The organism is Catellatospora tritici (assembly GCF_019083965.1).
Taxonomy (GTDB): Bacteria; Actinomycetota; Actinomycetes; order Mycobacteriales; family Micromonosporaceae; genus Catellatospora; species Catellatospora tritici.
Window position 1 is genome coordinate 1 of the sequence record NZ_JAHRCY010000016.1, and the last position, 54,548, is coordinate 54,548.

The 54,548-nt window shown below is 68.0% G+C and carries 60 protein-coding genes and 4 pseudogenes (1 of these 64 running past the window's edge); 40 read left to right on the forward strand and 24 right to left on the reverse strand.

What is annotated here, in order from left to right; translation table 11 throughout:
- From KUA19_RS29495 to KUA19_RS29505, 4 genes and pseudogenes are all read left to right on the forward strand, one after another.
- A pseudogene (locus KUA19_RS29495) lies at window positions 1-108 on the forward strand (IS5/IS1182 family transposase); the annotation flags it as partial.
- Between the two features lie 34 nt (window positions 109-142).
- Entirely contained in the window at window positions 143-304 is a 162-nt protein-coding gene (locus tag KUA19_RS44690; protein ID WP_308167715.1) for an NAD(P)-binding domain-containing protein, read from the forward strand.
- A 7-nt stretch (window positions 305-311) separates the two neighbouring features.
- A complete protein-coding gene (locus KUA19_RS29500; RefSeq protein ID WP_308167716.1) occupies window positions 312-788 on the forward strand; it encodes an NADPH-dependent F420 reductase in 477 nt (158 codons plus the stop codon).
- Window positions 789-961: 173 nt separating this feature from the next.
- Window positions 962-1,978 (forward strand): aldo/keto reductase, encoded by a 1,017-nt coding sequence (locus tag KUA19_RS29505; protein ID WP_217401119.1) that lies wholly within the window; start codon window positions 962-964, stop codon window positions 1,976-1,978.
- Window positions 1,979-2,286: 308 nt separating this feature from the next.
- On the opposite strand, the gene KUA19_RS29510 is transcribed toward KUA19_RS29505, so the two are convergent.
- From KUA19_RS29510 to KUA19_RS29520, 3 genes are all read right to left on the reverse strand, one after another.
- A complete protein-coding gene (locus KUA19_RS29510) occupies window positions 2,287-2,892 on the reverse strand; it encodes an NADPH-dependent F420 reductase (RefSeq protein WP_217401121.1) in 606 nt (201 codons plus the stop codon).
- Between the two features lie 153 nt (window positions 2,893-3,045).
- Window positions 3,046-3,900, reverse strand: coding sequence for an LLM class flavin-dependent oxidoreductase (locus KUA19_RS29515; RefSeq protein WP_217401123.1), 855 nt, complete (start codon window positions 3,898-3,900; stop codon window positions 3,046-3,048).
- A 231-nt stretch (window positions 3,901-4,131) separates the two neighbouring features.
- Window positions 4,132-4,866 (reverse strand): SDR family oxidoreductase, encoded by a 735-nt coding sequence (locus tag KUA19_RS29520; protein WP_217401125.1) that lies wholly within the window; start codon window positions 4,864-4,866, stop codon window positions 4,132-4,134.
- A 261-nt stretch (window positions 4,867-5,127) separates the two neighbouring features.
- Here KUA19_RS29520 and KUA19_RS43230 point away from each other — a divergent pair, with 261 nt between their 5' ends.
- Window positions 5,128-5,583 carry a MarR family winged helix-turn-helix transcriptional regulator gene (locus tag KUA19_RS43230; protein WP_254550356.1) on the forward strand — a complete coding sequence of 152 codons (456 nt, stop codon included), beginning with the start codon at window positions 5,128-5,130 and terminating at the stop codon, window positions 5,581-5,583.
- 134 nt (window positions 5,584-5,717) lie between these two features.
- Here the strand turns inward: KUA19_RS43230 and KUA19_RS43235 are convergent.
- A pseudogene (locus tag KUA19_RS43235) lies at window positions 5,718-5,976 on the reverse strand (Tn3 family transposase); the annotation flags it as partial.
- Between KUA19_RS43235 and KUA19_RS29530 the strand changes: the two are divergent.
- Entirely contained in the window at window positions 5,962-6,636 is a 675-nt protein-coding gene (locus tag KUA19_RS29530; protein WP_217401129.1) for an alpha/beta fold hydrolase, read from the forward strand. The pseudogene KUA19_RS43235 and the gene KUA19_RS29530 sit on opposite strands and share 15 nt — an antisense overlap.
- 4 nt (window positions 6,637-6,640) lie before the next feature.
- Here the strand turns inward: KUA19_RS29530 and KUA19_RS29535 are convergent, their stop codons facing one another.
- A complete protein-coding gene (locus tag KUA19_RS29535; protein ID WP_217401131.1) occupies window positions 6,641-7,237 on the reverse strand; it encodes a TetR/AcrR family transcriptional regulator in 597 nt (198 codons plus the stop codon).
- 186 nt (window positions 7,238-7,423) lie between these two features.
- On the opposite strand from KUA19_RS29535, the gene KUA19_RS29540 reads away from it, so the two are divergent.
- A complete protein-coding gene (locus KUA19_RS29540; protein WP_217401133.1) occupies window positions 7,424-7,984 on the forward strand; it encodes a DUF308 domain-containing protein in 561 nt (186 codons plus the stop codon).
- A 91-nt stretch (window positions 7,985-8,075) separates the two neighbouring features.
- Here KUA19_RS29540 and KUA19_RS29545 read toward each other — a convergent pair whose 3' ends face one another.
- Window positions 8,076-8,513, reverse strand: coding sequence for an MBL fold metallo-hydrolase (locus tag KUA19_RS29545; protein ID WP_217401135.1), 438 nt, complete (start codon window positions 8,511-8,513; stop codon window positions 8,076-8,078).
- 27 nt (window positions 8,514-8,540) lie between these two features.
- On the opposite strand from KUA19_RS29545, the gene KUA19_RS43240 reads away from it, so the two are divergent.
- Both KUA19_RS43240 and KUA19_RS43245 read left to right on the forward strand, forming a co-directional pair.
- The gene (locus KUA19_RS43240) at window positions 8,541-9,011 is read left to right on the forward strand and encodes a helix-turn-helix domain-containing protein (protein ID WP_254550307.1); all 471 of its coding nucleotides are present in this window, start codon (window positions 8,541-8,543) and stop codon (window positions 9,009-9,011) included.
- The gene (locus tag KUA19_RS43245) at window positions 9,008-9,559 is read left to right on the forward strand and encodes an integrase core domain-containing protein (RefSeq protein WP_254550308.1); all 552 of its coding nucleotides are present in this window, start codon (window positions 9,008-9,010) and stop codon (window positions 9,557-9,559) included. The genes KUA19_RS43240 and KUA19_RS43245 overlap by 4 nt, the downstream gene beginning before the upstream one ends.
- Window positions 9,560-9,706: 147 nt before the next feature.
- On the opposite strand, the gene KUA19_RS29555 is transcribed toward KUA19_RS43245, so the two are convergent.
- Window positions 9,707-10,396 (reverse strand): hypothetical protein, encoded by a 690-nt coding sequence (locus KUA19_RS29555; protein WP_217401136.1) that lies wholly within the window; start codon window positions 10,394-10,396, stop codon window positions 9,707-9,709.
- Between the two features lie 108 nt (window positions 10,397-10,504).
- On the opposite strand from KUA19_RS29555, the gene KUA19_RS29560 reads away from it, so the two are divergent.
- Window positions 10,505-13,432, forward strand: a complete 2,928-nt coding sequence (locus KUA19_RS29560) for a CHAT domain-containing protein (RefSeq protein ID WP_217401138.1) — start codon at window positions 10,505-10,507, stop codon at window positions 13,430-13,432.
- Between the two features lie 39 nt (window positions 13,433-13,471).
- On the opposite strand, the gene KUA19_RS29565 is transcribed toward KUA19_RS29560, so the two are convergent.
- Entirely contained in the window at window positions 13,472-13,804 is a 333-nt protein-coding gene (locus tag KUA19_RS29565; protein WP_217401140.1) for a VOC family protein, read from the reverse strand.
- A gap of 87 nt (window positions 13,805-13,891) precedes the next feature.
- On the opposite strand from KUA19_RS29565, the pseudogene KUA19_RS29570 reads away from it, so the two are divergent.
- A pseudogene (locus KUA19_RS29570) lies at window positions 13,892-14,573 on the forward strand (IS6 family transposase).
- Window positions 14,574-14,755: 182 nt separating this feature from the next.
- On the opposite strand, the gene KUA19_RS29575 reads toward KUA19_RS29570, so the two are convergent.
- Window positions 14,756-16,402: a hypothetical protein gene (locus KUA19_RS29575; protein WP_217401142.1), complete on the reverse strand. Its 1,647-nt coding sequence runs from the start codon at window positions 16,400-16,402 to the stop codon at window positions 14,756-14,758.
- A gap of 262 nt (window positions 16,403-16,664) precedes the next feature.
- Here KUA19_RS29575 and KUA19_RS29580 point away from each other — a divergent pair, with 262 nt between their 5' ends.
- Entirely contained in the window at window positions 16,665-17,084 is a 420-nt protein-coding gene (locus KUA19_RS29580) for a carboxypeptidase-like regulatory domain-containing protein (protein ID WP_217401144.1), read from the forward strand.
- 705 nt (window positions 17,085-17,789) lie between these two features.
- Here the strand turns inward: KUA19_RS29580 and KUA19_RS29585 are convergent.
- Complete coding sequence (locus tag KUA19_RS29585) at window positions 17,790-18,344, reverse strand: DUF2269 domain-containing protein (protein ID WP_217401146.1); 555 nt, start codon at window positions 18,342-18,344, stop codon at window positions 17,790-17,792.
- Window positions 18,344-18,487 carry a hypothetical protein gene (locus KUA19_RS29590; protein ID WP_217401148.1) on the reverse strand — a complete coding sequence of 48 codons (144 nt, stop codon included), beginning with the start codon at window positions 18,485-18,487 and terminating at the stop codon, window positions 18,344-18,346. Before KUA19_RS29590 ends, KUA19_RS29585 begins: the two co-directional genes overlap by 1 nt.
- 122 nt (window positions 18,488-18,609) lie before the next feature.
- Between KUA19_RS29590 and KUA19_RS29595 the strand changes: the two genes are divergently transcribed.
- Window positions 18,610-19,188, forward strand: coding sequence for a TetR/AcrR family transcriptional regulator (locus KUA19_RS29595; RefSeq protein ID WP_217401150.1), 579 nt, complete (start codon window positions 18,610-18,612; stop codon window positions 19,186-19,188).
- 18 nt (window positions 19,189-19,206) lie between these two features.
- On the opposite strand, the gene KUA19_RS29600 is transcribed toward KUA19_RS29595, so the two are convergent.
- Window positions 19,207-21,735, reverse strand: a complete 2,529-nt coding sequence (locus KUA19_RS29600; protein ID WP_217401152.1) for a copper-translocating P-type ATPase — start codon at window positions 21,733-21,735, stop codon at window positions 19,207-19,209.
- Between the two features lie 152 nt (window positions 21,736-21,887).
- Between KUA19_RS29600 and KUA19_RS29605 the strand changes: the two genes are divergently transcribed.
- The gene (locus KUA19_RS29605) at window positions 21,888-22,211 is read left to right on the forward strand and encodes a metal-sensitive transcriptional regulator (RefSeq protein ID WP_217401154.1); all 324 of its coding nucleotides are present in this window, start codon (window positions 21,888-21,890) and stop codon (window positions 22,209-22,211) included.
- A gap of 61 nt (window positions 22,212-22,272) precedes the next feature.
- On the opposite strand, the gene KUA19_RS29610 is transcribed toward KUA19_RS29605, so the two are convergent.
- Both KUA19_RS29610 and KUA19_RS29615 read right to left on the reverse strand, forming a co-directional pair.
- Window positions 22,273-22,878: a DUF305 domain-containing protein gene (locus KUA19_RS29610; RefSeq protein ID WP_217401156.1), complete on the reverse strand. Its 606-nt coding sequence runs from the start codon at window positions 22,876-22,878 to the stop codon at window positions 22,273-22,275.
- Window positions 22,879-22,952: 74 nt separating this feature from the next.
- Complete coding sequence (locus KUA19_RS29615; RefSeq protein ID WP_217401158.1) at window positions 22,953-23,345, reverse strand: DUF6153 family protein; 393 nt, start codon at window positions 23,343-23,345, stop codon at window positions 22,953-22,955.
- Window positions 23,346-23,549: 204 nt separating this feature from the next.
- Here KUA19_RS29615 and KUA19_RS29620 point away from each other — a divergent pair, with 204 nt between their 5' ends.
- The 5 genes from KUA19_RS29620 (at window position 23,550) to KUA19_RS44695 (ending at window position 28,347) form a co-directional block, all read left to right on the forward strand.
- Window positions 23,550-23,762 carry a heavy-metal-associated domain-containing protein gene (locus KUA19_RS29620; RefSeq protein WP_217401160.1) on the forward strand — a complete coding sequence of 71 codons (213 nt, stop codon included), beginning with the start codon at window positions 23,550-23,552 and terminating at the stop codon, window positions 23,760-23,762.
- Window positions 23,759-24,712: a DUF8832 domain-containing protein gene (locus tag KUA19_RS29625; RefSeq protein WP_217401162.1), complete on the forward strand. Its 954-nt coding sequence runs from the start codon at window positions 23,759-23,761 to the stop codon at window positions 24,710-24,712. Before KUA19_RS29620 ends, KUA19_RS29625 begins: the two co-directional genes overlap by 4 nt.
- Complete coding sequence (locus KUA19_RS29630) at window positions 24,712-26,973, forward strand: heavy metal translocating P-type ATPase (RefSeq protein ID WP_217401164.1); 2,262 nt, start codon at window positions 24,712-24,714, stop codon at window positions 26,971-26,973. The genes KUA19_RS29625 and KUA19_RS29630 overlap by 1 nt, the downstream gene beginning before the upstream one ends.
- Window positions 26,974-27,039: 66 nt before the next feature.
- The gene (locus KUA19_RS29635; RefSeq protein WP_217401166.1) at window positions 27,040-27,414 is read left to right on the forward strand and encodes a hypothetical protein; all 375 of its coding nucleotides are present in this window, start codon (window positions 27,040-27,042) and stop codon (window positions 27,412-27,414) included.
- Between the two features lie 114 nt (window positions 27,415-27,528).
- Entirely contained in the window at window positions 27,529-28,347 is an 819-nt protein-coding gene (locus KUA19_RS44695) for a transposase (RefSeq protein WP_217401168.1), read from the forward strand.
- A gap of 2 nt (window positions 28,348-28,349) precedes the next feature.
- On the opposite strand, the gene KUA19_RS44115 is transcribed toward KUA19_RS44695, so the two are convergent.
- Window positions 28,350-28,673 carry a transposase gene (locus KUA19_RS44115; RefSeq protein ID WP_217401170.1) on the reverse strand — a complete coding sequence of 108 codons (324 nt, stop codon included), beginning with the start codon at window positions 28,671-28,673 and terminating at the stop codon, window positions 28,350-28,352.
- Complete coding sequence (locus KUA19_RS29650) at window positions 28,625-29,170, reverse strand: DM13 domain-containing protein (protein WP_217401172.1); 546 nt, start codon at window positions 29,168-29,170, stop codon at window positions 28,625-28,627. Before KUA19_RS29650 ends, KUA19_RS44115 begins: the two co-directional genes overlap by 49 nt.
- A 1,180-nt stretch (window positions 29,171-30,350) precedes the next feature.
- Between KUA19_RS29650 and KUA19_RS29655 the strand changes: the two genes are divergently transcribed.
- The 10 genes from KUA19_RS29655 (at window position 30,351) to KUA19_RS29700 (ending at window position 40,063) form a co-directional block, all read left to right on the forward strand.
- Complete coding sequence (locus tag KUA19_RS29655; protein WP_217401174.1) at window positions 30,351-31,175, forward strand: SCO6745 family protein; 825 nt, start codon at window positions 30,351-30,353, stop codon at window positions 31,173-31,175.
- Between the two features lie 662 nt (window positions 31,176-31,837).
- Window positions 31,838-32,977, forward strand: a complete 1,140-nt coding sequence (locus KUA19_RS29660; RefSeq protein WP_217401176.1) for a hypothetical protein — start codon at window positions 31,838-31,840, stop codon at window positions 32,975-32,977.
- Window positions 32,978-33,040: 63 nt separating this feature from the next.
- Window positions 33,041-33,715, forward strand: coding sequence for a hypothetical protein (locus tag KUA19_RS29665; RefSeq protein WP_217401178.1), 675 nt, complete (start codon window positions 33,041-33,043; stop codon window positions 33,713-33,715).
- Between the two features lie 196 nt (window positions 33,716-33,911).
- Window positions 33,912-34,757 (forward strand): glycosyl hydrolase, encoded by an 846-nt coding sequence (locus KUA19_RS29670; RefSeq protein ID WP_217401180.1) that lies wholly within the window; start codon window positions 33,912-33,914, stop codon window positions 34,755-34,757.
- A 179-nt stretch (window positions 34,758-34,936) separates the two neighbouring features.
- Window positions 34,937-35,683, forward strand: a complete 747-nt coding sequence (locus tag KUA19_RS29675) for a hypothetical protein (RefSeq protein ID WP_217401182.1) — start codon at window positions 34,937-34,939, stop codon at window positions 35,681-35,683.
- 657 nt (window positions 35,684-36,340) lie between these two features.
- Entirely contained in the window at window positions 36,341-36,565 is a 225-nt protein-coding gene (locus tag KUA19_RS29680) for a DUF397 domain-containing protein (protein ID WP_217401184.1), read from the forward strand.
- Window positions 36,566-37,349: 784 nt separating this feature from the next.
- On the forward strand, window positions 37,350-37,739 hold the full coding sequence (locus KUA19_RS29685; RefSeq protein ID WP_217401186.1) for a GntR family transcriptional regulator: 390 nt from the start codon (window positions 37,350-37,352) through the stop codon (window positions 37,737-37,739).
- Window positions 37,736-38,626: an ABC transporter ATP-binding protein gene (locus tag KUA19_RS29690; RefSeq protein ID WP_217401188.1), complete on the forward strand. Its 891-nt coding sequence runs from the start codon at window positions 37,736-37,738 to the stop codon at window positions 38,624-38,626. The genes KUA19_RS29685 and KUA19_RS29690 overlap by 4 nt, the downstream gene beginning before the upstream one ends.
- Window positions 38,623-39,621 carry an ABC-2 membrane transporter-related protein gene (locus tag KUA19_RS29695; RefSeq protein ID WP_504739743.1) on the forward strand — a complete coding sequence of 333 codons (999 nt, stop codon included), beginning with the start codon at window positions 38,623-38,625 and terminating at the stop codon, window positions 39,619-39,621. Before KUA19_RS29690 ends, KUA19_RS29695 begins: the two co-directional genes overlap by 4 nt.
- Before the next feature lie 265 nt (window positions 39,622-39,886).
- Window positions 39,887-40,063, forward strand: coding sequence for a hypothetical protein (locus KUA19_RS29700; RefSeq protein ID WP_217401192.1), 177 nt, complete (start codon window positions 39,887-39,889; stop codon window positions 40,061-40,063).
- 198 nt (window positions 40,064-40,261) lie between these two features.
- On the opposite strand, the gene KUA19_RS29705 is transcribed toward KUA19_RS29700, so the two are convergent.
- The 3 genes from KUA19_RS29705 to KUA19_RS29715 form a co-directional block, all read right to left on the reverse strand.
- Window positions 40,262-40,504: a hypothetical protein gene (locus tag KUA19_RS29705; protein ID WP_217401194.1), complete on the reverse strand. Its 243-nt coding sequence runs from the start codon at window positions 40,502-40,504 to the stop codon at window positions 40,262-40,264.
- A gap of 198 nt (window positions 40,505-40,702) precedes the next feature.
- Window positions 40,703-41,020, reverse strand: coding sequence for a hypothetical protein (locus KUA19_RS29710; protein WP_217401196.1), 318 nt, complete (start codon window positions 41,018-41,020; stop codon window positions 40,703-40,705).
- A gap of 34 nt (window positions 41,021-41,054) precedes the next feature.
- A complete protein-coding gene (locus KUA19_RS29715; RefSeq protein WP_217401198.1) occupies window positions 41,055-41,639 on the reverse strand; it encodes a TetR/AcrR family transcriptional regulator in 585 nt (194 codons plus the stop codon).
- Between the two features lie 130 nt (window positions 41,640-41,769).
- Here KUA19_RS29715 and KUA19_RS29720 point away from each other — a divergent pair, with 130 nt between their 5' ends.
- On the forward strand, window positions 41,770-42,771 hold the full coding sequence (locus KUA19_RS29720; RefSeq protein WP_217401200.1) for an NADP-dependent oxidoreductase: 1,002 nt from the start codon (window positions 41,770-41,772) through the stop codon (window positions 42,769-42,771).
- Between the two features lie 502 nt (window positions 42,772-43,273).
- Here the strand turns inward: KUA19_RS29720 and KUA19_RS29725 are convergent.
- From KUA19_RS29725 to KUA19_RS29735, 3 genes are all read right to left on the reverse strand, one after another.
- Window positions 43,274-43,474, reverse strand: coding sequence for an integrase core domain-containing protein (locus KUA19_RS29725; RefSeq protein ID WP_217401201.1), 201 nt, complete (start codon window positions 43,472-43,474; stop codon window positions 43,274-43,276).
- Between the two features lie 316 nt (window positions 43,475-43,790).
- Entirely contained in the window at window positions 43,791-44,081 is a 291-nt protein-coding gene (locus KUA19_RS29730) for a TraR/DksA family transcriptional regulator (RefSeq protein WP_217401203.1), read from the reverse strand.
- Window positions 44,082-44,318: 237 nt separating this feature from the next.
- On the reverse strand, window positions 44,319-45,881 hold the full coding sequence (locus KUA19_RS29735; protein WP_217401205.1) for a serine/threonine-protein kinase: 1,563 nt from the start codon (window positions 45,879-45,881) through the stop codon (window positions 44,319-44,321).
- 385 nt (window positions 45,882-46,266) lie between these two features.
- Between KUA19_RS29735 and KUA19_RS29740 the strand changes: the two genes are divergently transcribed.
- The 3 genes from KUA19_RS29740 (at window position 46,267) to KUA19_RS29750 (ending at window position 48,972) form a co-directional block, all read left to right on the forward strand.
- The gene (locus KUA19_RS29740; RefSeq protein WP_217401207.1) at window positions 46,267-47,016 is read left to right on the forward strand and encodes a GAF and ANTAR domain-containing protein; all 750 of its coding nucleotides are present in this window, start codon (window positions 46,267-46,269) and stop codon (window positions 47,014-47,016) included.
- Window positions 47,017-47,059: 43 nt separating this feature from the next.
- The gene (locus KUA19_RS29745; protein ID WP_217401209.1) at window positions 47,060-47,791 is read left to right on the forward strand and encodes a GAF and ANTAR domain-containing protein; all 732 of its coding nucleotides are present in this window, start codon (window positions 47,060-47,062) and stop codon (window positions 47,789-47,791) included.
- A 365-nt stretch (window positions 47,792-48,156) separates the two neighbouring features.
- A complete protein-coding gene (locus KUA19_RS29750; protein ID WP_254550330.1) occupies window positions 48,157-48,972 on the forward strand; it encodes a DUF1206 domain-containing protein in 816 nt (271 codons plus the stop codon).
- Between the two features lie 458 nt (window positions 48,973-49,430).
- Here the strand turns inward: KUA19_RS29750 and KUA19_RS29755 are convergent, their stop codons facing one another.
- The gene (locus tag KUA19_RS29755; protein ID WP_217401213.1) at window positions 49,431-50,810 is read right to left on the reverse strand and encodes a thrombospondin type 3 repeat-containing protein; all 1,380 of its coding nucleotides are present in this window, start codon (window positions 50,808-50,810) and stop codon (window positions 49,431-49,433) included.
- A gap of 94 nt (window positions 50,811-50,904) precedes the next feature.
- Between KUA19_RS29755 and KUA19_RS29760 the strand changes: the two are divergent.
- From KUA19_RS29760 to KUA19_RS44120, 7 genes and pseudogenes are all read left to right on the forward strand, one after another.
- Window positions 50,905-51,093, forward strand: a pseudogene (locus KUA19_RS29760) (IS110 family transposase); the annotation flags it as partial.
- A gap of 17 nt (window positions 51,094-51,110) precedes the next feature.
- A complete protein-coding gene (locus tag KUA19_RS29765; RefSeq protein WP_217401215.1) occupies window positions 51,111-51,371 on the forward strand; it encodes a hypothetical protein in 261 nt (86 codons plus the stop codon).
- Between the two features lie 426 nt (window positions 51,372-51,797).
- On the forward strand, window positions 51,798-52,400 hold the full coding sequence (locus tag KUA19_RS45045; protein ID WP_372451880.1) for a hypothetical protein: 603 nt from the start codon (window positions 51,798-51,800) through the stop codon (window positions 52,398-52,400).
- Entirely contained in the window at window positions 52,304-52,648 is a 345-nt protein-coding gene (locus tag KUA19_RS29770; RefSeq protein ID WP_372451891.1) for a transposase family protein, read from the forward strand. Before KUA19_RS45045 ends, KUA19_RS29770 begins: the two co-directional genes overlap by 97 nt.
- Before the next feature lie 207 nt (window positions 52,649-52,855).
- Window positions 52,856-53,344 (forward strand): DUF2975 domain-containing protein, encoded by a 489-nt coding sequence (locus tag KUA19_RS29775; RefSeq protein ID WP_254550331.1) that lies wholly within the window; start codon window positions 52,856-52,858, stop codon window positions 53,342-53,344.
- Window positions 53,344-53,556 (forward strand): helix-turn-helix domain-containing protein, encoded by a 213-nt coding sequence (locus KUA19_RS29780; RefSeq protein ID WP_217401221.1) that lies wholly within the window; start codon window positions 53,344-53,346, stop codon window positions 53,554-53,556. Before KUA19_RS29775 ends, KUA19_RS29780 begins: the two co-directional genes overlap by 1 nt.
- A 95-nt stretch (window positions 53,557-53,651) precedes the next feature.
- A complete protein-coding gene (locus tag KUA19_RS44120) occupies window positions 53,652-53,774 on the forward strand; it encodes a hypothetical protein (protein WP_302563249.1) in 123 nt (40 codons plus the stop codon).
- 127 nt (window positions 53,775-53,901) lie between these two features.
- Here KUA19_RS44120 and KUA19_RS29785 read toward each other — a convergent pair whose 3' ends face one another.
- A protein-coding gene (locus tag KUA19_RS29785) for a glycoside hydrolase family 6 protein (RefSeq protein WP_217401223.1) crosses the window boundary here: on the reverse strand, window positions 53,902-54,548 show its 3' portion. The gene runs 319 nt beyond the window's last position; 647 of the gene's 966 nt are visible here — the last part of the coding sequence; its start codon lies beyond the right edge, outside the window; the stop codon is at window positions 53,902-53,904.

The window sequence follows — 54,548 nt, forward strand, 5'->3', positions numbered from 1 at the left end:
TTCTACCTCTACCTGGCAGCAGCCCTCATCACCACACGCCAACTCATCCGACAAGCCCGCACCCACTACCGATGGGACAACCGCCCCACCACCCGACGCCTCAAATGAACCAATTGCCGGTCGCTCTTAGAACATGACTACTGTGGGATTCATCGGCAGCGGCGCCATCGGCAGCACCATCGCGCGGCTCGCCGTCGAGGCCGGCCATCAGGTCGTGCTCAGCAACTCACGCGGTCCCGAAACGCTCACGGAGATGGCCGCGGGCGTCCGCCGCGACCGGCGGGGAAGCCGCCGCGGCCGGTGACATCGTCGTGGTCACGGTGCCGGTCAAGGCCTTCCCCCACGTGCCCGCCGCGCCACTGGCCGGGAAGACGGTCATCGACACGTGCAACTACGGCCCCGAGCGGGACGGGCCCATCCCCGAGCTCGACAACAATTCGCTCACCTCGAGCGAGCTGCTGCTGCGGTACCTTCCGGGTGCCATGCTCGTGAAGGCGTTCAACAACATCTTCTTCAAGCACCTGCTGTCACTCGCCCGCCCGGCGGGGGCAGGCGACCGCTCGTACCTGCCGATCGTCGGTGACTCCGCGCCGGCGAAGGCGGCGGTTACCGCATTCATGGAATCCATCGGGTACAGCGTGCTGGACGCGGGACCACTGGCCGACAGCTGGCGGCAAGCGACGGGCACGCCGGTATGGGGGACCCCGTACGGGCCGTACTCGAACGAGAAGGGCCAGCCGGCCGGCGAGGACGCCATGCGCGCGGCACTGGCCGCCGCAACGCGGTAATCCGGGCCCTGATCCACAAGGATCACCTGCGGCCTGCCGGCTCGGTCGTCATGACCACCGGCAGGCCGCCCGGGGCAAAACGTCACGCTCGGCCGCTCAGGCCACTCGCGACCAGCACGAGCCATGGCTGAAGCCCCCACAGCTCCTGAACGGAATCACCAAGGAGAGATCACATGCGACAGCTCCCACTGGGCAGGACCGGCCCCATGGTCAGCGCCGTGGGTCTCGACTGCATGAGCATGAACACGAACTACGATCCCAGCGACGAGAACGAGGCACTCGCGACCCTGCACCGGGCCGTCGAACTCGGGGTGACGTTCTTCGACACAGCGGAGTCCTACGGCCCGGGCGCCGACGAACGAGTCGTCGGCCGCGGCCTGGCCCCCTCGCGCGACGACGTCACGATCGCCGCGAAGGTCGGCTTCGCCCACACCCACGACGGCCGGATGGCACTCGTCGACGGCCGCCCGGTGGTCGACGGGCGACCAGAGCACATCGTCAAGGCGATCGAAGGCTCACTGACCCGGCTCGCCACCGACCGCATCGACCTGGTGTTCCTGCACCGAACCGACCCGACGGTCCCGATCGAGCACACCGTCACGGCAGTGGCCGACCTGGTGCAAGCCGGAAAGGTCCGCCACCTCGGCCTGTGCGAGGCCTCTGCGGCCACCATCCGGCGCGCCCACGCCGTCCATCCGATAACCGCCGTGCAGGCAGAGTACTCCCTGTTCGACCGCAGCGCTGAGCGCAACGGCGTACTCACCGCCGTACGCGAACTCGGCATCGGGTTCGTACCGCACTCTCCTCTGGGCCAAGGCCTACTGACCGGCCGACTCCAGCGTGAGCACCTGCGCGTCACCGACTTCCGCACCTTCGACCCACGTCTGCAGGGCAACAATCTCACCGGCAACCAGCGCATCGTCGCCACGATCGGCCAGATGGCCGCAGCCAAAGGCGTGGCCCCTTCCCAGCTCGCGATCGCCTGGACGATGGTCGAGCCAGCGGTGCCGATCCCGGGCACCCGGCGCGTGCGCTACCTGGAAGAAAACCTTGCCGCCGCCGACGTCACCCTGACCGCCGAGGAACTGGCCGCCCTCGACGCCGCCGCCCCGATCGGCGCGGCCGCTGGCGAACCCTACTGGCCGGAGAACATGGCACTGCTGACCAGGCGACCGACCGTGGGGGCGTGAGGGCCGAGGCCGATAGTCGCAGCGATCATCCGTGATGAGCGGACGGGCCTGTTCGGGTTCCGGCTGGAGATGGGTCGCAGTCGTGACGGCAGACGGGTCCAGGCGAAACGGAAGGGTTCGAACTGTTGGCGATTGAGTGATCTTTCGGCGCGACGTGACGGTGGACGCGATACCCGGTTCCGAGCGCTGCACCGCCGAGGAGCACCCCGTGACGATGGTCGCGAGCATCCTCCGGTTCGACCACGGGTCCACCTGACGACACGAGCTGTCGCGTCCGGTGTTGCCAGGCCGCGCTCACCCCGTCCGGCTCAGAACATGGGCTGTTCGACGAAGAGTCGTAACACCAGCGCGTTCCGCGCCTGAATCAACCGTCCACCCTCGTTGATGCGGCCAAGTTCCACGGGTGCGAACCCAATGTCTGCGGCGACGCGTGCGATGGCAGCGCTCGCGGGCGCGTCGTTCGACGCCACGAAGACGACCTTCTTCCCGTGTTCCAAAGGAAGCTGCCGTTCCAAGACGTTCGCCGGCAACTGGTTGAACGCCTTGACCACGGACGCGTCGGGGAAAAAGCCGGCGACGACCTCGGTCGATAACCTCCCGCCGAGAATGGCCTCGGAATCGGGCACCAGGAAGGCGTTGGTCGCGTCGACGACGATGTGCCCACGCCACGACGGCTTTAGGGCACCGAGTGTCTCGGTGGCAAGGAACGGGATTGCCAGCACCAGCACATCGGCTTCGAGGGCGTCGTCGAGTGTGGTCGCCCGGACCCACGGTTCGACTTCTTGGGCCAGGTCGCGGAACGAGTCGGGGCCACGGGTGTTGGCGATGACCGCGGGCCGGCCATGGCGGGCGAAGGTGCGGGCGAGCGCGGCCCCGACGTTCCCGGTACCGATGATCGCGACGTCTGTGCTCATGATCGACCTTTCTTCTTAATCTTGGTGGTGGGCACCTGTTTGGTGTCGACGGCGGACAGTGCTGCGTGAACGAAGGACCGCAGCGCATTCGATTTGCGGGCGGGTAGACGGGCCAGGACGGGGTCGTTCGTCGGGGCATCAACGAGACGCGCGTTATTTACGCCCGCGGGCGACGTGATCGCGTACGGCAGGGATCGTTTCGGCGGCGAAGCGTTGGAGTATGTCCGGGTCGTCGCTGGCCAGGATGAAGATGCTGACGCCGTCCTCGAGGGTCATCTGGGCTAGTGCTTCCGCGGTCTGCTGGCCCGGGAAGATGTTGAGCAGACGGGTGATGTCGCGAGGGTCGCGGCCTGCGGCTCGCGCGGCGTCGTCGATGATGGCGTTTCCTTTGGGCAGGCCGCCAGGTTCCATGACGGGCAGCGACGGCAGCCAGCCGTCGGCCTTGCGTCCGACCAGGTCCTGCATCTTCGGCTTGTGGGCGCCGAGCCAGATCGGGATGTTGTGTGCGGGGGCGGGGCCGCGCTCGGCGCCGCGGACCTTGTAGAACTCGCCCTCGACAGTGAGGGTCCCGGGCCTGTCGGCGTCCCAGATCCCGCGGATCACGTCGATTGCCTCGCCCAGGGCCGTCACGCCCTGCATTGGGGTGAGCCGCCGTCCGCCGATTGCTTGCACGGCGTCCCAGAAGAAGCCAGCGCCGAGCCCGAGGCTCGTTCGTCCACCGGAGAGCAGGCCGAGGCTGGCTGTCGCGCGGGCGAGCACGGCGGGAGGCTGGCGCAGCGGCAGGTTCAGCACGTTGCCGGACAGGCCGATGCGCTCGGTCCGCGCGGCCACCCAGGTCAGCAAAGTCCAGGTGTCGAGGAAGTCGGCCTTGTAGGGATGATCCTGGAAGGTGACGAAGTCGAATCCGAGCCGCTCACTGAGCTGCGCCAATTCGACTGGACGGTGCGCTGGGGAGTTGGCGGGCGAGATGAACGTGGCGAAACGCAGAGGATGGCCATAGTCAGGCATCGGTGTCTCCTTCAGTCATTCATGTACGGCCAGCCACGACCAAACGTCGTCGCCGACCTGGGTTCGGCGAGCCCGGGGTGACGGTGCCGGGTGAGGCACGGCACTTGAACTCGAGGTAGTTCCCGGCTGGGTCGCGGATGAAGACCGCGTAATAGTCCGGCCCATACTCTGACCACAGCCGAGGCTCGCGGAGGACCTCGATGCCGAGCGCAGCGGCGAACTCGCTTGGCGTTAGATCTGGCTGAACCCGCCGTCGACGACCAGGTTCGCGCCGGTGACGAAGCTGGCGTCCGCCGAGGCGAAAAACAGCGCAGCGGACGCAATCTCCTCGCTGGCCCCGAGCCGCCCTAGCGGTATGGCGGAGGTGATCTGCTCCCGAAATTCGGGGCCGACGGTGCTGAAGAGCGCCGTGTCGATCGACCCGGGACTGACGACGTTGACCCGGATGCCGCGGTCCTTCAGCTCGGCGGCCCAGGTGCGTGCGAGTGAGCGAACGGCCGCCTTGCTCGCCGAGTACACCCCGGCACCGGGGATGCCCTTGGTCGCGCTGGTCGTGCCGTTCAGGATGATCGACGCGCCGTCGCTCATCAACGGCAGCAGGTACTGAACGGTGAACACAGTGCCTCGGAAGTTGACACCCACGAGCGCGTCGAACGTATCCGGGGTGATGCTGCCCAGCGGGTCGGACACCGAGGCGAGGCCGGCGCTGGCGAAAAGGACGTCGACTCGCCCTTGCTGCTCTCGCACGGTCTCGGCCAAGCGGGCCAGGTCGTGCAGACTTCCCGAGTCCGCCTGCACGCCCGTGACGTTGTGGCCGATGGCGGCGACCGCCTCGTCCAGTCTGGCCTTGTCTCGTCCGGTGATGAACACGTGGGCGCCTTCGGCGACGAACAACTTGGCCGTCGCTAACGCCATCCCGGACGTCGCTCCAGTGATCACTGCGACCTTGCCATCCAGCTTGGGCATGGTGACCGTTGCCTTTCTGCCGGCCGCACGGCCGATCGGTGTGCGAGGCCACCGTCTTCGAGGCATCCGCGTTGAGGGCGGATGACCTTCGTAAGACAAAACGAACCTCGGAGGTACGTAACGTCGGCGGGTTGACGCCGATCCTGGCGAACTCTGCGAACGAGGCTGATCTGCCCTTCCGCAACTACGTACCCACCGTAGCAGATGCGTGCGCGCGCATCTAGATGGGAGGGCATCCAGTCTTGAGGTATGCTGCTTGGCGTGAAGGCACCCGTGTCACAGCCGCAGATCATCTCCCCGGACCAGGTCAAGGGCTGGTTTGCCCTACTGTTTACTCACGCCACGGTCACCGGGCGGATCGACGCTGTGCTGACGGAACAGCACAAGATCTCCTTCAGCTCCGTCGAGATCCTGTGCTGGCTCCTGGAGACCGAGCCTCAGTCGGTCCGAGCCCTGGCCGGCAAACTTGTCAGCGTCAGCCCTACCAGAGCATCACGGCTGGTCCAGGACCTCATCGACGCCGGACATCTCCAGCGCAACGCCGACCAAGGTGACGGACGGGTATCGCTCATCAGCTTCACCAAGAGCGGACGGCACTTCGCCGAGACAATCAGGCGAACGTTCGAAGGATCAGTGAAGAAATATTTCATCGATCCTCTCGATGACGATGACATCGCCGCCATCACCCGGATATGGGCCAAGCTCGAAAAGCAGTAGGCGGCAGCTGGGGAACTGCGACTTGCCTGATCGCTGTACGTCTCCCGGTGAACGCAAGGTCGGCAGGGCGTGAGCCTCCACCAAAGGAGCAAGGGTCGCGCAGCGCCCGCAGCCGAGGGCCGTCCCTGGCGGGGGAAGCTGTAGCGGCCCAGCATGTTGATGTGGGCGAAGCCCAACGCCGACAGGCGGGCGGCGTCGGCGTCGAGCACCGGGTAGCCCTGGGCGCGCAGCAGGTTGACGGCCAGGTGGATGAAGCGGGTGTTCCACAGCACCACGGCGTTGAGGACCAGGCCGAGCGCGCCTAGTTGGTCTTCGTGCCCGTCGGTACGCCTGGGCGATCTCGCCCCGGTTGCCGTGGAAGATCTTGCGCGCCAGGGCGTGGCGACGTTCCTGCGCTCCAGCGCCGACGGACTCACCGACGCCGCCCACCCCGCAGGTTGCCTGTCCGTCCAGGGAGGGCTCGCCTGCTCACCGGAGAACGCCCGGATCTCGGAGATCCTGGCCGCCGGCCGGGCCGCCACCGAGTCCGCGCTCCAGGAACGGCTGTCCCGCGCGGCAGAGGAAGGCGACCTCCCGGACGGCATGGATGCCCGGGCACTGGCGCGGTTCGTGATGGCGCTCAGCGAGGGCCACGCGGTCCACGCCGCGGCCGGCGCCAGCCGCGAAGACCTTCAGGCCTCCGAAGGGCGGTACCCGAAGATCCTGCCGGGCACGGTCCTCGGATACCGGACCGAGGCGTGCGACATGGGTGCCGTCCACGACCGGATCGAAGCCGCCCCGCCGTTGCGCCCGATGCCGGTGGCCGTGCTGTCGTCGAGTGACCTCGATCTGCCCGATCCCATGCCGGCTCCGTGCACGGCCGGCGAGCGCGCGGACGTGGCCCGTGCCTGGCGAGACGGCCAGGACGCGCTCGCCGCGGGCATACCCGGAGCCGAGCACGTCACCGTTCCCGGCACCTCGCACTACGTGCAGAACCAGCGACCCGATGCGGTCATCGTGGCGGTGCGCGAGGTTGTCACCCGCGCTGCATCTGCCCGGCCCACGGCTTCCTGAGCGGTCAGGACGCCTTGCGCGAGCCGTGGATCTCGACGAGTCCGTCGACGCCGCGCAGGAAGGTCTCGCCGATCGCGGCCGGGTCGAACAGGCAGCCCGCCGCCATGGCGCCGTCGCGCAGCATGACGAAGTGCCGCGCGGCGGGCTCGGCCTTCGTCGGCTCGATGCTCGTCATGAGGGTGTTGATCGTGTCGAGGAACCACTGCCGGTGCGCCAGGACGGCTCGGTGCACGGGGTGGCCGGGATCGGGATACTCGGCCACCGCGTTAAGGAAGGCGCATCCCCGAAAGTCGGGGGACTGGATGGCCGCCGTGATCCCCGCCGCGATGGCCCGGACAGCGTCGGCGGCGGACGGGCTCGCGGCGACGGCCGCTTCCACCTGGCCGCGGATGGCCTCGTCGGCGCTCTGCAGATGGGCCAGGACCAGGTCTTCCTTGCCGGGGAAATGCCGGTAGAAGGTGGCCCGGGTCACCTTCGCCTCGGAGATGATCCGGTCGACGCCGACCGAGTGGATGCCCTCGGCGTAGAAAATCCTGCTCGCCGTGCTCAGCAGCCGCTGCCGTGCCTCCGACGGCCGGATTTCGATCTCGGTGCGGGCCATGCGGCCATCATAGCGAAAGAACGTTCAGTCTTGTCTGTTGGCAGCCCGAAAGCCGAGATAGAACGTTCGGTCTTGACAACCGCGCTCCCGCGAGACAGGGTGGTGGCGACAGAACGTTCGGTCTCTCTCGCTCGACGGCCGACCCGCCGGGCCGTGGAGCCACCGCCCCTATCGCAAAGGATCGTCATGACCACCGTTGCCGCTCCCGGCATCTCCACGACGGCGGCCGCGCTGCGGCGGCTGTACTTCGCCCGCTTCGTGTTCGCCATCGTCTGGGCCGCCGTGACGTTCACGATCGCCGACGGCCTCAACCCGCTCGCCGTCACCCTGTTCGTGCTCTACCCGCTGGTCGACGTGGCTGCCGCGATCATCGACGCCCGCTCGTCGCGCGCCACCGGATCGCCCACCCTGCTGTACGTGAACGTCGCGGTCAGCCTGCTCGCCGCGGCCGGCCTCGCCGCCGCCGGCACCTCCGGCATCCCGGCGGTCCTGCGCGTGTGGGGCGCCTGGGCGGTCGTCGCGGGCCTGGTGCAGCTGATCGTGGGCGTCACCCGCCGCCGCAGGATGGGCGGACAGTGGCCGATGATCATCAGTGGTGCCCTGTCCATGCTCGCCGGCGGCTCGTTCTTCGCGGCCGCCGCCGCGGCCGAGCCGGTGCTGGCCAACGCGATCGGCTACGCCGTCCCCGGAGCGATCTTCTTCCTCATCGCGGCCATCCGGCTCGGCCGCACCGCGAAGCAAACCTGACCGCAAGGCACGGCGCTGTCGACGTCGTGGGATCAGCCGGCCGCGGACCTGTTCCGCGGCCGGCTCGCCGTCGGCGGGGCAGGGGCGGCCGTCAGGGCAGGAACGCCTTGGCGGAGCCCCAGAGCACGGCGCGGTTCAGCCGATCGGGATACCGAACGACCATCGCCTCGTAGAGCTCGTGGTACGTGCGCGCCTGCCGCGCAGCCGCCAGGAAGTCCTTGATGTAGCGGCGGGTGTCGTCGACCTGTTCGGGGCTGCCCGGGTCGCCGTCGCGCTTGTGGCCCGCGACCACCGCCCGGGGTCGCAGGCCCTCGATGGTGTCCAGAGCGCTCAGCCACTGCTCGGCACCGTCTCCTGTGGCCTCGCTGAGGTACGGGTGCACGTCGCCGTACACCGCGTCGCCGGCGACGACCAGCCCGATCGAGGGCACGTGCAGGGCGCTGGTGCCGTCGGTGTCGGTGTGCCCGAGCTCGATCGCCCGCAGCGTGTGCCCCTCCAGCTCGAACGTGCCCGGGGTGAGCGGCTGCACCGGCACCTGCCGGCCGTCGGTTGGCTGATGCTGCTCAGGTCTACCAGTGCAGCCAAGGACGTGGAGATCCTGGTCCTGCGGCATGAGAACGCGGTGCTGCGCCGGGCGAACCCGAATCCGCGGCTGGACTGGGCCGACCGTGTGGTGCTCGCCGCCCTGATCCGGCTGCTGCCTCGGGCGTTGCGCGCGCACCGTCTGGTCACGCCGGCCACGGTGCTCGGCTGGCATCGGCGGCTGGTGGCCCGCCACTGGACCCACCGTTCCCGACCAGGTCGCCCGCCGGTCGACGTCGCGGTCGCCCGGCTGGTCGAGCAGATGGCGCGAGACAACCCGGGCTGGGGCTACCAGCGCATCCGCGGTGAGCTACGCGGCCTCGGCCATGATGTCGGGGCGTCCACGATCCGGCGGATCCTCAAACGCCTGGGCGTCGCGCCGGCGCCGCAGCGTCGCGACCACACCACCTGGCGGCGGTTCCTGCGCACCCTCAGGCATCGATGATGCTGGCGTGTGACTTCTTCCACGTCGACTGCGCCCTCACCCTGCAGCACCTGTACGTGTTGTTCGTGCTGGAGGTCGGCACCCGCTACGTCCACATCCTGGGTGTCACGCCGAACCCGGACGGGGCATGGACACTGCAGCAGGCACGCAACCTGCTCATGGACCGGGGCGAGCGGGCCGACCGGTTCAGGTTCCTGATCCGCGACCGGGGTGGACAGTTCACCGCCGCGTTCGACGCGGTCCTGGCCGATGCCGGCATCACCGCCTGCAAGATCCCACCACGCAGCCCACGGGCCAACGCCTATGCGGAGCGCTTCGTCGGCACGGTCCGCGCGGAGCTCACCGACCGGATGCTCTTCGCCGGCGAGCGGCACTTACGCCGCACGCTCGACAGTTACGCCCGCCATTACAACGAGCGGCGTCCTCATCGAGCGCTACAGCTGCAGCCGCCACGTTCCGACCGGCCCGTCGTCGACCTGACCCTCGAACGGATCAGACGCCGACCCGTCCTTGGCGACTTGATCAGCGAGTACGAACGCGCCGCGTGAAGGCCCAGCTCAGGCCACGTGGCGGGGTTTTGGAACCCCACAGGCTTGGACCGCCTGGGCTACCACCAAGCCCGAGCACGCCTCTACCACTACCGACGGCGCGTATCCATCGACCTAGCCAGATAGAGCGGATCTACTGCTGTCGTATTAGCGCAGCTCCCGCAATTCGATCCTTGTTCCGTTTCTCTCCGCGTTCAGTCGGCTCTCCCATGACCCGCGTGCGGGAAAAATTCCGGTGAACACGCCTACACAGTCATCACTGTTATTGCTCATGATGGTGGCGATTGCCCGAAGCGCCCCCGCTGCACCGTTGACCACCTGCTGTGCGGTTGCCGACACCGGATCGGCTAAGAAGGCGCCTAAAGTCTGAATGAGGGAACCTCCAGCAGATGCCTGCTCATGGACTTGCGCCAGGGTATTCCCGACGTGACGAGCACCTTTGTCTGCTTCGCAGATCACAAGGTAGACGATCAGGCCACCTCGTATGACCCGGGGCGGAAAGACGGGCGCCCCGTCACCGAGGCTAAAATTGATAGGTTCGCCTTTACGAACAAGGTAAAGGGCGTCCCTCGGAACCTCCTTGGGCGGAAAGACGACAGGGGGATGATCGCTGACATCGAAGGCGACAGTTAGAAAGTAGATTTGCTGATGCCGTCTCAACATGCCCCAAAGCCCATCCCAGTTACGTGAGACCGATAGCGATGCGAGGGCGAGTCCCCGTGGATCCGTTGACGTCGGGACGACAGACAAAGGTCTGGCACCGGAAGTACTCCGCTGGGTTTCGAAAAGATCGGTTGGTTCTCCTGCGGAAATGGCGTTTTCAAAGGAGAAACTCACGTCAGCTCCAGAGTCAGGTCCGTCGTCACATACTGGTACCACCGTATTGTATCATGTATATACACGCCGGTCGATCAACTCGTCAAGCATCGAGGCAGCTGGGAACCGATGATCGAATCGATTAGGGAAAGAGTTCAACGCGCACGGGACGCCTACGAAGTAACTGACAGCTCTGACGACCTGTCTGAATGGATCAAGAACCTTGAACTGCTCATTGCGCAACTGCAGCCAAATGATGACGAACACGCTACAACGGCGATCTTACTGGCCGGGTTGCTTGGCCTGTTGTGGTCCCGTAACGAAGACGAAACCGTGTGGGCCCGCGGCGTAAACCTCGTCGACGAATGGACAGAGTTGTTCCCGACGTCCCGCCGGGAAGGGCGCCGCTACCTGTTGGCCAAGGGGCATCTGTACCTCGCCAAAGCGATGAAAACCCGAAGGAAACCTGATCAGGACGTTGTTTTGAACATCATGGCAAGGATTCAGCGATACGAAGCTGCAGGGACTGAAACGCATGCGCATGCTTCGAGCACCAAGGCCGAAGTGCTGCTACATATGTATATAGACCACCGTGACCCCGCGTTCCTTGAAGCAATCATCCTGAATGCGGGCTGGGGGTCGCTCTTCCCCGACAGCCCGAAGCGGCAGATCTTCTTTTCGCACCTGGCTGTGGCATTCGCCTGCAATGAGCATTGCCGGTGGACTGCGGCTGAGGACAACGAATATCGCCGTGACCTGGCAGTAGAGTCAAGCCGAAGCGCTGTTGCCGCCTCGGAATCGAAGGCCGAAGAGCTCGAAGCCAGGCTACAGCTTGCGTATGCCTTGCGGCACCGGTTCATCCAACGTGGACAGTTGGAGGACCTCACTGCATCGCTAGAACAAGCCGACGTCATTTTTCGCCAGGTTCCGGCGCTCGAGCCAAGTGAGACGGCGCAGATATCTGCTCACAAAGGCGCTGGGCTGTTCCAAAAGTACTGCGTTTTGGGCGATCCAGATGACCTGGATGCGTCGATTAACCTGCTGTCACAAGCCATGGATATCTCGCGTGACCCTGAATGGGACCTTCCTGGGGCACATGAGCATCTCGGCAATGCTTTGACCGCTCAGGCAGTTCTAACAGAGAGCAAGCCGCTCCTGACGCAAGCCATCTCGACTTACCGGGCCGGCATTGAACACAGCAAGGCAGATGGTTTGTCGCTGTCTCGCCTGTACGACGCATTGGCTTCAGCGATACTGATTCAGTACTCCTGCTTTGGGACTGAGTCTGATGATTTCGCCTCGGCCCTCGACGCAGCCATCGAACATTTCTTCACCGCATGGAGCATGGCATGTGACCGGTTCCTGTTCTTGCCAATCGTCTACCGGAAGGCCCGCCTAGGCGCGGCAAGGCGAATAGGCTCAAGGCTCGTATCGGCCTTATTGCAGCGCGCCAGCATCACGACAGAACCCGCACATGCTGCGGCCCTCCGGCGCGGAGCGTTCGCTGTCGGTGAGGCCATCAAATCCCCTGAACTAGTTGCGAGGCTCATTCTCCGTAGTGTGCAACTACCAGATGGCGGTACCGTGACTATCGAGTTTGACGATCCTCAGCACGCCCCGAGTTCCGTAACAGGCGATCTGCGGCGGCTACTTATGAAACACAGGGGTGAACAACTACTGGAAACACTTGAGCTTATCGATGTTGATGAGGCGGAATCATACCGGAACGGCGATGCGGATTTCACCGTGAAATGCGCGCTTGCCCGAGTCAGGGAATCCGGTGACCTTGTCGCGTTGTGGAAGGCGCTGTCGCAGTTAGATGAGCCGTGCGCCCAGTATGTCGACTTCGTCAGCTCGTACGTGACCGCAGTCCTGGACATACTCGATTCGAATGAGAACTCAGGTCACGCCCTGTTCTCGATCACACCGGTATCCACTGTCGACAGTGCCGGAGTTTTTGAGGATAGGCGCGTCGCCCTGATGTGGATGCCAGATGCCGAAGCGCCGCTACAAGTGTTTGACGTGCCTCGTGCCCAGATAGACCGATGGGTGGGCGATCTTGAAGAGCAGGTACCACAGCCGAGAGGCGCTGGCGGCCAACCAGATACCTGGTGGCAGGCCCTGTGCAGGGAACTCGCCACCATCCGTGCCGATGCGCAGGACATCAGTTCAGGAGATCCAGTCATCGTCTCTCCATGTGATGTCAGTTGCAACCTGCCATGGGCACTGGTGTTCGAGCGAGCGGGCTGGGGACCAGAAGGCCAATGCACGCCCGTTGTTGTCCTTCCATCCGTAACGCTCGCGATGATTCCCATACCTGAAACCCGTTTCGCCAGGCGGAATGTTGGACGCGGTGACAACGACTTCGCCCCGCCGGACTCAATCGTGGGCATGATCCTCAATGATCAAGCTGGCCAGATGCAATCGGGGAGCATCAGCAGATTCACCGGTGCCGCACATCGCTATAGCGGGCCCCTCGTCATAGGCAATCCATCCACCGACTTGCCATCTGCTTCGGCTGAAGCGCAGGCGATCGCACGCATCCTCGGCGTCGCACCGCTCCTCGGGTCAGACGCAACCACCGAGGCAGTTCTGGGCAGCGCACATGGCAGAACACTTATTCATGTCTCGGCGCATGTCCGCGTGAACCGAGAAGATCCGTTCGAAACACATATTCAGCTGGCCAACGGATCTATTCCGATCCACCGTCTCCTCCGGCTATGGATCAACTCTGGCATGGTCGTCGTCTCGTCATGTGAAAGCGGTCGAGGTTCACTGACCATGGGCGGCGAAATCATCTCCCTTTCGACAGTTCTAATGTCAGGCGGAAGCGAAACGGTAATCGCCAGCCTCTGGCCTGTTGACGATGCAGCGACCTGCTACCTCATGACCGAATTATTTACCGGCATGGTCAGCTTGAACCTGATGCCATGGTCGGCACTAGCACGAGCCCAAGAACGTACCCGGGCCCAATCTGGATGGGCGAACCCGTACTACTGGGCCGGATTCTTTGTCTCAGCCCGTGGCTTCGCTTGGCTAGACCAGCCCCGCGCATGAGGGTTTTGCTACGTTGCGGGCAACCGTAGCTGTGCCGTTTCAGTGAGTCGCGGTTGGTACGTGGCAAACCTCGATGCGCAGGCCGGAAGGGCAGGTCACGAATACCGCGAAGTAGCCAGGGGCGTACTCGGGGTATTCGCGCGGCTTGTGGACGACGGTCCAGCCACCGGCGACGACGGCCTTGTGGACGTCGAGCACGGTCTGCTGGTCGGAGACAGCAAATGCGACGTGTTGCAGTCCCGGTCGTCCATGGGTGTGGGGGCTGGCATCAGTGCCCTCGCTGCGGTACAGCAGGATCTCGGGGCTAGGCCCGGTCCAGGTCCGCAGCCGCTCGGAAGTGTAGGCCGACGCGTAGCCCAGAGGTTCGAGCACGGCGTCGAAGGGTGCTGTTGCATTGAGCGTTGGCATGATCGCGGGCACACTCGAGCGGTGAAGTCCTCGCCTCGTTCACGTTCGTGGCTGCCTGCGAGGTCGGCGTTCGCCGGGTTCCGGTTTCCGCCGGAGGTGATCGTGGTCGCGGTGCGGTGGTACCTGCGCTACGGCTTGTCCTACCGTGACGTCGAGGAGTTGCTGGTCGAGCGGCGCGTCGAGGTCGATCACGTCACGGTGTTCCGCTGGGTGCAGCGGTTCACCCCGCTGCTGGCCGACGCTGCGCGGTTTTGCCGGCACTCGCCGGGTGACCGGTGGTTCGTCGACGAGACGTACGTGAAGGTCGGCGGGGTGTGGCGGTATGTGTACCGGCGGTCGACCAGCACGGGCGGGTCATCGACGTACTCGTGTCCACCCGCCGTGCCGCGGCGGCCCGCAGGTTCTTCGGCAGGGCGCTGTCGACGTCCAAGACCCCGACGGAGGTGGTCACCGACGCTGCCGCGGTCTACCCGGCGGTGCTGGATGACCTCGTGCCGCAGGCGTGGTATCACGTCGAGCGGTACGCGAACAACCGGATCGAGGCTGATCACAGCCAGCTCAAACACCGGTTGAGACCCATGCGCGGGCTAGGACCGACAAGACAGCACAGGTGATCATCATCGGACACGCGTTAATGCAGAACCTGCGACGCGGACACTACGAACTCGCCACCGACGTCCCGCCCGCCCGGCGAGTCGCAGCAGCGTTCGCCGAACTCATCAACGCGATCTGATTCGAGGCCGCAACCAAGATCCACCATGTCCGGCGATCCGATAATGCAACAGCGCCGGTGACAGGACTGTCATCTGCCACCAGCACAGGTGCGATGGAACTGGGTCACGGCTGATGCTTCTGGGGCCGCGGCGGGCGCTGCTGTGGGAGGAGCCGCGCGCCCGCCGCGGTGCCGGTCGTGGATCAGACGCAGCCGGGGTACTTGAACGAGCCGATGCGGGTCTGCCAGTCGGCTCCCGTGGCGGCGTAGTACTCGCCGGTGAACCAGAAGGTGCAGCCGTCGACCGGGTCGACGCTCATCTCCGAGTAGTCGCCCCAGCGGTTGAAGTTGCCGCTGGCCGGGGCGCCGGTGCCTTCGACCAGCGAGGTCTCGGACTGGCCGAGGGTGCCCAGCGGGTCGGTGGTCAGGCGTCCGGCGTAGCGGAGGGCCGGGTTGAGGGTGCTCGCGGCGACGTTGTAGCCGACGGCCATATTGCCCTGCTTGTCGACGGCCAGTGACGGCATGAACCGGTAGCGGCTGTCGGCGGGGGCGAAGGTGCCCTGCTGGCGGATCGAGGGGGTGCCCGACAGGCCGGTCACCTCGTACCAGCGGATCCCGGACGTGGAACCGGCCGCGACGGTCTGGGTGAGCCACAGCGACCCGTTGCGCAGCTGGGCCTTGTTCATCGCGCGGGGGCTGAGGCTGTCGACCTGCTCACCCGGGGTGTTGACCCGCCCGATCGAGCTGTACGACACGGTGATGTTGGCGTTGTTGGTGAACACCGTGCTGGTCGGGGTGGTCCAGTTCGGTGTCATGTTCCACAGGCTGAGCTTGCCGCTCCACACCGACGCGATGACCTCCGGCCCGGCCGGGGGCGCGGCGTCGACGGTGTTGGCGGGAAGCAGGCTGAAGAACGACGACGACGTGGTCACGTGCAGCACCGACAACGTGGGGGAGCCCAGCGTCGAGCGGCGCAGCGCGTACACGCCCGAGCCGACGTACCGGTTGCCCTTGAAGTTGTTGGTGGTGAAGTAGACCGAGTCCGGGCCGGAGCCGAACTTCGGGTAGTCGGGGAAGTTCCCGTCACCGGCCGGGACCGAGTAGAACGTCCAGGTCGAGGCGACGGGGTCGCTACCGGAGGAGACAGCGATGCACTCGTAGAACGGCCCCTTGGTCGAGTTGATCCACGCGAAGTCCGCGATGACCCACCTGCCCGAGGGCACGTCGTAGGCGACGGTCGGGTCGCCGCCGTTGTTGGCATCGCACTCGGCGGTGCCGCTGCTGGCGAAGAAGTCGTTGAACGTGAACGCCGACACCCGCGCGCCGGTGGCCTTGCTGAAGATGCCGACCGAGGTGTTCACGCTCTGCACGAAGTGGTTCGGGCCGACCACCCCGTTGGTGTCCGGCGGGTGCCCGTCACCCCAGTTGGCGAAGTCCAGCCCGGCCGTGTTGATCGCCGGGCTGGGCGCGGCCAGCGCCGCCTGGACGGTCTGCTCCGCGACCGCCGGGCCGGCGTGGCTGGCGGTGTCGACCAGCTCGGTCTCGACGCGGGGCTGCTTCTTGGCCGGCGGCTTGGACTTCAGCGTGCGGGTGTCGATGAACGCCCGGTGGCCGGCGACCGTGAACCCGACCGGGCCGCTGCCGGTGGCGGCCGGGTCGGCGGTGGCCGCGTCCTCGTCTTCTTCCTCGTGCTCGCCGTCGGGGGCGTTGCGGTCGGGGTCGTCGAGCTCGGCTCCGGCGGTGTCGGTGTCGCGGTGGGTGGTCTGGTTGGCGTAGACGGCGACGCCGCCTATGCCGATGACGAGGAGGACGGCGGCGAGGATCAGCCACCGTCTGCGGAGTATGCCCATGTAAGGCTCCGGTTTCTGGCTCGGCACGGTGGCGCCGGACCGGGGGTGGGGGGGTGGTGCGGTGGTGCGGGGTGGGGCGAGGGTGTGACACCGAGGTGCGTCGGGGCGCTGTAACGGTCAGACGGTCAGGTCTGCCACACACGCCTGCGCGCATATATTTACACTTATGAGTATTTGTTGGGCTGAGGTTATCGCAGAAGCAAGGCCCGGACCAGTGGCATTCTGGCGTCATTGCGGGAGCGGGAACCCGTATCGTGGCGCCGTGCGTCTGACGGGTATGCGGGCAGGTCATCTCGTCGCCGGACTGGCAGTCGTCGCGCTGGCCAGCTGTGCGACCGCAGTACCGTCGGCGGGACCGTCGGCCACTGCGGGTGTCACGGGGGTGCGGGGTCAGGTCGTCATTGACGGCGGGTGCCCGGTGCTGCGGGCGGACTCGCCGTGCCCGGACAGGCCCTACACGGCCAAGATCACCCTGACTCGGCGTGGCCAGTCCGACGCGGTCGCCGCCACGGTCAGCGACGCCGACGGCCGGTTCTCCATCGGCGTACCGCCTGGCGACTACACCCTGCGCCCGGCCAACCTCGCCGGCAGTGTGCTGCCGCAGGCGTCACCGCTGGACGTCACCGTGCCCTCGGGCGGCTCAACGCAGGTGACCGTCCGGTTCGACACCGGAATCCGCTGACCGGGCGGGCGTGCCAGGCCGGCCGGAACACGCATGGACAGGCCGGCCCAGCCCACCAAGGAAGAGGTGGTGTTGCCCGGTCGGCGGGTCCTGCGACCGGCTGACCGCAGGCAGTCCATCGACCGACGCCAGAATAGGGTCGCAGCTGCCGCCGTTACCAGGTCGATGACAGGACTGTCATCGCAAGACGGGCCGCCCGACCTGCTAGGGCTCCAAGGCGTCGGGGGTCGCTGCGGTCAGTCGTCGTCGGCTGGCGGACGCCGCCGATCTGCCGGAACGACAGGCGATGCCGGTCCGCGGCGCCGGTGCTCCGATCGGTTCGAAGCCCCGACACCTGCGAGCGGTTCGGGTTCAGTCCTGCCCCGGGCATCCCACAGTTCGCCCACATCCTCGGCACGGCTCGACCGCGCGCCGACACCCTCGATGACTGATGATCGTCAACCCGGCTCTGCGCGCCGCGACAGCCATGTGCCCAATGGACCTACCGGAAGTCGACGTGCTCGCCAGCGGCGCAGCAGCAGCCGTGGGTGCCGGAGGCAGCCCTCGGTGGCCGTCAGGGTGCCGGAGGTGCCGGGGTAGTTCGCCATCGTGGTCGATCATCTTCTGGCTGCTGCCGCTGTGGCGGTTCGCAGCCGCGCGGCGGCTTCGTTCAGCTGAACGGACGGCGGCCAGGCCGTGGCGTCATGCCACCGACAAGGCTCGTCGTCACCCGGCAGTGGTGGAGGCTGCCATCGGTGTTACTGCGGCAGTGGCCGCCGGTCGGCTGCGGCGGAAGCCGTAGGCGGTCATGCCCCGTGGTTTGAACACCGCGAGTGCCGTGGCGGCTAGCAGTACCAGTGCGGCGGCCACCGCGTCGGCGACCATTTGCACCTGCAGGCCGTGCAGGTGTCCGGTGGCGACCGCCGCGGTGCTGGCGGGGTCGGCGAGTTGGCCGATGGGTCCGGTGTGTAGGAGCAGCAGTCCTGTGGCGGGGATGGTGAGGGCGATCTTCGCGATGACCCACCAGTGGCGGATCAGTCCCCAGGCGGTGCCCAGCGACTGGATCACGCCGGTGGTGAAGCTGGCCAGGGCGAGAGGGACGATGACGGCCCAGGCGATGAGGTCGGCGCTGAGGTAGAGGGCGTGCCCGCGGTCGGGGTCGGTGGTGGTCAGGCCTGCGACCGCGACGGCCAGGAAGCTCGCGACGGCGCCGAGCCAGCCCAGCGATGTGCTGATGTGCAGGGTGAGCGCGGTCTTGCGCAGCCGCGGTGGCATGAGCATCAGTGGCCGCCGTGGGTGGGTACCGTGCCGGTCAGGTGGACGACGAGGAACGCCGCGACCAGCACGGCGGCGATCAGGGCGGAGACCTTCACCCAGCGCGGCGTCTTCGGGGCCTGCTCGCGAGGCGTGTCGGACGGGGACATGGCTGCTCCTCGGGGTTTTGTCACGGTGGCGGCGCTCGGGGGAGCCCGTCGCCACTTTAGCGATACACAGTGTCTCTTTCAAGACAGTGTGTATTCGATTGGACGCCCCATACACTTCAGGGGTGCCGAGACTGTGGGACGCCACGATCGACGCGCACCGCGGGGCGGTGCGCGAGGCGGTGCTTGACGCAACGGCGGCCCTGGTCGCCGCGCACGGAGTGGCGTCGGTGACGATGTCGCAGATCGCCGAGGCGTCGGGGATCGGCCGGGCGACCCTGTACAAGTACTTCCCGGACGTCGACGCGATCCTGCGGGCGTGGCATGAGCGGCAGGTCGGCGTCCACCTGCAGCAGCTGTCCCTGGTGCGCCAGCAGCATGCCGGCCAGCCCGGTCCGGCGCTGTCGGCGGCCCTGGACACCTACGCCCACATCTGCCAGACCCAGCACGGCGCGGGCCCGGTGGCGGCCGCGCTGCACCAGGGCGATCACATGGCCCACGCCCACACGCACCTGCGAGAGCTCGTCACCGCCCTGATCGCCGACGCGGCGCAGGCCGGACAGGCACGCACCGATGTGCCGGCCGCCGAGCTGGCGGGATTCTGCCTCAGCGCCTTGCAGGCGGCGTCCGGCTTGTCGTCGAAGGCCGGTGTCGGGCGGCTGGTGGCCGTCACCCTGGCGGGGCTTCGACCTCCGGTCGCCTGACACCGGCCGTAAGCGCGGTCAGCCGGCCGTCGTCGGTGCGGTGGCGGGTAGGGCCCGCCGCGCGGGCGGGGTGTGGCGGCGCAGTAGCAGCGCGTTGAAGGTGACGATGATGGTGGAGGCGCTCATGAGCAGCGCGGCCCACTGCGGTTGCAGCAGCAGGCCCAGGCTCGGGTACAGCACCCCGGCCGCGACCGGGATGGCCAGGAGGTTGTAGATCGCGGCCCAGAACAGGTTCTGCTTGATCTTCGTGCGTACGGCGCGGGCGATGGACAGGGCGTAGCCGACGTCGGCGGGGTTGTCGCGGATGAGCACGACGTCGGCGGTCTCGACGGCGACGTCGGTCCCGGCGCCGATGGCGATGCCGACGTCCGCCTGTGCGAGGGCGGGTGCGTCGTTGACGCCGTCGCCGACCATCGCGACCTTGGCCCCGGACTGCTGCAGCGCCGCGATGTGGCTGGCCTTGTCGGCGGGCAGGACCTCGGCGATGACGGTGTCGATGCCCAGGCGTCGGGCCACGGCCTCGGCGGTGCTCCGCTGGTCGCCGGTGAGCATGACCGTGCGCACACCGGCGGCGTGCAGGCCGGCGATCGCTTTCGCAGCCGGCTCGCGGACCGGGTCGGCCACGGCGATGAGGCCGAGCGGTCTGCCGTCGGCGGCGACGTACATCGCGGTCTTGCCGTCAGCCGCCAGCGCGTCGGCAGCGGCGGTGAGGCCGCTGACGTCGATGTTCTCGCGCTGCATGAGCCGCTGGTTGCCGATGAGGACGGTCCGGCCGTCGACGTCGGCGATGACACCGTGGCCGGGGACCGAGTCGAACCGCTTCGGCGGCAGGACGTCGATGCCGCGGCCTCGGGCGGCCTCGACGATCGCCGCGGCCAGAGGGTGCTGGGAGGGCTGGTCAGCACGGGCCGCGGCGGCCAGCAGGTTGGTGTCGCTCACGCCGTCGGCGGGCACGAGGTCGGTGACAGCGGGCCTGCCCGCCGTCAGCGTGCCGGTCTTGTCGAACACGACGGTGCCGACCCCGGCGGCGGCCTCCAGCGCGGTGGCGTTCTTGAACAGCACGCCGCCGCGGGCGCCCTGCCCGACGCCGACGGTGATCGCGGTCGGGGTGGCCAGGGCCAGGGCGTCCGGGCAGGCGATGACGATCGCCGACACCGCGGCCGTCACCGCGAACGCCGCCCCGTGCCCGCCCCACAGCATCCACACCGCGAACGTCAGCGCGCCCGCGGCCAGCGCGACGTAGACCAGGTATTTCCCGGCGGTATCGGCCATGCGCTGCGCGGGTGCCTTGGACGCCTGCGCGTTCTGGACCATCGCGACGATGCGGGCCAGCGCGGTGTCGGCGCCGACGGCGGTGGCGGTGAACGTGAACGCGCCGGTGGTGTTGATGGTGCCGCCGACCACCGCATCGCCGGGCCGCTTGGCCACCGGCACGGGCTCGCCGGTGATCATCGACTCGTCGACGTAGGACTGCCCCTCGGTGACCGTGCCATCGACCGGGACCTTCGCCCCCGGCCTGACCACGATCAGGTCCCCGGCCACGACCTGCTCCAGCGGCACCTCGGTCTCGCGGCCGTCCCGGCGCACCAGCGCGGCCGGCGGGGCCAGCGACAGCAGGGCCTCCACGGCGCGGCCGGTGGCGAAGCGCGAGCGCATCTCCAGCCAGTGCCCGAGCAGGCTCAGCGTGGTCAGCATCGCTGCGGCCTCGAAGAACACCTCGTGCCCACCCAGCAGGGTGGACACCAGCGAGTACAAGTAGGCGACCAGGATGCCCACGGCGATCAGGGTCATCATGGTGACCTCGCCCCGGCGCAGCGACCGCGCCGCCGAGGACAGGAACGGCCAGCCGCCCCACCACACCACCGGCGTGGCGAGGATCAGCCCGAACCAGCCCATGGACAGCCCGAACGGCGGCTGCGACGGCAGCCCCAGCGCCTGCCCGATGGGCGAGAACGCCACGATCGGGATCGTCAGCAGCGCGCTGACGACGAACCGGCGCAGCATCGCCGCGACCATGTCCGCGCCGTGCCCGGCGTGCTCGTCGTGGCCCGCGTGACCGCCGGTCGCGGCGTCGTGGGCGGTGTGGTCCATCGTCGCGGTGTCGTGATGTGCTCTGTGGCCGTCGTGACCCGTGGTCGGGTATGTGGCCGCGTGCTGGGTGTGGGTCCCGTGTTCCTGCGTCGGAACCGGGTCGGCCGCGGCCGTGTGGCTGGGGTGGTGGGCGTGCTCGCCGGGCTCGTCGGGGTTGCCTGCGGCCGGGTGGCCGGGCTGGCAGCAGGAGGCGGGGCACTGGGCGCAGTCGCACGCGTAGCCGTGTCCGGCCAGCAGCTGCCGGATCGCGGCCGCATTGGTGCGGGCGGGATCGTAGGCGACGTGCAGGACGGCGCGCGTGCGGTCGGCGGTCGCCGACTCGATGCCTGGCTGGTCGGCCAGGTACGCCTCGAGCCCGGCCAGCTCGGTGCCGCAGAAGCAGAACTCGAGCGCCACCTCGGCGACCCGACGGTCGTCGGCGGTAGGCGTGGGGTCGCCTGCGTGCTGGTGTGTCATCTCCGCACTCCACTCGCCATGATCATCGTCTGCGACGGCACTCCGCGCGGGGTCGGCCGGCCGTAGCTACGCGCCAACCGATCCTGGTACCCCTAGGGGGTATATCGAACCGAACATAACATACCCCCTGGGGGTTTGCCTATACTGGTGTCATGACGCAGCCGCACTCCTCCGCCACGCCCGCCGCCGCGACGGTCACCCGCGGCTACACCGCGACCAAGGACCAGCTGCTGGCCCGCCTGCGCCGCATCGAGGGGCAGGTCAGGGGTGTCGAGAAGATGGTCGAGGATGACCGGTACTGCATCGACGTGCTCACCCAGATCTCGGCGATCCAGGCGGCCCTGGACAAGGTCGGCCTGGGCCTGCTGGACGGCCATGCCCGCCACTGCATGCACGAAGGCGCTGAGCAGGGCCGCGCCGACGAGATGGCAGCCGAGATGATGGCCGCGGTCGGGCGCCTGCTCAAGCGCGGCTGACCGCTTCCCGCCACGCGACTGCGGACGCCGGGCCGGGCCGGGCCCGGCGTCCGCAGCAACGCTACAGCCGGTCCAGGACCTGCTGCAGTACCGCGATCTCGGCGGTCTGGTCCTTCTCGATCTTCGCGGCGAGGGCCTTGGCGTCGGCGTTGCCGCCCTGGGCCTGCTCGGTCTTGGCCATGGCGACCGCGCCCTGGTGGTGGGCGACCATCATCCGGGTGTACTCGCGGTCGAACGCCGCACCGGACAGCCCTTCCAGACCGCTCATCTGCTGGTCGGTCATCATGCCGGGCATGGCGCCGTGCATGCCGCCCATCGGGTCGGCGGTCGGCCGCCCCCAGGCCGCCAGCCAGCCCTTCATCGTCTCGATCTCGGGACCTTGCGCGGTCTTGATCTGGGTGGCCAGCTGCTGCACCTGCGGGTCGGCCGCGCGGGTGGCGGCCAGCTCCGACATGCGCACCGCCTGCTCGTGGTGCGGGATCATGGCCTGGGCGAACGTCACGTCGGCACTGTTGTAGTTCGCGCCGGCCGGCGCCGAAGACGCCATACCGGGCATGCCGCTGTGGCCGGTGTTGCTGTGGCCGGTCGTCGAACAGCCGGCCGCGGCGAGGGTCGCGGTGGCGAGTCCGGCCAGCAGCAGCCGCCGGACGAGGATCTTTGCGTACACGGGTGAAGCCTCTCATCGGAGTCTTGCGGACATGGGCGATCGACCGTGCGGCCACCAGGGCCGCCCGGGTGCTCCTATGTCCGTGACACCGACAGCATGGCCAGCCGTATCCGCACCGGAACCGCCGTCGGCGGGCCGCGGGACACCGCCAGCGCCGCGGCGAAGGCACGCGGACTCGGCGTGCGTACCGGGCGCTGCCGCAGCCGCAGCACCGCCACCGCCAGGATGATCAGGGCCGACAGCACGGCCAGGCACACGCTGAACGCGTGCCAGGCGCTGTGGCCGCCGCAGTCGTGGCAGGGCTGCGGCGTGGCGTCCTGGTCGCCGAACGCGGCGGCGTGGACGGCTCGCGTGGCCGGGTGCGGGCCGCCGTGGGCGGCGTGGCCGAAGGTGTGCATCAGGGCCAGCCCGAACAGCACTGCCAGCAGCAGCGCTTTCGGAACCGCCCGGCGCACGACCGTCACCATGCCTCCACCTCCGCCGCGCCCGTCCGGAGCGGCGGCCCTGTCCAGCGTGCCACGGCCGCCTCGACGTACCCACCGGGGGTAACCCCACCCGCGAAGCCTCCGCCGTGCCGACGGCGCGAAGCCGCGCCTTTTCGAAACCCCCCGGGGGTATGCTAGGGTCTCCTTCGGCATACCCGCTGGGGGTATACTTGGAGGGGAGTCGTCATGGAGACCGTGTACACCGTCAAGGGCATGACCTGCGGGCACTGCGTGAGCTCGGTCAGCGCCGAGGTCGGCAAGATCGACGGTGTGACCGGGGTGCAGGTGGACCTCGCATCCGGCACAGTGACGGTGACCAGCAGCAGCACGCTGGCGCAGTCCGCGGTCGCCGCCGCGGTAGACGAGGCCGGCTACGAACTCACCGAGGCCCGGTCGTGAACACGCGGCTAAAACTCAGCCTCTATGGGCTGGGCCTGGCCGCGGTGTTCGCGGCGTCGTTCGGGGCCGGCCACCTGGCCGGCCCCGGCCCCGCCCCGGCCGCCCACCAGGCAGTCGCGGCCCACCCCGGCCACGACGACCCCACCCCCGCGGTGGGGGAGCCCGCCGAGCTGCCCGGCGGGCTGCAGGTGGCCGAAGACGGCTACCGGCTGCAGCCACTGACCGCCGGCCTGTCCGCGCAGGCCGCGCAGCCGCTGCGGTTCACCGTGACCGGACTCGACGGGCGACCGGTCACCTCCTACACCCCGACCCACGACAAGGACCTGCACCTGATCCTGGTCCGCCGGGACCTGACCGGCTTCCAGCACCTGCACCCAGCCCTCGGCGCCGACGGCGTCTGGAGCATCGACGTGCAGGCCCCCGCGGCCGGGCAGTACCGGATGTTCGCCGACTTCCAGCCCGTCGGCCGCGACCGGCCCCTGACGCTGGGCGCGGACCTGCCCGCCGCCGGTGACTACCAGCCGCAGCCCCTGCCCGCCGTCCAGCGCACGACCACCGTCGACGGATACACCGTCGCCCTCGGCGGCGACCTGGTCGCGGGTACGTCCTCCACGCTGACCCTGACCGTCAGCAAGGACGGTGCGCCGGTGACCGACCTGCAGCCGTACCTGGCCGCCTACGGGCACCTGGTCGCACTGCGCGACGGCGACCTGGCCTACCTGCACGTGCACCCTGACGGCACTCCAGGCGACGGCCGGACAGCGGCCGGGCCGGGCATCGTCTTCCACGCCGAGGTCCCATCGGCCGGCGCCTACCGGCTGTTCCTGGACTTCCAACACGGAGACCTCGTGCACACCGCCGCGTTCACCGCCCTCGCCGCGCCGGCACCGGCGGCGGCCCCGGCGCCGACCAGCACCCCCGCCCCGGCGGCCGGCCACGGAGGCCACTGATGAGCACCGACAGCACCCACCTGACCTACGCCACCCAGCACATCGACCTCGCGATCGGCGGGATGACCTGCGCCTCGTGCGCCGCCAGGATCGAAAAGAAGCTCAACCGCATCGACGGCGTGACCGCGACGGTCAACTACGCCACCGAGAAGGCATCGGTGACCTACCCCGAGACCGTCAGCACCGACCAGCTCATCGCCACCGTCGAGGCCACCGGCTACACGGCCGCACTGCCGCCGGCCCCCGACCAGGCCGCCCCCGACCAGCCCGCCGAAACGGACGAGCTGGCCGGGCTGCGCCGCCGCCTGCAGACCTCCGCTGTGCTAGCGCTGCCGGTGGCGGTCCTGGCGATGGTCCCGGCGTGGCAGTTCACCAACTGGCAGTGGCTGTCGCTCGTGCTGGCGGCCCCGGTCGTCGTCTACGGCGGGGCGCCGTTCCACCGCGCGGCGTGGACGAACCTGCGCCACGGCGCGGCCACCATGGACACCCTCATCTCGGTGGGCACCCTCGCCGCGTTCGGGTGGTCGCTGTGGGCGCTGTTCTTCGGCACCGCCGGCACCGCCGGCATGACCCACCCGTTCAGCTTCGCCGTCGTCCGCGGCGGCGGGCAGGACAGCATCTACCTCGAGGTCGCCGCCGCCGTCACCGTGTTCATCCTCGCCGGGCGGTTCTTCGAAGCCCGGTCCAAGCGCCGAGCCGGCGCGGCCCTGCGCGCACTGCTCGAACTCGGCGCCAAGGACGTCACCGTGCTGCGCGATGGGCGCGAGACCCGCATCCCGGTCGGGCAGCTGGCCGTCGGGGACCTGTTCGTCGTCCGGCCCGGCGAGAAGATCGCCACCGACGGCGTGATCGCCGAGGGGGCGTCGGCAGTCGACGCTTCCATGCTCACCGGCGAGTCCGTGCCCGTCGAGGTCGGCCCCGGCGACACCGTCACCGGCGCGACCGTCAACGCCGGCGGCCGCCTGGTCGTCCGCGCACAGCGCATCGGCGCCGACACCCAGCTGGCGCAGATGGCCCGCCTCGTCGAGCAGGCGCAGACCGGCAAAGCCGCCGTGCAGCGCCTGGCCGACCGGATCTCGGCCGTGTTCGTCCCGATCGTCATCGCCCTGGCCGTGGCCACGCTCGGGTTCTGGCTCGGCACCGGCGGCGGACCCGCAGCCGCGTTCACCGCCGCGGTCGCCGTACTGATCATCGCGTGCCCGTGCGCGCTCGGCCTGGCCACCCCGACCGCGCTGCTGGTCGGAACCGGCCGTGGCGCCCAGCTCGGCATCCTCATCAAAGGCCCCGAGGTCCTCGAATCGACCCGCCGCGTCGACGCGATCGTGCTCGACAAGACCGGCACCGTCACCACCGGCCGCATGACCCTGCTCGACACCACGACCACGGCAGGCACCAGCCGCGACCTGGCGCTGCGGCTGGCTGGCGCCGCCGAGGCCGCCTCCGAACACCCCATCGCGCAGGCGATCGCCCGCACCGCCGCCGAGGCGGGCGGCCTTCCCCCGGTGACCGGGTTCACCAACAGGCAGGGCCTCGGCGTCACCGGCGTCGTCGAGGGCACCGCGGTCGTGGTCGGCCGGGCGGCACTGCTCGCCGAGCACGGCCTGGCCGTGCCGGGCGAGCTCGACGCGGCACGGCAGGCCGCCGAGCAGGCAGGGCGGACCGCGGTGCTGGTCGGCTGGGACGGGCAGGCGCGCGCGGTGTTCGCCGTCGCGGACACGGTCAAGCCGACCAGCGCCGCCGCGGTCGCCGGGCTGCGTGCCCTCGGGCTGACCCCGGTCCTGCTGACCGGCGACAACACCACCGTCGCCCGCGCGATCGCGGCCGAGGTCGGCATCGACGAGGTCATCGCCGAGGTGCTGCCCGCAGGCAAGGTCGAGGTCGTCAGGCGGCTGCAGGAGCAGGGCAAGGTCGTGGCCATGGCCGGCGACGGCGTCAACGACGCCGCCGCCCTCGCGCAGGCCGACCTGGGCCTGGCCATGGGTACCGGCACCGACGCCGCGATCGAGGCCGCCGACCTCACCCTGGTACGCGGCGACCTGGTGGCCGCCGTCGACGCGATCCGGCTGTCGCGGCGCACCCTCGCCACGATCAAGGCGAACCTGTTCTGGGCCTTCGCCTACAACGTCGCCGCCCTGCCCCTGGCCGCGTTCGGGCTGCTCAACCCGATGATCGCCGGCGCCGCAATGGCCCTGTCGTCGGTGTTCGTCGTGTCCAACAGCCTGCGCCTACGCGGCTTCCGACCTGTGACCCTCACCCGCTGACCTAGTCCCCGCCGCTGCCGGGCACCTCACCGGTGCCCGGCAGACCTCTCCCAGAAGGCAACGACGATGACCACCCCCACCGCGGCAGCCCACACATGCCGCATCGCAGTGTGCCGTGGGTGCTGCTGCGGCACCGACAAACACCCCGGCACCGACCACCGCCGGCAGCTCGACGACCTGCGTCAGGCGCCGCGAGCCACCGTCACGGTCACCGACTGCCTGGGCAACTGCGAGCGCAGCAACACCGTCGTGGTCGTACCGTCGCCCGCCGGGCGGACCGCCGGTGGGCGGGTCACCTGGCTGGCGCAGGTACTCGACATCGAAACCACACACGCCGTCAGGGACTGGGTGGCCGCAGGCGGCCCCGGCCTGGCGCCGCTGCCGCAGGTCCTGGCACGTCACGTGCAGCAGGCACCGCAGTCGCGGGCCGCTGCGGGCTAGCGATCTTTGGTCTCTAGCGATCTTTGGTCTCTAGGTTCTTCAAGATTGTGTCAAGTTTCGCGCTCCGACCTGGCCAAAGCGGTGACGGTGCTGGCCAGGGCTCAGCAAGACGCTGTGTGGGACCGCACCCAGGCCCACAACAGACTCAGGTCCCTGCTACGGGAGTTCTTCCCGGGATTCCTGCAGGCTTTTGGCGACACCCGGGGCGGGATCATGCGCGGCGAAGCCCGAGCCGTCCTGGCCGCGGCACCGACACCGGCTGCGGCTCAGTCCCTTACCGCCGCGCAGACAGCCGGCCTGCTGCGCCAAGGGGGCCGCCGGCGCGGCGCCGATGCCACGGCCGTGCGCCTTAACGCCGTCTTCCAGCAGGACCGCCTGCGTCAGCCGGTACTGGTCGAACAAGCCATGGGCGTGCAGGCGCTGGCGCTACTACGCGCCGCCCTGGACACCGCATGCCATAACGTCGATACCCTCGCGGAAGCCACAGAGCAGGCCTTCAACGACCACCCCGACGCCGAGATCATCTCCAGCTTCGCCGGACTCGGCCCCCTCACCGGAGCCCGGGTCCTCGCCGAGATCGGCGACGACCGAACCCGATTCGCCGACGCAAGGTCCATCAAAGCCTTCGCCGGCTCCGCCCCCGTCACCCGAGCCAGTGGCAAAAGCCTTCTCGTCATGCACCGCCGCATCAAGAACCAGCGCCTCGCCACCACCGGTCACCACTGGGCGTTCTCCGCCCTGACCGCCTCCCCCGGAGCCCGCACCCACTACGACCGCCGACGCGCCACCGGAGAAGCCCACACCGCCGCACTACGCAACCTGTTCAACAGACTCCTCGGCTGCCTGCACCACTGCCTCCAAACAGGCCAAACCTTCAACGAGAAACGGGCATTCACACCACGGCCACCGTCAAACACCCCGACCAGAGCTTGACATCAAAACGCGTGAGATGTCTTGTCGGCGATGGCATGGTCAGGCCGCACGCGTGGGCGACCGGGTCCGATGCGCGGTACGCGGATGGCGGCCATCAGCTGCTCGAAGGCGGTGAAGTCGCTGACCTGTCCGCCGCTGAGCACGAACGCCAACGTTCGGCCGCGTCCGTCGCACGCGAGGTGGACGTGCTGCCCGCCTTCACCGAGTTCTCCCGACGCATCCGCGCCGAACCGGTCCGGGGGGCTCGCCCTGACCGGCCCTGGGCCTGGCGCGCGGGTTACGCCTGCAGGGGCGCGGCGGCGAAGGAGACCTTGAAGCGCTTGCACCAGATGGTGACGCTGCGCATCTGAGTCGGGTCGACGCTGCCGGGCACGTCGTAGACCTGGGTGCCGTGGGTGCCCTTGAGCCGGCCGAGCTCCACGTACTTCCCGTCGTCGAAGACGTGCCAGCCGTCGCGGCCGGGCAGCACTGGCTGATCGGTGAGCCACACCCGCAGGTCCGGCCCGTCCGATGTGGCCAGATCACGCAAGATGACCTGGTAACGGCCGTCGGGCAGGCGCACCAGCTGGGCTGTTCCCGAACTCTCGTGCTCGTGGGTCACCAGGGCGCCCTCGGCGACGAGCATGGCGACCGGCGAGGCCGGCGGCGCACCCGGTGTCAGCGCCGGGGCCGCGGTCGGAGCGGCCACCACCGGGACGGCGTCGTTGACCGTCTTGGAGGTGAGCAGCTTCCACGGCTGGAACCAGTACATGCCGAACGCCAGGCCCACGGCCAGCACCGCGGCCACCGCCCAGAACGCGGGCTTGCCGAACAACCTCCTCATGCCCGCGACGCTAGACCACCGGGCCGGGCCATGGCGGGCACGTTCGCAGATCGTAAGGAATCGCCGCCGCCGGACCGCCCCCGCGTCGCGCAACTCGTACTGCTCGCCCACGTCCTCGCCGCCGACAACGACAGCGCCCTGTGCGCCTGCCACCGCATCAGCGGTCCGGACACCGACGCAACCTGATCCTCTGCGCGGTGCTTGAGGCACGCGCGGTGGTCGAGGCGGGCTTCCTGCCTGCCTAGTGGCGCCTCGGACGTTGGTGTGTGCCAGACCGCACGCTGGCTGCGGCGCCCGCCCGAGACGGGCCGTCCGTGCCGACCTGGGCGGGAGCCGTATACGGACCGACCGGCGTGGCACAGGTGCACGAACCGTCGGACGGATGCTGAATATGCCGCTTGAACTGCGGAAACGTGTCGCCGGCCTAGACCGAGGTTCCTAGGATGCTTAGGCGTTGTGGTCCAGGCCTCTGGTGAGACAGCTCGTACTCCATGGCTGTCAACACCTCGGGAACCCGTGCTGTGCACAGGACCGCCGGCCGAGGTCGAGTACACCGCTCGTGGACACCTTGACCCACGCCCCAGGGCGGCGAAGACGCCGCGAGCGAGTCCGACGGCGGCATAGCCGACCACGCGACGGTCTGCACGACCGGGCCGCAACGATCCGGCCGGGCACGACCGCGTACGGGAACCGGACGCCGGTCACCCGGCGGTAGTGGTCCAGCCGACATCGGGCGCCTGGTCACGCGACTGATGACGCCCGCTCACTACTGGTTGCAAGCAGTCACCGCCAGGGTGTCGGTGTACAGGTCAACGTGCACAGGCCCGTACGCCGCAACGTGCGCAAGACCGAGGGGCCGGCCATAAGAGCCGGCACGGAGAGATCCGCTGACCTCCGCCAAGCACTGTCTCGGTTGGCCGCGCGTGGGCTACGGAGAGTTACCGAGGCCCGGGGAAGGTTACCGCCTATGGATTGTCGAGTTCGATCTCAGCGGCATGAGAGCGCATGGCTACCTGCTGTTCGAGATCATGTGGAATGCGCAGTTGGCGGCTCGAGAGTAAGGCTGATCTTGGCTGGGTTGACGTTGGCCGGATTTGTCGTATCCAGGCCATGTTGTTCGTAGCTCGGGTGAAAGGATGCCCACCGAGGGCGCTGTCACGACCACAGGAGGGGCCGACCGATGCCGCACCCACTGGCCAAGATTCGCCGCATGTTTGAGCTCGTCGAGCCGATTGCCACCATCACGTTCTCCGAGGTGCCGAACGAAGCGTTCCTGGCCCTCGGCATGCGCAACTACTGGGACGGATACTTCGCGGGCCGGGCCGCACCGCTGGGGCTGGCACCGGCCGAGGTGGTGCACGCGGTCTTCTACAACTTTGCCGACGGTGAGGTGGCGCGCCACATCCCGTGGGTCTGGGGGAAGACCACCCCGCAGGAGGCGATCGCCGTGCGCGAGCGGGGCAGTGCCACCGCGTTGCGGCAGATGATCGGGGAGCTCGCCGACTCCCCGGGTTTGGTGCGGGTCGCCGAGCTCGCTACCCGAGCAGCGGTCAGCGCCCCGACCGAGGGCCGAGCGCTGTACGCCGGGCTGCGGGCGCTCGTCGTGCCGCAGGAGCCGGTGGCCAAGCTCTGGCACGCAGCGACGCTGCTGCGGGAGCACCGCGGAGACGGCCACAATGCCGCCCTCGTCGCCCACGGCATCGGTGGCACCGAGGCCCACGTCCTGTTGGCTGTTTCCCTTGGAATGAGGGCGGAGGATTTCGGTCGGATCCACCACCTGCCCAAGGCGCAGCTGGCCGCAGTCGTCGACGGGCTGCGCGGCCGTGGCTTGGTGGACGCCGTCGGCGGGTTCACCGACGCCGGCCGGGAAACCAAGCAACGGATCGAGGCCCTCACCGACGAGCTGGCGGCGCCGGCCTACGACGTGCTGAGCGCGGACGAGCTCGACGAGCTGATCGCGGGGCTCGAGCCGATCGCCACCGCGTTAGAGGCGGTCGACTACTGAGCTGGCGTATCAGGCAACGGCCACGTCCCAGCTCGGCACGGCGGCTTCCAAGATGCCGAGCGCTTTCCGTCGTAAGTTGGCTGCGGCCGCACTACTCGGCGGAACCTCCACACATCAGCAGAAACGGATGTTCCTCCGGAAGGGCTAACGAGAACAGCGTCAGGGTCGCGGCGAGCCCGGACCCTGTCCCGACGGCAGGGATCCGACCATCGCACCGGACAGCAGCCTTCCCGGCGCTGGCGACAGGCCAAGACCCGACTGGCCCGCGTCCACGCCCGGGTCGCGCACCTGCGCGCCGACGGCCTGCACAAACTCACCCGCCACCCTCGCCGCCACGTGCGGCACCGTGGTGGTCGAGGACCTCAACATCAAGGCCGCTTCCAGAAGATCAAGACCTGGCGTGGCCTGGCCACCCGCTACGACAAGGACCCGGAAAGCTACCAGGCCGGACTCCATCTCCGAGGCTCGATCATGTGGCTGAAACGCCTCACCTCAACCACATGATCCGAACCTCGAACAGCTCCTAAAGCGCACTCAATTGCAACGGAGGCCGCCCTGCTCCTGGACAAAATTTAGATGTTCAATGAAGATATCTTTCCATCGAGCCAGACCATTGGTTGAATAGCTTCACTCGCCCGCCACGGGAACGAGAGGGGCACGGTATGTTCCATCGACGGCTCTGGTTGGTGCTGGTCAACGCTCTGGTGGTAACCACACTGCCGCTCGCTGAGACCGCCGCCTCCGCGAACGCACCTGCGGCATCGGTCCAGGCGACGGCTGCGGGCACCCACGCGCAAGGCATCGCCGACAGCGGTGAAACCACCTTCGCCAGCCCGCTGTGGCCCGGACTGAACGTGATCCGCGGGCGGGTGATCGTCCCCTACGACGTGGCGCTTCGGCCGGTCACCGACACGCGGCGGCAGAAGTTCGAGGCCTGGCTCACCAACGCCCAGAACGCGGGTGTGACCCGCAACGTCGGCCTGGCCAGGATCCCGGAACCGGAACGGCCCGGCTACGGACGCGCCCCGGACGAGACCACCTACCGCAACGCCTTCGCTGCGTTCGTCGCGGCCTACGGGCCGCGGGTCGATGCGATCGGGCCGTGGAACGAGCCGAACTTCAACCCCGGCGACGGGTCCCGGCTGCTGCTGCCAGGCGGCCAGTACTACCTCGACGACCCAGACGGCGCCTGCGACGGAGTCAACCCCCTCGTAGCCAACTGCGGCCCGCGGATGGCCGCCTACTACTACCGCTGGGCGGCCGTGGACTGCCCGAGCTGCCTGCTCGCCGCCGGCGAATTCGCCGGCACGCAGAGCTCGAACTTCATCCAGAAGTACAAGCGCCACCTCGGCACCCACCGTCCCAGCCTGTGGAGCGTGCACAACTACGCCGACGTGATCCGCTACCAGGTCAGCGGCGAGCACACCCCGGCAGAACTCAACAACTTCCTCGACGAGCTGTACTGCACCGGCAGCCACCACTGCGTGCCGGGAACCGACTGGTCCAGCGGCAACCTGTGGATCGGCGCCACCGGCGCCTACTACCAACTGGACTGCCGCACCCACGACGTGACCTGCGACCCCGGCACGAACGTGCACGTCCTCGGCGAGACGTCGCAGTGCCAGGCCGCCGCGTTCATCAACCGGTTCTCCAACGTCAGCGCCAAGATCACCCGAATCTACTTCTACACATTCGCCGACGGCCGCTCGGGTGACAACACCGGCATCGTCAACGCCAACGGCACCGTCCCCCGTAAGGCCTACTACGCCGTGCGCGATCGCGCCGAGTCCTGCACCTACTAACCCCCGCGAGGGACCGGCCGGCGGCGCGGCACGCCATCGCCACCCGGGCCAGAAGGAGTCATCATGCGCAACCGGGCCATCAACACGGCGATCACCGCCGGAGTTGCGGCGCTGCTGATCGCGGCGACGTCGTCGGCCGCTCAGGCGGTCAACCGCTACACCATCCAGCCGAACTCACCCAAGCCCGCCGTGTGCAACAACAGCGGCACCATCCCCGCCGGCACGTGGCTGCAGAACAAGCCGTGCGGTTACTTCGTCGGCACAGCGATGGCCGGCAGTTCATACGACGTGCACCAGACCAATTCCAGCAACTACCACTTCGGCCGCAACTACGGCAACAACAACATCTGCGGCTGGATCCCACCGGGAGCGCTCAGCGCCACACCCACCGGCACCGCGGCCGCATCCTGCAGCGACGCGACCAGGGACGCCATGAGCCACCGCCGCGCCATCGGCTACAACTTCAACGCCGCCGCGCACGCCGCGACCGACGGCAGCGCGATCACGGTCAACCCGGCCTGCGGCGCCTACTACAACTACTACACGACCAGCGCCTACAGCGACGGCAGCCTGCGCGACTACGCCGGCACCCCCGGGTCGGAGGTCCGCTACCGATTCACCACCAACGGCTCCAACCCCGCCATCGTGGTCCGCGACTACACCATCGGCTGGGTGCTCATGGACCGCGACTGCGTCATCAACTGGCGCGGACTGACCTTTTACAACGACAACGACTGATTCCCGACGTCACCCGCGGCACGAGGAGAGTCCGGCCAGCGGCCCTGGGCGACGACCCCCGGAGTGCGGTATCCGCACTACTCGACCAACTGGAGAAGTCGTAGCGATGCACCCCCAACCTCTCATAAACAAGATCTCGCACCTGGCCAGCTGGGTCGTCCAGCTTCATGACCGTCGCCGACCCGGGAGGTAGATCATGGCTCGACTCATACCAAGAACCGCATTCAGCGGCAGTCTCGCGTTGCTGGCCGCCATCGCGCTGTCTACTGCCTGGGCGATGGCGGCGACTCATCCCGCCGCCGCGGTCAGCGTCGGCCCACCTCAGCAGGCAGATACCTACGACTCGTCGATGTTCGCTGTCAACATCGACCCGAGCAATGAGGCCGCCTGGCAGCAGTCGCAGCCGGGACGACTCGCCAGCGAAGGGTTCCAGGGCGTCCGGTTCGTTTCGCGCCAGTGGATCCAGCCGCGAATCGACGCGCTGAAGGCTGCCGGCCTCAGCGTCATGGCGATCATCACCGGCGAATCGGGCGGCTACGTGCCGTGGAACGCCGACTTCATCCAGATCGGCAACGAGCCGGACCTGCCCGACACCTACCTGTCCCCGTCCGCGTACGCCGACATGTGGGTCCTCTACCGCAACACGTATCCCCAGTTCGCCGGCCGTTTCGTCATGGCCGGTCTGGCGTCTGGCGGACAGAACGCCGTCAACTACGCCACCGCCGTGTTCGCCGCGATCGGTGCTCGCGCACCCTTGCCCGACATCATCGCCATCCACCCGTACGCGAAGAACACATCGCAGGCGGCGGGCGACTTCGACATGATGTGGAACAACTTCGGCCGCCCGGTAATCGCCACCGAGTGGCACAACGAGGACGACACCTGGAACTTCCAATGCATGCTCGCCGGCCGGTCAAGCGTCTGGAACTCCGTCTTCGCCTACACCGACGCGATGGTCGACGGCTTCGGGCTACGCGACGGAGCAGGCAACCCAAAGCCCTTCTACTACTCGCTGCTGTCCGCGCCAGCCACCTGCCGATGATCTGAGGCGCTCAGCGACGCACATCGCCGGTTCGACCGACTCGCAGGCGGTGCCCACCGCGGAGACGACGACGCGTCAGTCTGCCCTCACCAGCGCTACCGGACGGCCTTACCGCATGGAGAGGAATGACGATGGTACATCCATCGCGACGAGCCATATTCCGCCTGGCAACGATGGTGATGGCGGCGCTGGCGCCGCTGCTCGTGGCGCCCGCGCCCGGTCATGCCTGGAGCTACGGGTTCAACCGGGTACGAAGCGCCGCCGAGGACGCGTCAGCTTCGACCGGATACGGGCCGGGTTGGGTCAGCCTCAGCTACAAGAGCAACGGACCGATCGTCGGGTACCTGTTCGCGAAGGACTTCCAGTTCTCCGACGGAACGGTCAAATCCGCGTTCGACCACATGGACATCCGCGGCACGAAAGACTACGACGGCGGACACCCCACGATCACCCGCTGGCCGTGGGGCTACGCCAACGGCTCCTTCGGCGGCTGCGCATACGGCTATGGCACCTCGAAATTCGCCATCGTCAGGTCAAGTTTCTCCTCGTCGAGCTGCGCCGGCGGTCCCAGCGTCGGCCCGGACGGAACCTGGTGGCACAGCGAGACCGTCTTCTGCACCGCCAACTCGACCGACTACCGGTGCAGCCCGGCCGGCGTGTGGAGCGAAGGCAAGCCCGCCGCCAACACCGGGCCCAAACCCGTCACCTCGAACGGCTGTTACGCCTACGGCAACATCGGCGCCGGCGGGGCCTACGGCAGCGGGACACCCGCCCCGACCCATCTGCTCGGCTACGTGCCCGCCGGACAGTCGATGGGCCTGCGGTACGTCACCCGCAACCGCCAATGGGTGATGGCCATGTGGAACGGCGGCGCACTCGCCGCCGGCATCCGGTGGGCGTTCTTCCCACGCACCTGCCTCTCCTGACCTACGACCCCCGCTAATCCGCAGCATGAACGGCAGCAGCAACTCGCCTTGACGATGTCCAGCTTGGTCGGCATGGATGCCCGCCCACGGCTTCGGGTCGTGCCCGGTCCATGCCGGTCAAGTGTCTCCCGGCTACGTGCAGCCGTAGGGTTGTTGGCCGTCACCGAAGGTGACGAGGACCCACGCTGCAGGGCGGCGAAGGCGCCGCGACGAGTCCGACGGCGGCAAGGCCGACCACGGCGACGGTCTGCAGAACGGCGCCTCGCGCCTGTCAGTCGCCGCTATGCCGCTTGTCGAGGCATTCAGGCGGGATCGGAACGGCTCGCCCCGACCGTTGCCAGCATGCTGGCGGCTCGAACCGCACCCGCCACAGCATCAGCCACACCGCCAGCGCCGCCAGGGGTACCCATCACAGGTAGCCGACGCTGGTGGCCAGCTCGATCGCCAGCGCCACACCCCCGATCTCCGCGGTGAGGGTCAGCATGTTGACCAGGTACGACCCGGCGCTCGATGGGTATGTGCAGGCGAGCCTGCGGCGCGATGGCGGGAGTCATTTGGACCGACGTCTGCTTCCTGTGGCAGCGGCCTCAACGCCGAGGTCGTTGCCGTCTGCGGGCGGCCTGGCGCACTGGTCGCACATCTGGCGGAGGAGCCATCATGGAAGTCGAGGCCAAGGGGTTTCGGGTCGATCTGAGTCAAGCGCGGTGGTACAAGAGTACGCGGAGCGGGCCGAACTGCGACAACTGTGTCGAGGTCGCGTTCGTTGGAGGTGCTGTCGCGCTGCGTGACTCCAAGAACCCGACCGGGCCGGCGTTGATCTTTACGCCGGGGGAGTGGGATGCCTTCGTCGAAGGCGCCAAAGACGGCGAGTTCGACCTCTGAGCTCGCGCCGGACACATAGGCGCTGCAGCATGAGCTGGATGCCTCGCCCCATGGCTGGATATTTCGCCCCGGCGCTGCAAGCAGCGTTTGTACCCCGCCGTGCCCGCCGCCGGTACCTCGCGGTCTAGCGCAGATATCGACGATCCGCACTGGAGCTACACCAGCCGGACTGAGGGTACTTCGATTCGATCGGATAGTCCGGGGTCGCCGTGGCGGCCCCGGACTCGGCGGAGGACGCCCTCCAGATAGTAGGTACATGTGGGTGAACGGTCGGCATGGTCACGATGAAATCACGGTGACGGTGGAGCGCGGCTATCGCAATTTCGTACATGCCAGGATCAAGGACACGCGTCGTGCCTGATGCGCAGGCGCACCGAAGCCCATCGGTTAGCGCAGTTGCAGAACCGTGTCAGGGTAGCGACGGGCGCTTCAAGCTGCCTCTCTTGCGGTTCGCGTTGGGATTCGAGCGGGTTGTGTCCTGGTGTCGTTGGTGTCGACTCGTGCCTGACGAACGAGTGAGGCTGACCGCCCTTGTGCGATTCCGTCACAGCGCACTCGCGGGCGTGCCATGCCAGCTTGTCGGCGTGCGCGATGTCCTTGCGGGCGAGGCGGTGCCAGGCCGTGCTGGGCCAATGCGGGGTCGAACCGCCGGGAGTTGCCGGGCCGGTCGGTGACTGACGTCCCAACTCTGGCCGGCCGGCAAGGTCTTTGATCGTTCCAGCGGCTTGACCGGGACAAACCCTCGTGCCCTATAGTGCTAGGAACCTAGAGGAATGAGCTGCGGGTGATCGAGTTCCACTTGGACGGCCGCTCCGGCGTGGCCCCCTACATGCAGCTGGTCCAGCAGGTCCGCCAGGCGCTGCGGCTGGGGCTGCTGACAGCGGGTGACCAGCTGCCCACGGTCAAGGACGTGGTCGCGAAGGTGGCGATCAACCCCAACACAGTGCTCAAGGCGTACCGCGAACTCGAATACGAGGGCCTGGTCGCTGCCCGTCCGGGCGTCGGCACTTTCGTCACCCGGACCCTGACCGACCAGTCCCTCGCGGCGCACGAACCGCTGCGGGAGGAGCTGCGGGCCTGGCTGGCCAAGGCGCGCGCGGCCGGGCTGGACGCCGAGAGCATCGAAGCCCTGTTCGTGACCACCTTCCGCACCCCGATCAAGGAGCCCGCATGACCAGCCCCGTGCTGCAGGCCGAGGGCCTGACCAAGCGGTATGGGCGACGCACAGCGTTGTCCGACTGCACGCTTGCCATCCCGCCCGGCCGGGTCGTCGGGCTTGTCGGCCCGAACGGCGCGGGCAAGACGACGCTGCTGAATCTGGCGGTCGGCATGCTCACCCCTTCCGCGGGCACTATCGAGGTCCTCGGCGGCCATCCGGCGTCCGGCCCGGCGCAGTTACGCAAGATCGGCTATGTTGCGCAGGACACGCCCACCTACGCCGGCTTGTCCATCGCCGACCACCTGCGCTTCGGCGCACACACCAACCCAGGCTGGGACCAGCGGGTGGCCGACGACCGCATCGCCCAGCTCGGCCTCGACCCCGCGCAAAAGGCGGGCAAGCTGTCCGGCGGCCAGCGCGCCCAGCTCGCCCTGACCCTGGCTCTGGCGAAACGGCCAGAGCTGCTCGTCCTCGACGAGCCCGTGGCCAGCCTGGACCCCCTGGCCCGGCGCGAGTTCCTGCAAGGTCTGATGGCCTACACCGCCGAACACCAGACCAGCGTGATCCTCTCCTCGCATCTGGTGTCCGATCTGGAGCGGGTCTGTGACTACCTGATCGTCCTGGTCGCCTCCCGAGTGCGTGTCGCGGGTGACGCGGACGAGCTGCTCGCCAGCCACCACCGGATCACCGGCGCCCGACGAGACGCCGCTGACCTGCCCGCAGGCGTAGAAGCGATCGAGCACAGCTTCACCGAGCGCCAGTCGACCTTCATCGTGCGCGCCGCCGCCCCGATCGACGATCCGTCCCTGACAGTCGAAAAGCTCACTCTCGAAGATCTGGTGCTGGCCTACATGTCGCAGGCCGCCACCTCGCACCGGCCCGCATTGGAGACCACTCGATGATCTGGTTCACCTGGCGCCAGTTCCGTGCCCAGGCCGCGGTCACCGCGGTCGGCCTGGTCGCGCTCGGCATCCTGATGCTGGTCAGCGCACAGAGCATCACCCACATGTACGCCGACGTCGCCGCCTGCCACAGTGACTGCACCACCGCGATAGACAACTTCATCACCCAGTTCCGCGCCAGCCCCAGCAGCAAGGTGTACAGCGTCATCCTTGCCGTGACGTACGCGCTGCCTGCCCTGATCGGTATCTTCTGGGGCGCACCGCTGATCGCGCGCGAGCTGGAAGCCGGCACTCATCGGGTGGCCTGGAACCAGTCAATCACCCGCACACGCTGGCTCGCCGTCAAGCTCGCGCTCCTCGCAGCGATCACCGCTGTGGTGGCGGGCCTGCTCAGCTGGGCCGTCACCACGTGGGCGCAGCCGGTCGACAGCGCAATCGGCGACAGGATCACCCCGCTGGTCTTCGGTGCCCGCGGCATCGTCCCGATCGGATACGCCGTATTCGCCTTCACCCTCGGCACCGCCGCCGGCGCGCTCATCCGCCGCAGCGTCCCCGCGATGGCAGCCACGCTGGGTGTCTATGTCGCCGCCGTCGCCTCGATGCCGCTGTGGATGCGAGCCCACCTGGTCCCGGCAGTCCACGAGACCACGGCCCTGGACGTGAAGAACCTGACTGGAATCATTGTCGGCCAGGGCGACGACATGCAGGTGATCGGCGGCGAGGTAGCCAACGCCTGGACCTTCTCCAACCAAACGCTCACCACCAGTGGCGCGGTCTTCACCGGACCCGCCGACCCCACCGCCTGCGGCCGCAACGGCGGGGGAATCCAGGGCTGCCAGACCTGGATCGGATCGCTGGGCCTGCGTCAGGATGTCTTCTACCACCCCGACAGCCACTTCTGGGCATTGCAATGGGCCGAGACCGGCGTATTCCTCGCCCTCTCCGCAATGCTCGCCGGGCTGTGCTTCTGGTGGATCCGCCGCCGACTCACCTGACCGAAGCACGCCAAGCCGATCACAGTGAGGCAAGTGTCGGGGCCCCGGCCTGGGAGGGCCGCGGCCCCGACATCCATTACGCACCGCTGCCGCCCACACTGAGAAACGCCCTGCAGGTGGCCGAAGCAGGATCGATACCGCCGTTACGCGGCAGGCTGCTTGGGCTTGAGCCGAAACGAGTTGGCGACCTTCTGCCGGTAGCTCTCCTGTGTCCCCGCGTCCGAACGGCGTTGCCGCGCCTCTGAACAGGGTAGATTGGCCCGACATGGACGATCTCACGCTGGACCGGTTGATCGCGGACACGCTGGTCGTGGACTACGACTGGGACGAGGAGCAGGCCGAGGAAGCGGTAGCAGCATGGCGCGACAGCGGGTCGGACGGCGGCTGGGACGCCGCTGCCATCGCGGAGAGCATCCACCGAGCATCGGAAGATGACGACTGACCCAGACAGTGATCTTCGTTGACGACGACGGAACATTGCAGCCGGTGGGCGCCGTCACACGACGACGTCCGATGAAAGATCCTCGACCGGCACCGAGCGCAACCGTATCCTCGACCTTCGGTTTCATCGCGAGGTTCATTGCCGTATGCGCTGGCCAGTGGGTGCGGGTGCCCCGTGCCGCATCCACTGGCTGGAGTTTCAGCGTCGGCTGCCCAGCAGTGCGTATGCGATTCCACGGGCGACGGCGACGGCGATGGCGATGGCCGTGACTATGGCGGTCCGGTCGTCGGCGGGTTGGACCATCCAGGTGAGTATCACTTTGTGTGTGGGCTGGGTGGGGGGTTCGGACACCGGCCCCAAGACCAGCAGTGTCCAAAACACCGGAATGTAGAGCCAGCCGGCGGCGTTGTGGTCGTCGGCGTTCGCGCGACTGCGTGCCATCGGCGCCAGCGCGAGCCGATGCGCCCCAGGGAAGCGCGCTGGCCGTAGTGGTTCGCGGCGTGTTCTCCCGGGGTGCCGCAGCCCGGCGATGCCATGGCGTGGGGTGGTCAGCGGGCCAGGAAGGCCAAGGCGGTGGTGGTGAAGGCGGCGTGGTGCTGGAAGATGCCGCCGTGTCCGGCGTCGGGGTAGAGCAAGAGTTCACTGTTCGGCAGCCGTCCGGCCAGGTCGACGGAGTTGGCGGTGGGTGTCCCGGTCCTGGGTGCGTTCCTGCAGCCGGGCGAGGAATTCGTCAGCGGCGCGTCGCCCGTTCGCGGTCCTGGTGAAGAACAGGTACTTCTTCGGGTCCTGGCGGGTCAGTGCACCGCGCAGCAGTGCCAGGTTCGACAGCCGGGTCACCCTGGTGATGCCGGTGCCGGCGGCGGGGCCGGTGCCGGCGAGGATCAGCTTGCGGACCAGGTACGGGTGGCGCTGGGCGATCGCCTGGGCGACTTCAATAGAGGTACAAGGATCGCACACCTGCCGAAGTGCGATCCGACAGCTCAGGGCGGGGTCAGGCCTCCGGGGTCGCGAGCAGGGCGGAGATGGCTCGCGCTCCTTCGGCGAGCACCGTCTCGGACTCCTGCGGGTCATCGATCGCGCGGGCGAGCTGCAACGTCCCGACGAGGATCGCGATGCATCCCAGAGCCTGGCGCCGCCCGGTCGCGGGGGCGCCCGGTGCTATCAGCGCGGCCATGTCGTCGGCCACACCGAGGATGCCGGCACTGTAGGCGCGGCGGATCGCCGGAGAGCTGCGCGCTACCTCGTCCAGCAGGGCTGCGGACGGGCAGCCACTTTCGGCGTCGTCACGGTGCCCGGGTGAGAGATACGCCTGCACGAAACGGGTGAACCCGTCCGGCTCGTCCGCGAGCCGGCGCAACAGCACCTGCTGTTCCTGTAGCTGATCAGCGATGGTCGCGGCGACCAGATCGTCCTTGGACGCGAAGTGCGCGTAGAAGGCGCCGTTGGTCAGCCCGGCATCGGCCATCAACGTCGTCACGCCGGAGCCGTCCAGGCCGTCCTTCTTCAGCCGCCGGCCGGCGCTCTTGACGATGCGCTGCCGCGTGGCTTCCTTGTGTTCCCTGCCGTAGCGCGCCACGGTTGCTCCTTCGCCCGACGGGTGCTTCACGTCATGTTCCGGCCCATTGGAATTACGACCATACTACAATTGGCCGAGCCGGACCACGGAGCCTCCCGTCACCGGCGCCGACAACCACCAGGAGAACGCTATGAGGGCCTACGTCATCGACCGGTACAAGAGCCAACAGGGCGTCCGGCTCGCCGAACTGCCCGAGCCCGGCGTCGCCGCCGGCGAGGTCCTGGTCCGCATCCATGCGGCCGGCGTCAACCCGCTCGACACCAAGATCGCGCAAGGGGAGTTCAAGCTCATCCTGCCCTACCGCCTACCCCTGGTCCTGGGCAACGATCTGGCCGGCACGGTCGTCCGGGTCGGCGCCGGAGTCCACGCGTTCCAGCCCGGCGACGAGGTCTACGCCCGTCCCGACAAGGACCGGATCGGCACCTTCGCCGAGTTCCTCACCGTGAACGGGGACGACCTCGCGCTCAAACCGGCCAACCTCACCATGACCGAAGCCGCCTCGCTGCCCCTGGTCGCCCTGACCGCCTGGCAGGCCCTGGTCGAACGCGCGAAACTGCGGCCCGGACAGAAGGTCCTCATCCAGGCCGGCTCCGGCGGGGTCGGCACCATCGCCATCCAGCTCGCCAAACACCTCGGCGCCACCGTGGCCACCACCGCGAGCGCCGCGAACGCCGACTTCCTCAAAGAGCTGGGCGCCGACATCGTTATTGACTACCGCACCCAGGACTTCGCCACCATGCTCGATGGCTACGACGTCGTCCTGGACAGCCAGGGCCCCACGAGCGTGGCGAAGTCGATGCGGATCCTCAAGCCCGGCGGCAAGGTCATCGGCATCGCCGGGCCCCCCGACCCCGACTTCGCCCGCGAGATCGACGCAGACCCTGTCGTCAAGATCGCCACCCGCCTGCTCAGCCTGCGGACCAGGCGCACGGCCGCACGGCTCGGGGTCGATTACTCATTCCTGTTCATGCGGGCCAGCGGCAAACAGCTCAGCGAGATCACCACGCTCGTGGAGAACGGGACCATCCGCCCGATCGTCGACCGCGTCTACCCCTTCGCCTCCACCCCGCAAGCCCTCGACCACATCGCGAATGGCACGGCCAAAGGCAAGATCGTCATCTCGATGGCCTGATCGCCACCACGGCACCCTGAGCGGTACGCGGCCACCGGGGGCTTTGGGCCCCGTCCGCCGCCGTTCAGAGTGCGACCCGACTTTCATCCCGCGGTTCTTGCATCGGGAGGCACGATCCGCCTTATTGCGAACGTAATTCAATAATCTTGAGGAGTCCGTGATGGCAACAGCACAGCAGGTCGCGCTCGTGACAGGCGCTTCCTCAGGCATCGGGCCGCGGTGATCGCGCTCGCCGGCGCGGGTTTCACGGTGATCGGAACCGCTCGTAACGCGGCCGGGTCACCGCGCTTGCCGGAGTCACCTACCTCGACCTCGACGTGACCAGCGACGAATCGGTCGCCTCAGCGGTCAGGCAGGTGATCGACGGTTCGACCGCATCGACTTCCTGGTCAACAACGCCGGCGTCGGCGCCAACGGCAGCTGCCGAGGAATTCTCCGTCGCCCGCACCCTGTAGGGGCTCAATATCCTGGCACCTGCGGTGACCTGCTGCTTCTTGATGATCTATGCGGCGCGTTCGTATTCGTTGATCAGCCCGCCGAGGATCGGTTTTCGGCGTATCCGCCGCTGCTCGTCGAGATCGACGAAAGTGGCCGATGGGCGGGGCGGTGACAGATCCAGCGCCCGGTGCGGTCGCCACTCGTTGCAGTGCTTCACATACTCGGCCAGGACGTGGCGAAGATGATGTTGACCGAAGATGAGCATCCGCGATTCCCGCGGACCACGTAAACGGCGCAGGCCCGGGTGGCACGCGCGCAATTTCGCCGTTCGAGCAGATCGTGCCCAGGGCCACGGCCGGGCCGTGACCGCTCTCGCCATCATCGCCCCGGCCGCGTGGCTCCACTGCACGAGAACTCGCGTGAGCGCAGAGCCTCGCCGTTCGGTGTAGGGCATCCCACTGCGCCCGGGCGGTCGCCGCCCGGGCGGCTGCGCCATCGCCGACACGCCAGATGTGCAGCGGGCGACCGAACGTCGCGGAGACTGTACGCGGGGCGCTGAGGGCAGGCCGGCATGCCCCACATCAGCCCCGATCCGCGACGGTAGTTGGTTTTGTGCGGTCGATATGGCTGGTGGCCGTTGCGTCGAGGGTTCGTTTCCATCCCGGGTGCCGTTCTGCTGTGGTTTGGCATCTCACGCAGTGTGTGGCCGCGGGGGAGGCGAGCAGACGCTCGGCCATGATTGGTTGGCGGCAGGTGGCGCAGGTGCCGTATGTGCCGTCCCGGAGGCGTGTGAGCGCCTCGATGAGCTGGTCGCGTCGTTGCTGCAGGCTGTGCGCGACCAGTTCCTCGTTCTCGATGTCAGTCGCGTTCATGCTCCTGTCTGCCGTGTCGGCGGCATCGGTTGTTTGCCCACGTCGTAGCCCTGCCGCTCTGGCCAGTTGGGTTTCATACTCGCTCGTGACCTCTTCGAGCCTGTCGAGTAATGCGACCGCGAGTGGGGCTCTGTCTATGGCACTGCTTACTACCGTCGTCATCTCTGTGGCACTCCAATGTCGGGAATGGATGGTGCGGTGACGCCCTGCGTGGGGCTACTCAAACCGGCGCCGGGCCTACTTCGACTTGTCCGTGCCGTCGCGCGGATGTTTGCCGTGAGGCTTCTCGGGCTTGTGCGGTCGCGGTGGCGACTCACCCGGTGTCGTCGGCCGTGCGACGGTCGCGGGTGCGGGTGGTTGCGGTGCTGCGGTGCGTATGGTGATGGTGGCGTCGCAGCGTCTGGCGTTGAGGGTGAACCCGGTGGCCGGCTGGTCGGGGATGCCGGCGTGCCGGCCGGTCAACGCCAGCACGGCCGGGAGTCCTGAGGGCAGGGTGGGCAGGTTTGTGACCGTCACCTGGCGGCCCTGCTGCCCGACGTGGGTGGTCGCGGCGTCGGTCACCTGCCGTGTGTCTGTCCTGGTTGGCGGGGTGCCGGCCACGGTCTCGCCGTCGGGTAGCCAGAACTGCAAGGTCCATTGATCGAGTGGGTCTTGCGCGGTGTTGGTCACGGTCACTGCTGCAGCAAACTGACGGTCATTGGTGTAGTCGGCGCTGTAGACGATGGAGCACGGCACGTGATTCGCAGTGTCGGCTTGCGCCGTTGCCGTCGGTGAGCCGGGCGGATACCCGAGGTAGCCGAGCGTGAGCACGGCGCACAGTGCGGCGGCGCCTACCAGGATTCGTCGAGGTGGCAGATTCAGGCGCTGCAGGTCGTTGTCGAGGGCGATGGTCATCGTCTCGCCGTGGCCGCCGGGTGATCGGGCGGGAGCCTCGTCTCGCCGTGGCGTGGCAACGGCGATGCGTTGGACCTCGCCGGACAGGATCTGTGCCAGCTCGGCGGCCGACGGGCGGCGGTGCGGTTCGTGGGCCAGGCACCGGTAGCAGACATCCTCGATCGCGCGCGGCAGGTCCAGTGGCGGCAGGCGACGGGGCTGCACGTGGGCGTGGGCGTACAGCGCCTCGGTGACGGTGCCCGCTTCCCAGGGCAGGCGCCCGCAAAGGCACCGGTAGAGCACCAGCCCGGCTGCGTACACGTCGGCGTCGGCGGTGACCTGGCCTCGGGTGAGGCGTTCCGGAGCGAGGTAGGGCACGGTCCCGACGATGTCGTCACCGCAGTGCTGCTCATCGCCGATCAGGGCGCAGATCCCGAAGTCGAGGACTTTCACGCCTGTGGGCGTGAGCATGATGTTGGCGGGGTTCACGTCGCGGTGCGCGATCCCGGCCGCATGTGCCGCCGTCAGTGCCGCCGCCAGCTGCGCGCAGACGCTGACCGCCTCGCGCCAGGACAACCGGCCGAGGCGTAACACGTGAGACAGCAGTTCGCCGTCGAGCATCTCCATGACCAGGTACGGCGTCAGGACGCCGCCGTCGGCGCGGTGAACGCCGAAGTCGTACACGGAGGTGATGTTGGGGTGGCGTAATGCGGCGACCGCCCTGGCCTCCATCAGCAGCCGGCGGGGCAGCGGCGGGTCGGCGGCCATGCCGGGTGCGAGGAGCTTGACTGCGACCTGCCGCTGCAGGACCTCGTCGTGGGCGTCCCACACCACCGACATCCCGCCGGACCCTACCTGCTTGATCAGCCGGTACCGCTCGTCGAGCCGCAGACCGCCGCCTGCCCCTGCCCCGACGTGGGTGTTCATGCCGACGCTGAGGTCGGCGCGAGCGGTACGGACCGCTCGACGGTGTGCGCGGCAGCCATGATGATGATCATCGGGTTGCGGGGCGGATTGTTCATACCTCACCTCTGGCACGTCTGGCGGGCTGCCGAGGTCTGGGGCAGAGGTCAATCACTTGTTGCCCAATCTGGGTCAGTCTACGCCCGATGTCCGGTTCCGGCGTGACACGAATTCGCATCGCCTGATCGAGAACGGTAATTGCGGACTCTGGAGTGGTACCGTGCGCCCGGACGCCGGTCGTGTACCGGCGCCGCTGCCCTGGCCCTCGGCGGCATAAGCTCAGTTGAGGGTGAAGCGATGCAGTCGACAGTTCGCCTCGAAGTGCCAAGTGGATCACCACCCGACGGCGATGTCACCAAGGATCGTGGGTGACAGCGTGGGGGACCGGTACGCCCACGTGGAAGCGCTCATCAGGCGCGAGCCTGCGTCCGACGACAGGCACGGTGTCGCCGCCGGGATGCGGCGGCTGTGCGGTGCCGCAGGGCGCGCGTTGTCCGCGTCTGGTGCCGGCTTGACCGTGATGGCCGACGGTGGGCTGCGGGGCGTGACGGCCGCTTCCGATGCGGCCACCGAACGCCTGGAGGAGCTGCAACTCACCCTCGGCGAGGGGCCGTGCATCGATGCGTACGGTTCGATGCGCCCGGTTCTGATCCCCGATCTGGCCGATGGCGCGATGACCCGCTGGCCCGTCTACGCCCCGGCCGTGTACGCCGCAGGTGTGCGGGCGGTGTTCGCGTTCCCGCTGCAGGTCGGTGCCGCCCGCCTAGGTGTGATGGACGTGTTCCGCGGTGAGGCCGGGACGCTGTCACCCGACGAACTCACCCTGGCGCTGACCTTCGCCGAGGTCGCGGTGGCGACCCTGCTCGACGGGCACGACAACACCCGTGGGGGCGTGTCAGACGGGTGGCTCGACGACCCGCTGGGTTCGCGGGCCGAGTTGTTCCAGGCCCAGGGAATGGTCATGGTGCAGCTGCGGAGCACCCTGGCCGAGGCGATGGTGCGGATGCGCGCGCACGCCTTCGTCCACGACCGCCGCCTGTACGACGTCGCCGCCGATGTCGTCGCCTGTCGCCTCAGTTTCGACACCCCACAGCCATGAACGACGACTTCAACCCACCCTGGGAAAGGGAAAGGAGGCAGCCATGACCACCGTATCCGCGCAACGGCTCGCACGGGTGTTCGTCGAGATCGCCGACACCCTCGTGGACGAGTTCGATCTGATCGAGTTCCTCCAGTTGCTCGCCGGCCGCACCGCAGACCTCTTGGACGCCTCGCCTGTCGGGCTGCTGCTGGCCGACCAGCACGGCCGGCTGGAGTTCATGGCGGCCTCCGACGAGAACGTCAAGCTGCTGGAGCTGTTCCAGGTCCAGAACCAGGAAGGGCCGTGCCTGGACGCGTTCCAGACCGGCACGCCGGTGATCAACGCCGACCTGCAGCAGGCCGCCGACCGTTGGCCGCTGTTCGCGCCCCGGGCGGTGCAGGCCGGATTCCGTTCCGTGCACGCGTTCCCGCTGCGGCTGCGCGCCGAACGGATCGGTGCGATGAACGTGTTCAGCAGCCACGTGGGGGGTCGGCTGGCCGATACTGACGTGGAGATCGTGCAGGCCCTGGCTGATGTCGCCTCCATCGGCCTGCTCCAGGAACGGGCCATCAGCCGTGGGGAACGCCTCACCGAGCAGTTGCAGGGCGCGTTGAACAGCCGCATCGTCATCGAGCAGGCCAAAGGCGCGATCGCGCAGTCGCGCGGCGTCAGCGTGGACGAGGCGTTCGCGCTGATCCGCGCCTATTGCCGCAGCAACAACCTGCGCCTGGGCGAAGTCGCGCACGCCATCACCACCAACCTGGCCGGCATCCCCGACCTCGCCAACCCGTGATCAACACGCACCGGAGTTACCGACCCCAGTTTGGTGTGTTCTTGACATACGCCAAACTGAGCATCTCGGCTCGTCGGACTCGAGCATCCCGTCGACCAGCCGGATGGCGCAATCACCACGGGTGGTCAGCCCCCAGACGACGTCGTGGGCCAGCACGCGGGTTGGCATGTCCGCACGAGGCCCATGGGCCGGTGCCCCCCTCGGTAACTTCAGCCCCCAAGGGCTCTACCGCTACGACAGCGGCATCTGGGACGGCGCGAATCAGCGCGACTGAGTCCGGTGGAACCGCCCGCCGCGAGCGCGGAACCGGACACTGAACTGGTCATCCAGTCGGTAGGCTCATATTGAGGCGGGGGGCCGCTGTGATGACAACCGAGGCTGGCCGTAAGGCCGAACTGGCCGGCGACAGCAAGTCGCTGGAGGTGATCGCCCGCGGCGGGTTGATCGCTTATGGCGTTGTGCACCTCTTGATCGGCTGGCTGGCGCTGAAGATCGCGTGGGCGTCGGGCGGCAAGAGCGCCGACGTCTCCGGGGCGCTGGGAACAGTGGCTGATCAACCCTTCGGCAAGATCCTGCTATGGCTGATCGCGGTCGGCCTGATGGCGCTCGCGCTCTGGCAGGCCAGTGAAGCCATCTGGGGCTATCGCAGCCGTGAAGGTACCGACCGGGTCCGCAGGCAGCTCATCAGCGGCGCGAAGGCCGTTGTCTACGCTGCGCTGGGGATCGGCGCAGCGTTGGTCGCGCTCGGCTCGGGCTCGTCGAGCGCGCAGTCCCAGCAGCAAGCCACCTCGGGTGTGTTGGCGTGGCCGGGCGGCCGGGTGATCGTCGTGGTCACCGGGCTGATCATCGTCGGCGTCGGCGTTGCCGGAGTGGTCAAGGGCGTGCGGAAATCCTTCACCGAGGAGATCGACACAGCGTCGATGTCCCCGAGCGCCCGCGAAGGCGTGGAGCGAATGGGCCAAGTCGGATACGTCGGCAAAGGGCTGGCCCTGGTCGTGGTGGGGGGCCTGCTCAGTTATGCGACGCTGACCTTCGACCGGCAGAAGGCGCAGGGACTGGACGGCGCGCTGCAGACGATCCTGGCGCAGCCGTTCGGGAGGTTTCTGCTCACCGCCGTGGCGCTCGGATTCGTGGCCTTCGGCCTGTTCGCGATGCTCCAGTCGCGATACCGCCGGATGTAGTCGGCTCGCCAGCACGAGGTTGTGCGCCGAACGGCGCTGGGGTCTGCCGCGAAAGTCGTGGGCGAGGACCCGCCAGCGGAGGCGCTCAGGCGGGCAATGCCTGCGGCGTACCCGTCGTCGGTGGTCATCTTGAGCGGCGTGTGCGCCTCGCGGCGCAGCGAGGCCGCCGCCTCGCTCAGGGAGGCGGCGGCGACCTGCGGGACCGGAGCAAGGCTGACGGTCGCGAACCCGGCCGTGGCGAAGGACGCCTCGACCAGGGCGACGCCGGGAGGTATCCAGCACCCGGACGGCCTCGGGGAAGAAGCGAAAGCCGCGGCGTCCACATCGTCGTACGCGATCCGCGCCATCCTCCGGACCGACCACCCGCCCGGCCCCGTTCCACGAGAACCGAAGGCCGCGACGAACGGATCACCGTGCCCGTGCCCGAGACATCGACGGGCGCGGGCACGGATCCCGGATCAGCACAGCCCGTTGCAGCCGCCGCCCGTCTTCGGCGCTGCGGCCTGCGGGCTGGGCAGGTCGTCGCGGAACTCCGGCTGCGCCTTCGTGACGCGCATCGGTTCGACCAGCATGAACTGCTCCGACTGGGCGGGATCCACAAGCATCACCAGCGCCGGGTTACGGGGATCCGCAGGCCCGTCGTTGCCCGGCGCGGTCCAGTCCTGCCGGACGGTGATCGCGGCACCCCGGTTACGCAGGGTCTTGTCGACGGTCTCCTGGGAGACGATCCAGGTGTCCTGGTATTCGGGGTCGTAGTGTTCGTGGTCCCCGGAGCTGTCGCCGTGGTCGACCTCTTCCGAACAGTCGCCGCCGTCGGCGTTGCAGTTGACGATCACTCTGCCGGTGCCGGTCGTCCCGTCGTCGCCGTGGTAGGTCTCGGTGACGGTGATCCGCTGACCGATCACGTTGCCCTCGGCGTCCCGCTTGAACTCCGTGGTCTCCACCCGGGTGTGCGTGCCGCCCGAGAAGATCTTGGTGTCGGTATAGGTGACGCTGAGCAGGTTGCCCTCCGCGTCGGTGACGCTCTCCTTCTGCGAGAGGCACTTGACGCCGTCCTCCGTGGACTCGTGCGTCTGGATCTCCCGCGTCGTGCCTTCCGAGCTGTCGGGGTTGGTGTGTTTGATGGTTATGTGGTCGCCGTCCCAGTGCTGGGTGTCGGTGCTTCCGTCGGGGAACTTCCACGTGCCGCCGCCGTCCCCGTCCGGCTCGAAGGTGCCGGAACCGCCGTGGGCCATATAGTGGTCGGAACTGGCGCCCGCGCTGATCAGGCTGGCGTCCATGCCGTTGATTCGGATCCGGGCCGGGGTGTCCTTGGCGTTGAAGCCGTCGAGGCCGATGGTGAAGCCGTCGCGGTCCAGGTCGATCCTCGCCCCGGCCGGCGTGAGGGCGTCGGTGATGCCGAGCCTGGTCAGGGTGTCGCGGCGGCCGCCGAGCGGGAAGGCGCTCAGCGGGTCCGACGGCTTGGCCATTGCCTTGATGATCTCCTCGGGGAACGCCACGAACCCGCCGAGACCGGCCTCGAAGGACGGCAGCTTCCGGTCGGCCGCAAGGTCGACCACGTGCTGGAGCAGGGGCACGCTGCGAGGGTCGTGCGGGTCGGTGCCGGCCATCAGTTCGTCGGCGTCGCTCACCCCGTCCCTGTCGGAGTCGACGATGCGCCAGGCCACGTAGCAGCCGGTCGGATCACACAGACGGGCCGGCGAGCGTTTCGCGAGCTCGGAACCGGCGGCCGCAGCCGGAGCGGCGGTGGTCAGTGCGGTGGCCAGCAGGAGCCCGGTGCCGAGGGCCAGGGCTCGGCGTATCGATGCGGTGTGGCGTTGGAGGGTACCGAGGACCATGCGATGAGGATCGCACCCTGGCGTCAGTCAGTCATCGAACTGACCGCACGATTACCGAAACGGCCCAATTGTTACGGCTGACTTCCGCCGGTGAATCAAACGGGCCTTCTTCCTCGCCGCGTTCGCCGCCCCGGCCGACCCCGTCAGCCACGCCTACTACGACCGCAAACGCGCCCAAGGCAAACGCCACAACGCCGCCCTCATCTGCCTCGCCCGACGTCGGGTTGACGTCCTGTTCGCCATGCTCCGCGACAAGACCCCCTACCAACCACGAGCCGCGTGACAGCGACAATGCCAACCATGCCCACCGACCAGCCAGGGGAAATCCGCCCAGGCGACATCTACGAAGACTGCGCCTTCCACCCTGTGCTCTGCACCCACGTCGACGGCGACCACCTTTCCGGCATCTCACTCATCGACGCATCCGGTCCCAGAGGATGCTCGCTGTCCCACTGCGGCGTCATCAAGCTCTCCATCACCGATGTCATCACCGCACGATCCGACTGGCCCACCTACGCCGCCCGCCGCAAAGCCGAGTTCGAGGCCGAACACCCGGCTTGACGGAACCCATAGGGACACCCCCCGCAATCGCCGCCGCCGGTCACGGTGCGGGAGCCTCGGGTGCACCGCGCGAGCCCGTCGGCAAACAGCGTCCATCCACGCTTCGGAAACCGGGCGGTCGCATTGCGCAGGTACACATATGAAGCCGCCATCACAACGGTGAGGATCAGGGTACCGCTGCCCAGGCCGGTAGATCCATCGCCGAAGTAGATGACCGTCATGAGCATGCCCATTGAGCTTGTCCAGACCTCATTGCTGCAGGTGGTAGCTGGTTGACAGCGGGCGCGTGGGTGCTCAACCCCAGGTCGGTGTGGGCAGCAGGAGCGCGGCCGATGAGAACCAACACGGCGAGTCAGCCTGGTCACGATCCGATCACGACCGACGGAGGCATTCACGAAAAGCGGAGGTCTGCGATAGATCGGTTTTGTGACGAACCAGATCCCGCAGGCCTCCTCGCCCATCATCTACGGCCTGTCCCTGTCCACGCCAGCCCACGCCGTAGCGGCCCTCGCCATCGCCCTGACCCGCTACCGCAAGCGCATCGGCACCCGGTGGCGGGCGCACGACGTCGCCACCCAGGCGGTGCTGACCATCGCCTGGCTGGAAGGCGGGCACACCTATCGTGAACTCGGCGCCGGCAACGGCGTGCCCAAGAGCACCTGCCGCACCCTGATCCAAGAGGGCACCAAGGTACTGGCCCGCCGCGCGCTGCCGCTGACCGAGGTCGTCTACCTCGCGGCCAGGGCCGGGTGGGACTACCTGATCGTCGACGGCGTCAACATCCCCACCGAACGCGTCGCGGCCGACTACACCCGCAAGCAGCACTGGTACTCAGGCAAGCACCGACGCCACGGCGGCGCGGTGCAGACCATGGCCGCCCCCGACGGGAACTGCTGTGGGTGTCGGGGGTGCTGCCCGGCAAGATCGTCGACATCACCGCCGCCCGCCGGTTCAAGATCGCAGACAAGGTGGTGGCGTTCCTCGGACTCCTGGCTGACCTGGGCTACATCGGCCTGCACCCAAAGGTGATCACCGGCTACAAGCGCAGACGCGGCGAGAAGGCCCTGCCTGAAGGCCGCAAGAACGCCAACCGGGTCCTGGCCGGCCTGCGCGCTGTCGGCGAACGCGCCAACGCCCAGCTCAAGTCCTGGCGCGTACTGGCCTGCGACTTCCGCGGCCGACCCGGCCAGCTGACCACGGTCGTCAAGGCCGTCCAGGCCCTGCAGTACCTGATCCGAGACCCGTTCGGCGCCGCAGTGTTCGATACCGCATCATGACCTCGCCGATCGGACCGGTTGGTTCTCCTCCAGCGACTGCGGCCACCTGCCGCGGCCTTCCGCCGCGAGGATCGCTCTTGCCTGCGTTTGGCTGGTGGCCTCCTCGGTCTAAGCCTGTGAACGCTCTGTGATGGCCGCTTGCTGAATCTATCGTTTACCGATAGGTTTCTCTCGTAGATCGATCGAAGGAGAATTCTCGTGGGAAAGATGCCCATACTCGCGCTACGCGCCGTGATCGGGGTGTTGCTGGCGATTTCGCTGTTTGTGCAGATCGTGATGGTGGCCGCCAATGCGAACGAGATGGATCCGGCTCTCGTGAGCATGAGCAATCCGTGGGCCCTGATCGGGGCCATTGTGTTTGGCTTGCTGGTGTTTGAGGTCATCCTCGTGTGCGTCTGGCAGTTGCTCGCGATGGTGCGCCGGGGCACCGTTTTCTCGTACGCGTCTTTCCGTTACGTCGACGTCATCATTGGCGCCATCGTGGCAGAGGCGGTCCTGCTGGCCGTCTTGTTGCTCATCCAAGTCCAGGGCAGCGATGGCGAATCCCCCGGCGTGTTCATCATGATGGGCGGAATAGTGCTGGCCGTCCTGTTCGTCGCGCTCATCGTGCTCGTGCTGCGCATGCTGCTCGCCCAAGCCGTCGCCCGTGAGGTCGAGGCCAAGCAGATGCGAGCCGACCTCGACGAGGTGATCTAATGTCGATCGTCGTCGATATCGACGTTTTGATGGCCAAACGCAAAATCTCGGTAGGCGACCTAGCGGTCCGGATCGGAATCACGCCCGCGAATCTCGCGGTTCTCAAGAACGGCCGCGCCAAGGCGGTGCGCTTCACAACGTTAGAAGCACTCTGCGAAGTGCTCGAGTGCCAGCCGGGAGATCTTCTGCGCTGGGAGCCAGAAGCGTCCTGATCGGATAATCTTGGCACGGCTGAGGCGCCAACCGGGTCCTGGCCGGCCTACGCGCGATCGGTGGACGCGCCAACGCCCAGCTCAAGTGCTGGCGGGTGCTCGGCAGCGACTTCCGTGGTCGTCCCGGGCAGCTCACCGCGGTCGTCAAGGCCGTCCAGGCGCTGCAATACCTGATCCGGGGTCCGTTCGGCACCGCTGGCATCGATACCGCATCGTGATCCTGCCGACCGGACCGGTTGGTTCTCCTCAAGCGACGGCGGACACCTCCCGCAGCCTGCCGCAGAGGGGCACAACCCCGGTTGTCAACCCCAGCTCACCAGCAGAAATGAGGTCTGGACAAGCTCATTAGGGGAGGATGCCTGCCGGATGCTCTGGGTGTGGCGTGGGTGTCGCGAGGGCGGCTCGGTCAATGAGGGTGCGGGCCTGGGCGGGCGAGAAGTCGAAGCCCGACTCGCCGCGGCACGGCCCGTCTGACTCTCCCGGGCGCTTGATCCAAAGCAGGGCGGCGTTTCGCGCAAACAGCGGGGCCATCGCGGGCAGGGAGCCCAGCGCCTGGTCGCGCGGGTTGCACCATTCGTCGTCGTGGCCCGGCTCGTCTGGCGGCGGGCCGATCCCGTTGCGGGACGTGTCGATGACGTATTCACGATCACCCACTAGGCTGGACAGCTCCTGGGCCCATTGTTGGTTGGCGGCCGTGGTGTACCGGTTGGCCACGTTGGTGGAGAAACCGTTGGCGTGCTTGATGCCGCTGGCGACCAGGCGGCGCGCGGCTTCGGCGGTGGTTCGCCACTGTGGATGGCCGGCGTCGAGATAGACGTAGTGTCCCGACTCGGTGAGCCGCTTCACGCTCTCGGCAATCAGCGCGGCGCGCTCAGGGCTGAAGCAGTCGGCCGCCAGGGCGTCCGGCTCCATGATGATCGCTGCGGGGGTCTTGCCGAGATCCGTGAGTAAGCTGCTGATCCAGATGCGGTAGCGGTCCGGTGAGGTCGCGC

What these genes read in the sequence shown, in the direction of transcription:
- KUA19_RS29730 (WP_217401203.1), bottom strand. Translation starts at nt 44,081, where the DNA reads ATGAACGCGACTGACATCGAGAACGAGGAACTGGTCGCGCACAGCCTG.
- KUA19_RS29630 (WP_217401164.1), top strand. Translation starts at nt 24,712, where the DNA reads ATGAGCACCGACAGCACCCACCTGACCTACGCCACCCAGCACATCGAC.
- KUA19_RS29660 (WP_217401176.1), top strand. Translation starts at nt 31,838, where the DNA reads ATGTTCCATCGACGGCTCTGGTTGGTGCTGGTCAACGCTCTGGTGGTA.
- KUA19_RS29520 (WP_217401125.1), bottom strand. Translation starts at nt 4,866, where the DNA reads ATGCCCAAGCTGGATGGCAAGGTCGCAGTGATCACTGGAGCGACGTCC.
- KUA19_RS29745 (WP_217401209.1), top strand. Translation starts at nt 47,060, where the DNA reads ATGACCACCGTATCCGCGCAACGGCTCGCACGGGTGTTCGTCGAGATC.
- KUA19_RS29510 (WP_217401121.1), bottom strand. Translation starts at nt 2,892, where the DNA reads ATGAGCACAGACGTCGCGATCATCGGTACCGGGAACGTCGGGGCCGCG.
- KUA19_RS29535 (WP_217401131.1), bottom strand. Translation starts at nt 7,237, where the DNA reads ATGGCCCGCACCGAGATCGAAATCCGGCCGTCGGAGGCACGGCAGCGG.
- KUA19_RS29540 (WP_217401133.1), top strand. Translation starts at nt 7,424, where the DNA reads ATGACCACCGTTGCCGCTCCCGGCATCTCCACGACGGCGGCCGCGCTG.
- KUA19_RS29690 (WP_217401188.1), top strand. Translation starts at nt 37,736, where the DNA reads ATGACCAGCCCCGTGCTGCAGGCCGAGGGCCTGACCAAGCGGTATGGG.
- KUA19_RS29755 (WP_217401213.1), bottom strand. Translation starts at nt 50,810, where the DNA reads ATGGTCCTCGGTACCCTCCAACGCCACACCGCATCGATACGCCGAGCC.
- KUA19_RS29665 (WP_217401178.1), top strand. Translation starts at nt 33,041, where the DNA reads ATGCGCAACCGGGCCATCAACACGGCGATCACCGCCGGAGTTGCGGCG.
- KUA19_RS29650 (WP_217401172.1), bottom strand. Translation starts at nt 29,170, where the DNA reads ATGAGGAGGTTGTTCGGCAAGCCCGCGTTCTGGGCGGTGGCCGCGGTG.
- KUA19_RS29515 (WP_217401123.1), bottom strand. Translation starts at nt 3,900, where the DNA reads ATGCCTGACTATGGCCATCCTCTGCGTTTCGCCACGTTCATCTCGCCC.
- KUA19_RS29695 (WP_504739743.1), top strand. Translation starts at nt 38,623, where the DNA reads ATGATCTGGTTCACCTGGCGCCAGTTCCGTGCCCAGGCCGCGGTCACC.
- KUA19_RS29705 (WP_217401194.1), bottom strand. Translation starts at nt 40,504, where the DNA reads ATGGCACGCAGTCGCGCGAACGCCGACGACCACAACGCCGCCGGCTGG.
- KUA19_RS29590 (WP_217401148.1), bottom strand. Translation starts at nt 18,487, where the DNA reads ATGTCCCCGTCCGACACGCCTCGCGAGCAGGCCCCGAAGACGCCGCGC.
- KUA19_RS29725 (WP_217401201.1), bottom strand. Translation starts at nt 43,474, where the DNA reads ATGCTCATCTTCGGTCAACATCATCTTCGCCACGTCCTGGCCGAGTAT.
- KUA19_RS29615 (WP_217401158.1), bottom strand. Translation starts at nt 23,345, where the DNA reads ATGGTGACGGTCGTGCGCCGGGCGGTTCCGAAAGCGCTGCTGCTGGCA.
- KUA19_RS29675 (WP_217401182.1), top strand. Translation starts at nt 34,937, where the DNA reads ATGGCGGCGCTGGCGCCGCTGCTCGTGGCGCCCGCGCCCGGTCATGCC.
- KUA19_RS29780 (WP_217401221.1), top strand. Translation starts at nt 53,344, where the DNA reads ATGTCGATCGTCGTCGATATCGACGTTTTGATGGCCAAACGCAAAATC.
- KUA19_RS29720 (WP_217401200.1), top strand. Translation starts at nt 41,770, where the DNA reads ATGAGGGCCTACGTCATCGACCGGTACAAGAGCCAACAGGGCGTCCGG.
- KUA19_RS29740 (WP_217401207.1), top strand. Translation starts at nt 46,267, where the DNA reads ATGTCACCAAGGATCGTGGGTGACAGCGTGGGGGACCGGTACGCCCAC.
- KUA19_RS29700 (WP_217401192.1), top strand. Translation starts at nt 39,887, where the DNA reads ATGGACGATCTCACGCTGGACCGGTTGATCGCGGACACGCTGGTCGTG.
- KUA19_RS29505 (WP_217401119.1), top strand. Translation starts at nt 962, where the DNA reads ATGCGACAGCTCCCACTGGGCAGGACCGGCCCCATGGTCAGCGCCGTG.
- KUA19_RS29670 (WP_217401180.1), top strand. Translation starts at nt 33,912, where the DNA reads ATGGCTCGACTCATACCAAGAACCGCATTCAGCGGCAGTCTCGCGTTG.
- KUA19_RS29750 (WP_254550330.1), top strand. Translation starts at nt 48,157, where the DNA reads ATGACAACCGAGGCTGGCCGTAAGGCCGAACTGGCCGGCGACAGCAAG.
- KUA19_RS29620 (WP_217401160.1), top strand. Translation starts at nt 23,550, where the DNA reads ATGGAGACCGTGTACACCGTCAAGGGCATGACCTGCGGGCACTGCGTG.
- KUA19_RS43240 (WP_254550307.1), top strand. Translation starts at nt 8,541, where the DNA reads ATGCTGCTCAGGTCTACCAGTGCAGCCAAGGACGTGGAGATCCTGGTC.
- KUA19_RS29560 (WP_217401138.1), top strand. Translation starts at nt 10,505, where the DNA reads ATGATCGAATCGATTAGGGAAAGAGTTCAACGCGCACGGGACGCCTAC.
- KUA19_RS29600 (WP_217401152.1), bottom strand. Translation starts at nt 21,735, where the DNA reads ATGACACACCAGCACGCAGGCGACCCCACGCCTACCGCCGACGACCGT.
- KUA19_RS29585 (WP_217401146.1), bottom strand. Translation starts at nt 18,344, where the DNA reads ATGCTCATGCCACCGCGGCTGCGCAAGACCGCGCTCACCCTGCACATC.
- KUA19_RS29655 (WP_217401174.1), top strand. Translation starts at nt 30,351, where the DNA reads ATGCCGCACCCACTGGCCAAGATTCGCCGCATGTTTGAGCTCGTCGAG.
- KUA19_RS29735 (WP_217401205.1), bottom strand. Translation starts at nt 45,881, where the DNA reads ATGAACACCCACGTCGGGGCAGGGGCAGGCGGCGGTCTGCGGCTCGAC.
- KUA19_RS29775 (WP_254550331.1), top strand. Translation starts at nt 52,856, where the DNA reads ATGCCCATACTCGCGCTACGCGCCGTGATCGGGGTGTTGCTGGCGATT.
- KUA19_RS43245 (WP_254550308.1), top strand. Translation starts at nt 9,008, where the DNA reads ATGATGCTGGCGTGTGACTTCTTCCACGTCGACTGCGCCCTCACCCTG.
- KUA19_RS29635 (WP_217401166.1), top strand. Translation starts at nt 27,040, where the DNA reads ATGACCACCCCCACCGCGGCAGCCCACACATGCCGCATCGCAGTGTGC.
- KUA19_RS29605 (WP_217401154.1), top strand. Translation starts at nt 21,888, where the DNA reads ATGACGCAGCCGCACTCCTCCGCCACGCCCGCCGCCGCGACGGTCACC.
- KUA19_RS29680 (WP_217401184.1), top strand. Translation starts at nt 36,341, where the DNA reads ATGGAAGTCGAGGCCAAGGGGTTTCGGGTCGATCTGAGTCAAGCGCGG.
- KUA19_RS29575 (WP_217401142.1), bottom strand. Translation starts at nt 16,402, where the DNA reads ATGGGCATACTCCGCAGACGGTGGCTGATCCTCGCCGCCGTCCTCCTC.
- KUA19_RS29765 (WP_217401215.1), top strand. Translation starts at nt 51,111, where the DNA reads ATGCCCACCGACCAGCCAGGGGAAATCCGCCCAGGCGACATCTACGAA.